Origin of the sequence: Massilia rhizosphaerae, assembly GCF_016093545.1 — a bacterium.
GTDB classification, from domain to species: domain Bacteria; phylum Pseudomonadota; class Gammaproteobacteria; order Burkholderiales; family Burkholderiaceae_D; genus Telluria; species Telluria rhizosphaerae.
The window spans coordinates 115,344-170,964 of record NZ_JADKYX010000017.1; the positions used below are offsets into that span (position 1 = coordinate 115,344).

The 55,621-nt window shown below is 65.0% G+C and carries 56 protein-coding genes and 8 tRNA genes (2 of these 64 only partly in view); 27 read left to right on the forward strand and 37 right to left on the reverse strand.

All coding sequences use genetic code 11. The features are described 5' to 3' along the window. The 3 genes in view from ISF28_RS22275 to ISF28_RS22285 are tightly spaced (at most 26 nt apart) and all read left to right on the forward strand, a layout consistent with a single transcriptional unit that may run on beyond the window. Window positions 1–177: the final stretch of a serine/threonine-protein kinase gene (locus ISF28_RS22275; protein ID WP_198119362.1), read on the forward strand. The gene continues 1,029 nt to the left of window position 1, outside the view; 177 of the gene's 1,206 nt are visible here — the last part of the coding sequence; its start codon lies beyond the left edge, outside the window; its stop codon occupies window positions 175–177. Between the two features lie 14 nt (window positions 178–191). Further along, window positions 192–710, forward strand: a complete 519-nt coding sequence (locus ISF28_RS22280) for a TssQ family T6SS-associated lipoprotein (protein ID WP_198119363.1) — start codon at window positions 192–194, stop codon at window positions 708–710. Between the two features lie 26 nt (window positions 711–736). Further along, window positions 737–2,146 carry an MFS transporter gene (locus tag ISF28_RS22285; protein ID WP_198119364.1) on the forward strand — a complete coding sequence of 470 codons (1,410 nt, stop codon included), beginning with the start codon at window positions 737–739 and terminating at the stop codon, window positions 2,144–2,146. Here ISF28_RS22285 and ISF28_RS22290 read toward each other — a convergent pair. From ISF28_RS22290 to gltX, 13 genes are all read right to left on the reverse strand, one after another. Next, window positions 2,130–3,713, reverse strand: coding sequence for an amidase (locus ISF28_RS22290; protein ID WP_198119365.1), 1,584 nt, complete (start codon window positions 3,711–3,713; stop codon window positions 2,130–2,132). The two genes, ISF28_RS22285 and ISF28_RS22290, sit on opposite strands and share 17 nt — an antisense overlap. Window positions 3,714–3,846: 133 nt before the next feature. Next, window positions 3,847–4,641: a fibro-slime domain-containing protein gene (locus tag ISF28_RS22295; RefSeq protein ID WP_198119366.1), complete on the reverse strand. Its 795-nt coding sequence runs from the start codon at window positions 4,639–4,641 to the stop codon at window positions 3,847–3,849. 216 nt (window positions 4,642–4,857) lie between these two features. Beyond that, window positions 4,858–5,433: an elongation factor P gene (locus ISF28_RS22300; RefSeq protein WP_198119367.1), complete on the reverse strand. Its 576-nt coding sequence runs from the start codon at window positions 5,431–5,433 to the stop codon at window positions 4,858–4,860. Between the two features lie 66 nt (window positions 5,434–5,499). Beyond that, window positions 5,500–6,666: an elongation factor P maturation arginine rhamnosyltransferase EarP gene (earP, locus tag ISF28_RS22305; RefSeq protein WP_198119368.1), complete on the reverse strand. Its 1,167-nt coding sequence runs from the start codon at window positions 6,664–6,666 to the stop codon at window positions 5,500–5,502. Between the two features lie 168 nt (window positions 6,667–6,834). After that, a tRNA-Glu gene (locus ISF28_RS22310) sits at window positions 6,835–6,910 on the reverse strand. A 43-nt stretch (window positions 6,911–6,953) separates the two neighbouring features. Then, window positions 6,954–7,029: transfer RNA gene (locus ISF28_RS22315), tRNA-Glu, on the reverse strand. Between the two features lie 58 nt (window positions 7,030–7,087). Continuing rightward, window positions 7,088–7,163 (reverse strand) — tRNA-Glu (locus tag ISF28_RS22320). 24 nt (window positions 7,164–7,187) lie between these two features. Next, window positions 7,188–7,263 (reverse strand) — tRNA-Ala (locus ISF28_RS22325). Window positions 7,264–7,342: 79 nt separating this feature from the next. Continuing rightward, window positions 7,343–7,418 (reverse strand) — tRNA-Glu (locus ISF28_RS22330). 35 nt (window positions 7,419–7,453) lie between these two features. Then, window positions 7,454–7,529, reverse strand: a tRNA-Ala gene (locus tag ISF28_RS22335). Between the two features lie 69 nt (window positions 7,530–7,598). Then, a tRNA-Glu gene (locus tag ISF28_RS22340) sits at window positions 7,599–7,674 on the reverse strand. 25 nt (window positions 7,675–7,699) lie between these two features. Further along, a tRNA-Ala gene (locus ISF28_RS22345) sits at window positions 7,700–7,775 on the reverse strand. 62 nt (window positions 7,776–7,837) lie between these two features. Further along, complete coding sequence (gene gltX, locus ISF28_RS22350; protein ID WP_198119369.1) at window positions 7,838–9,229, reverse strand: glutamate--tRNA ligase; 1,392 nt, start codon at window positions 9,227–9,229, stop codon at window positions 7,838–7,840. 207 nt (window positions 9,230–9,436) lie between these two features. On the opposite strand from gltX, the gene ISF28_RS22355 reads away from it, so the two are divergent. Together ISF28_RS22355 and ISF28_RS22360 are read left to right on the forward strand one after the other, a co-directional pair. Beyond that, the gene (locus ISF28_RS22355; RefSeq protein WP_198119370.1) at window positions 9,437–10,603 is read left to right on the forward strand and encodes a GGDEF domain-containing protein; all 1,167 of its coding nucleotides are present in this window, start codon (window positions 9,437–9,439) and stop codon (window positions 10,601–10,603) included. Between the two features lie 28 nt (window positions 10,604–10,631). Next, window positions 10,632–11,345, forward strand: coding sequence for a 2'-5' RNA ligase family protein (locus ISF28_RS22360; protein WP_198119371.1), 714 nt, complete (start codon window positions 10,632–10,634; stop codon window positions 11,343–11,345). Here ISF28_RS22360 and ISF28_RS22365 read toward each other — a convergent pair. Continuing rightward, window positions 11,325–12,356 carry an RNA methyltransferase gene (locus ISF28_RS22365; protein WP_198119372.1) on the reverse strand — a complete coding sequence of 344 codons (1,032 nt, stop codon included), beginning with the start codon at window positions 12,354–12,356 and terminating at the stop codon, window positions 11,325–11,327. The genes ISF28_RS22360 and ISF28_RS22365 overlap by 21 nt on opposite strands. A gap of 158 nt (window positions 12,357–12,514) precedes the next feature. Then, window positions 12,515–13,603: an iron-sulfur cluster carrier protein ApbC gene (gene apbC, locus ISF28_RS22370; protein WP_198119373.1), complete on the reverse strand. Its 1,089-nt coding sequence runs from the start codon at window positions 13,601–13,603 to the stop codon at window positions 12,515–12,517. A 147-nt stretch (window positions 13,604–13,750) separates the two neighbouring features. On the opposite strand from apbC, the gene metG reads away from it, so the two are divergent. The 6 genes from metG to ISF28_RS22400 all read left to right on the forward strand — a co-directional run bounded on the left by metG (window position 13,751) and on the right by ISF28_RS22400 (window position 20,363). Continuing rightward, window positions 13,751–15,901 carry a methionine--tRNA ligase gene (metG, locus tag ISF28_RS22375; RefSeq protein ID WP_198119374.1) on the forward strand — a complete coding sequence of 717 codons (2,151 nt, stop codon included), beginning with the start codon at window positions 13,751–13,753 and terminating at the stop codon, window positions 15,899–15,901. Between the two features lie 199 nt (window positions 15,902–16,100). Then, the gene (locus ISF28_RS22380) at window positions 16,101–17,429 is read left to right on the forward strand and encodes an enoyl ACP reductase FabMG family protein (RefSeq protein WP_198119375.1); all 1,329 of its coding nucleotides are present in this window, start codon (window positions 16,101–16,103) and stop codon (window positions 17,427–17,429) included. Window positions 17,430–17,520: 91 nt separating this feature from the next. Then, window positions 17,521–17,718 (forward strand): DUF3460 family protein, encoded by a 198-nt coding sequence (locus ISF28_RS22385; protein ID WP_198119376.1) that lies wholly within the window; start codon window positions 17,521–17,523, stop codon window positions 17,716–17,718. A 46-nt stretch (window positions 17,719–17,764) separates the two neighbouring features. Next, a complete protein-coding gene (locus ISF28_RS22390; protein ID WP_198119377.1) occupies window positions 17,765–18,637 on the forward strand; it encodes a segregation and condensation protein A in 873 nt (290 codons plus the stop codon). 22 nt (window positions 18,638–18,659) lie between these two features. Next, window positions 18,660–19,499, forward strand: coding sequence for a pantoate--beta-alanine ligase (gene panC / locus ISF28_RS22395; RefSeq protein WP_198119378.1), 840 nt, complete (start codon window positions 18,660–18,662; stop codon window positions 19,497–19,499). 108 nt (window positions 19,500–19,607) lie between these two features. Next, a complete protein-coding gene (locus ISF28_RS22400) occupies window positions 19,608–20,363 on the forward strand; it encodes a PilZ domain-containing protein (protein ID WP_229519286.1) in 756 nt (251 codons plus the stop codon). A gap of 13 nt (window positions 20,364–20,376) precedes the next feature. Here ISF28_RS22400 and ISF28_RS22405 read toward each other — a convergent pair whose 3' ends face one another. From ISF28_RS22405 to flhD, 15 genes are all read right to left on the reverse strand, one after another. Then, entirely contained in the window at window positions 20,377–21,585 is a 1,209-nt protein-coding gene (locus ISF28_RS22405) for an EAL and HDOD domain-containing protein (protein ID WP_198119379.1), read from the reverse strand. 60 nt (window positions 21,586–21,645) lie between these two features. Then, the gene (gene cheZ / locus ISF28_RS22410) at window positions 21,646–22,281 is read right to left on the reverse strand and encodes a protein phosphatase CheZ (RefSeq protein WP_198119380.1); all 636 of its coding nucleotides are present in this window, start codon (window positions 22,279–22,281) and stop codon (window positions 21,646–21,648) included. Then, on the reverse strand, window positions 22,282–22,677 hold the full coding sequence (gene cheY / locus ISF28_RS22415; RefSeq protein WP_198119381.1) for a chemotaxis response regulator CheY: 396 nt from the start codon (window positions 22,675–22,677) through the stop codon (window positions 22,282–22,284). 181 nt (window positions 22,678–22,858) lie between these two features. Beyond that, window positions 22,859–23,875: a protein-glutamate methylesterase/protein-glutamine glutaminase gene (locus ISF28_RS22420; protein WP_229519295.1), complete on the reverse strand. Its 1,017-nt coding sequence runs from the start codon at window positions 23,873–23,875 to the stop codon at window positions 22,859–22,861. A gap of 84 nt (window positions 23,876–23,959) precedes the next feature. Continuing rightward, window positions 23,960–24,559: a chemoreceptor glutamine deamidase CheD gene (gene cheD, locus ISF28_RS22425; RefSeq protein ID WP_198119383.1), complete on the reverse strand. Its 600-nt coding sequence runs from the start codon at window positions 24,557–24,559 to the stop codon at window positions 23,960–23,962. An 18-nt stretch (window positions 24,560–24,577) separates the two neighbouring features. After that, on the reverse strand, window positions 24,578–25,459 hold the full coding sequence (locus ISF28_RS22430; RefSeq protein WP_229519296.1) for a CheR family methyltransferase: 882 nt from the start codon (window positions 25,457–25,459) through the stop codon (window positions 24,578–24,580). A 63-nt stretch (window positions 25,460–25,522) separates the two neighbouring features. Next, window positions 25,523–26,020, reverse strand: a complete 498-nt coding sequence (locus ISF28_RS22435; RefSeq protein ID WP_198119384.1) for a chemotaxis protein CheW — start codon at window positions 26,018–26,020, stop codon at window positions 25,523–25,525. Window positions 26,021–26,056: 36 nt separating this feature from the next. Then, window positions 26,057–28,219 (reverse strand): chemotaxis protein CheA, encoded by a 2,163-nt coding sequence (cheA, locus tag ISF28_RS22440; protein ID WP_198119385.1) that lies wholly within the window; start codon window positions 28,217–28,219, stop codon window positions 26,057–26,059. A gap of 46 nt (window positions 28,220–28,265) precedes the next feature. Continuing rightward, window positions 28,266–28,631 (reverse strand): response regulator, encoded by a 366-nt coding sequence (locus ISF28_RS22445; protein WP_198119386.1) that lies wholly within the window; start codon window positions 28,629–28,631, stop codon window positions 28,266–28,268. A 67-nt stretch (window positions 28,632–28,698) separates the two neighbouring features. Beyond that, the gene (locus tag ISF28_RS22450; RefSeq protein ID WP_198119387.1) at window positions 28,699–29,250 is read right to left on the reverse strand and encodes a chemotaxis protein; all 552 of its coding nucleotides are present in this window, start codon (window positions 29,248–29,250) and stop codon (window positions 28,699–28,701) included. 23 nt (window positions 29,251–29,273) lie between these two features. Next, window positions 29,274–30,245 (reverse strand): flagellar motor protein MotB, encoded by a 972-nt coding sequence (gene motB / locus ISF28_RS22455; RefSeq protein ID WP_198119388.1) that lies wholly within the window; start codon window positions 30,243–30,245, stop codon window positions 29,274–29,276. A 39-nt stretch (window positions 30,246–30,284) separates the two neighbouring features. Then, window positions 30,285–31,145 carry a flagellar motor stator protein MotA gene (motA, locus tag ISF28_RS22460; RefSeq protein WP_198119389.1) on the reverse strand — a complete coding sequence of 287 codons (861 nt, stop codon included), beginning with the start codon at window positions 31,143–31,145 and terminating at the stop codon, window positions 30,285–30,287. Window positions 31,146–31,278: 133 nt separating this feature from the next. Continuing rightward, on the reverse strand, window positions 31,279–32,028 hold the full coding sequence (locus tag ISF28_RS22465) for a class I SAM-dependent methyltransferase (RefSeq protein ID WP_229519287.1): 750 nt from the start codon (window positions 32,026–32,028) through the stop codon (window positions 31,279–31,281). Between the two features lie 73 nt (window positions 32,029–32,101). Beyond that, the gene (flhC, locus tag ISF28_RS22470; protein WP_198119391.1) at window positions 32,102–32,647 is read right to left on the reverse strand and encodes a flagellar transcriptional regulator FlhC; all 546 of its coding nucleotides are present in this window, start codon (window positions 32,645–32,647) and stop codon (window positions 32,102–32,104) included. A gap of 12 nt (window positions 32,648–32,659) precedes the next feature. Continuing rightward, a complete protein-coding gene (flhD, locus tag ISF28_RS22475; RefSeq protein WP_036230363.1) occupies window positions 32,660–32,977 on the reverse strand; it encodes a flagellar transcriptional regulator FlhD in 318 nt (105 codons plus the stop codon). A 640-nt stretch (window positions 32,978–33,617) separates the two neighbouring features. On the opposite strand from flhD, the gene kynU reads away from it, so the two are divergent. Both kynU and kynA read left to right on the forward strand, forming a co-directional pair. Then, window positions 33,618–34,892 carry a kynureninase gene (gene kynU, locus ISF28_RS22480; protein WP_198119392.1) on the forward strand — a complete coding sequence of 425 codons (1,275 nt, stop codon included), beginning with the start codon at window positions 33,618–33,620 and terminating at the stop codon, window positions 34,890–34,892. Between the two features lie 9 nt (window positions 34,893–34,901). After that, entirely contained in the window at window positions 34,902–35,741 is an 840-nt protein-coding gene (kynA, locus tag ISF28_RS22485; protein WP_198119393.1) for a tryptophan 2,3-dioxygenase, read from the forward strand. Window positions 35,742–35,756: 15 nt separating this feature from the next. Here kynA and ISF28_RS22490 read toward each other — a convergent pair whose 3' ends face one another. After that, window positions 35,757–36,866 (reverse strand): PEP-CTERM sorting domain-containing protein, encoded by a 1,110-nt coding sequence (locus ISF28_RS22490; protein ID WP_198119394.1) that lies wholly within the window; start codon window positions 36,864–36,866, stop codon window positions 35,757–35,759. A 178-nt stretch (window positions 36,867–37,044) separates the two neighbouring features. On the opposite strand from ISF28_RS22490, the gene ISF28_RS22495 reads away from it, so the two are divergent. Together ISF28_RS22495 and ISF28_RS22500 are read left to right on the forward strand one after the other, a co-directional pair. Continuing rightward, entirely contained in the window at window positions 37,045–37,590 is a 546-nt protein-coding gene (locus ISF28_RS22495) for an RBBP9/YdeN family alpha/beta hydrolase (RefSeq protein WP_198119395.1), read from the forward strand. Window positions 37,591–37,607: 17 nt separating this feature from the next. Next, window positions 37,608–38,723: an acyltransferase family protein gene (locus ISF28_RS22500; protein WP_198119396.1), complete on the forward strand. Its 1,116-nt coding sequence runs from the start codon at window positions 37,608–37,610 to the stop codon at window positions 38,721–38,723. Window positions 38,724–38,874: 151 nt separating this feature from the next. Here the strand turns inward: ISF28_RS22500 and ISF28_RS22505 are convergent, their stop codons facing one another. Both ISF28_RS22505 and ISF28_RS22510 read right to left on the reverse strand, forming a co-directional pair. Next, complete coding sequence (locus ISF28_RS22505; RefSeq protein WP_198119397.1) at window positions 38,875–39,069, reverse strand: Blp family class II bacteriocin; 195 nt, start codon at window positions 39,067–39,069, stop codon at window positions 38,875–38,877. 97 nt (window positions 39,070–39,166) lie between these two features. Then, complete coding sequence (locus ISF28_RS22510) at window positions 39,167–39,394, reverse strand: hypothetical protein (RefSeq protein ID WP_198119398.1); 228 nt, start codon at window positions 39,392–39,394, stop codon at window positions 39,167–39,169. 526 nt (window positions 39,395–39,920) lie between these two features. On the opposite strand from ISF28_RS22510, the gene ISF28_RS22515 reads away from it, so the two are divergent. After that, window positions 39,921–40,325, forward strand: a complete 405-nt coding sequence (locus ISF28_RS22515) for a hypothetical protein (protein WP_198119399.1) — start codon at window positions 39,921–39,923, stop codon at window positions 40,323–40,325. 135 nt (window positions 40,326–40,460) lie between these two features. Here the strand turns inward: ISF28_RS22515 and htpG are convergent, their stop codons facing one another. Next, entirely contained in the window at window positions 40,461–42,383 is a 1,923-nt protein-coding gene (htpG, locus tag ISF28_RS22520; RefSeq protein WP_198119400.1) for a molecular chaperone HtpG, read from the reverse strand. 277 nt (window positions 42,384–42,660) lie between these two features. Between htpG and ISF28_RS22525 the strand changes: the two genes are divergently transcribed. From ISF28_RS22525 to ISF28_RS22545, 5 genes are read left to right on the forward strand one after another with little or no spacing between them, the layout of a single operon-like run. Beyond that, window positions 42,661–43,149: a VOC family protein gene (locus ISF28_RS22525; RefSeq protein WP_198119401.1), complete on the forward strand. Its 489-nt coding sequence runs from the start codon at window positions 42,661–42,663 to the stop codon at window positions 43,147–43,149. Further along, window positions 43,146–43,571 (forward strand): YciI family protein, encoded by a 426-nt coding sequence (locus ISF28_RS22530; RefSeq protein WP_198119402.1) that lies wholly within the window; start codon window positions 43,146–43,148, stop codon window positions 43,569–43,571. Before ISF28_RS22525 ends, ISF28_RS22530 begins: the two co-directional genes overlap by 4 nt. 11 nt (window positions 43,572–43,582) lie before the next feature. Next, a complete protein-coding gene (locus tag ISF28_RS22535; protein ID WP_198119403.1) occupies window positions 43,583–44,446 on the forward strand; it encodes a YciI family protein in 864 nt (287 codons plus the stop codon). Then, window positions 44,443–45,753 (forward strand): RNA polymerase sigma factor, encoded by a 1,311-nt coding sequence (locus ISF28_RS22540; protein WP_198119404.1) that lies wholly within the window; start codon window positions 44,443–44,445, stop codon window positions 45,751–45,753. Before ISF28_RS22535 ends, ISF28_RS22540 begins: the two co-directional genes overlap by 4 nt. Window positions 45,754–45,776: 23 nt before the next feature. Beyond that, window positions 45,777–46,400, forward strand: a complete 624-nt coding sequence (locus ISF28_RS22545) for a GyrI-like domain-containing protein (RefSeq protein ID WP_198119405.1) — start codon at window positions 45,777–45,779, stop codon at window positions 46,398–46,400. Here ISF28_RS22545 and ISF28_RS22550 read toward each other — a convergent pair. Both ISF28_RS22550 and ISF28_RS22555 read right to left on the reverse strand, forming a co-directional pair. Beyond that, window positions 46,394–47,068 carry a DUF1349 domain-containing protein gene (locus tag ISF28_RS22550; RefSeq protein WP_198119406.1) on the reverse strand — a complete coding sequence of 225 codons (675 nt, stop codon included), beginning with the start codon at window positions 47,066–47,068 and terminating at the stop codon, window positions 46,394–46,396. The two genes, ISF28_RS22545 and ISF28_RS22550, sit on opposite strands and share 7 nt — an antisense overlap. Window positions 47,069–47,223: 155 nt before the next feature. Next, the gene (locus tag ISF28_RS22555) at window positions 47,224–48,657 is read right to left on the reverse strand and encodes an aminotransferase-like domain-containing protein (protein ID WP_198119407.1); all 1,434 of its coding nucleotides are present in this window, start codon (window positions 48,655–48,657) and stop codon (window positions 47,224–47,226) included. A 111-nt stretch (window positions 48,658–48,768) separates the two neighbouring features. On the opposite strand from ISF28_RS22555, the gene ISF28_RS22560 reads away from it, so the two are divergent. From ISF28_RS22560 to ISF28_RS22580, 5 genes are all read left to right on the forward strand, one after another. Next, complete coding sequence (locus ISF28_RS22560) at window positions 48,769–49,698, forward strand: DMT family transporter (RefSeq protein ID WP_229519288.1); 930 nt, start codon at window positions 48,769–48,771, stop codon at window positions 49,696–49,698. Window positions 49,699–49,779: 81 nt separating this feature from the next. Further along, window positions 49,780–50,241: a RidA family protein gene (locus ISF28_RS22565; RefSeq protein ID WP_198119408.1), complete on the forward strand. Its 462-nt coding sequence runs from the start codon at window positions 49,780–49,782 to the stop codon at window positions 50,239–50,241. Between the two features lie 137 nt (window positions 50,242–50,378). Continuing rightward, window positions 50,379–51,572 carry an aminotransferase-like domain-containing protein gene (locus ISF28_RS22570; protein WP_198119409.1) on the forward strand — a complete coding sequence of 398 codons (1,194 nt, stop codon included), beginning with the start codon at window positions 50,379–50,381 and terminating at the stop codon, window positions 51,570–51,572. A gap of 188 nt (window positions 51,573–51,760) precedes the next feature. Further along, a complete protein-coding gene (locus ISF28_RS22575; RefSeq protein ID WP_198119410.1) occupies window positions 51,761–53,092 on the forward strand; it encodes a diguanylate cyclase in 1,332 nt (443 codons plus the stop codon). Window positions 53,093–53,914: 822 nt separating this feature from the next. Continuing rightward, complete coding sequence (locus ISF28_RS22580; protein WP_198119411.1) at window positions 53,915–54,202, forward strand: hypothetical protein; 288 nt, start codon at window positions 53,915–53,917, stop codon at window positions 54,200–54,202. A 63-nt stretch (window positions 54,203–54,265) separates the two neighbouring features. Here ISF28_RS22580 and ISF28_RS22585 read toward each other — a convergent pair whose 3' ends face one another. Then, a complete protein-coding gene (locus tag ISF28_RS22585) occupies window positions 54,266–54,781 on the reverse strand; it encodes a YfbU family protein (RefSeq protein ID WP_198119412.1) in 516 nt (171 codons plus the stop codon). 233 nt (window positions 54,782–55,014) lie between these two features. On the opposite strand from ISF28_RS22585, the gene ISF28_RS22590 reads away from it, so the two are divergent. Further along, on the forward strand, window positions 55,015–55,621 hold the beginning of the coding sequence (locus ISF28_RS22590; protein ID WP_198119413.1) for an ATP-dependent nuclease. It continues 1,241 nt past the right edge of the window; the window shows 607 of its 1,848 coding nt (coding positions 1–607); its start codon is at window positions 55,015–55,017; the stop codon falls past the right edge of the window.

Sequence of the window (55,621 nt, forward strand, 5' to 3'; positions counted from 1 at the left end):
GGCGTCGACCGTGGCGTCAGCCCGCCCGTCAAGCGCCTCACGCTGACGCCGGGCCGCCACGCGATCCGCGTGACAAACCCGAACTTCCACGACCGCATGCTCGAGGTCGACACGGCGAGCGGCGACGGCGTGATCACCGTCGACTTCAACAACGAACCCCGCGCCGAACCCCGATGACCGTCCGGAGACCGATGAATATCCAGCGCCCCGCCCGTCCCCTCGTCCACGTCGCGCTGCTGGCCGTCACGGCCGCGCTGCTCGGCGGTTGCGCCAACTTTCCCCTGTTCGACAGGAAACCGGCACGCAATCCCAACCACCCCAAGGCAGTGACGGCGGTGGAGCGGGAAGCGCCGCCGCCACGCGAAGCGCCGCCGCGGCCCAGGGAAAGGCCGCACGAACGCGAGGAAACGCCCGCGCCCAACGCGGGCCTGCAGGAAGGCATCCGGCTGTACAACGACGGCGACTTCAACGGCGCGATCCGGCGCCTGTCCGCGCGCGACGTCAACAACGGCCCGCTCGCCACGCGCCTGACGGCGTTGAAATACCTGGCGTTCAGCTATTGCGTGACGTCGCGGCCGGGTCCGTGCCGCCAGGCATTCGATCGGGCGCTGCGCCTCGATCCGTCGTTCGACCTGGCGCCGGGCGAACACGGCCACCCGCTGTGGGGCCCCGTCTTCACCAAGGCCAAGCAGGCGGCCGCGGCGCGCTGACGCCACTGCGTCCCCGCCGCCTTCCCATGAGCACCCTGCCCGCCCACTGCGACCGCCCGCTGGCGGACAGCACGCCGGCGCGCGGCCACGCCGCCCATCCGAACCTCGTGCTGGCCACGTCGATCCTGGCCAGCAGCCTCGCGTTCATCGACGGCTCCGTCGTCAACGTCGGCCTGGCCGCCATCGGCCGCGACCTGGGCGGCGCGGGCGCGGACCTGTCGTGGGTGGTGAGCGGCTACCTCCTTCCGCTGAGCTCGTTGCTGCTGCTGGGCGGGGCCGCCGGCGACCGCTACGGCCGGCGCCGCATCCTGCTCGCCGGCATCGCCGCGTTCGCCCTGGCGTCGCTGCTGTGCGCGTGGGCGCCGCGCTTGTGGCTGCTCGTCGGCGGACGCGTGCTGCAAGGCGTGGGCGCCGCGCTGCTGTTGCCGAACAGCCTCGCCATCCTCGGCGCCACCTTCACCGGCAAGGCGCGCGGCAAGGCGATCGGGATCTGGGCCGCGGCCGGCGCCGCCGCGGGCGCCGTCGGGCCGCTGCTCGGCGGCTGGTTGATCGACACCGTCGGCTGGCGCGCCGTCTTTTACATCAACCTGCCGATCGCGGCGCTGGCGATTCTTCTCGGCTGGCGCTACGTCAACGTGCCGCCCGGCGACAAGCCGGTGGCGCTCGATCCGTCCGGCGCCCTGCTGGCCAGCATCGGCCTCGGCTGCCTGACGTGGGGCCTCGCCGCCGCCTCGGCCGACAAGGGCGTGACGCCGGCGGCGAGCGTGGCGATAGCGGCCGGCGTCGCCGTCCTGCTCGCCTTCCTGTGGTTCGAACGGCGCGCCGGCGACGCGGCGATGCTGCCCCTGAAGTTATTTGGCTCGAGCAGCTTTTCCGGCCTGAACCTGATGACCTTCCTGCTGTACGGGGCGCTGGGCGCGCTGATGCTGCTCGTGCCCTATGTGCTGATCCAGGCTCTGCAATACTCGGCGAAACAGGCCGGCGCCGCGCTGCTGCCGTTTCCCATCGTGCTGGCGATCGGTTCGCCGCTGATGGGCAAGCTGGCCGGCAGCCACGGATCGCGCCTGCCGCTGTCCATCGGGGCGCTGATCGTGGCCGGCGGCTTCCTGCTGGGCACGCGCATCGGCGCGGGCAGCTATGCGACGCACGTGCTGCCCGCAATCCTCGTCATCGCCGCCGGTATGGCGTGCGTGGCGGCGCCGCTGACGACGGCCGTGCTGTCGTCCGTCGACGGCAGCCATACGGGCATCGCGTCCGGCTTCAACAGCGCGGTAGCGCGGGGCGGCGGGCTGATCGCGACGGCGCTGCTGGGCGTCGTGCTGACGGCGCAAGGCCGCGCGCTGCTGGCGCCGTTCCACGCGGCGATGGTCGTGTGCGCCGCCGCCGCGTTGGCGTCGTCCGTATGCGCCTTCGTCTGGGTCAGGGGCGAACGTTGACCGACGCGGGATACGTCGGCGGCCGGCGCCGCTGGCTCGCCTGCTCGTACGCATAGGCCATCGCGACCAGGGCCGCGTCGCTCCACGCGCCGCCGACGAACGACAGGCCGACGGGCAGGCCGTGCACCTGGCCGGCCGGAACCGTCACGTGCGGGTAGCCGGCCACGGCCGCGGGCGACGAAAAGCCGGGACCGTCGTGGTCACCGTTGATGTAGTCGGTCAGCCAGCCCGTGCCGCCCGTCGGCGCGACGAGCGCGTCGAGTTTTTCGTCGCGCAGGATCCGGTCGATGCCTTCGTCGCGGCTGTAGCGGTGGTTGTTGGCGAGCGCGGTCCGGTAGGCCGCGGCATCGAGGCCCGGCTTGGCCTGCGCGGCGATCAGGTGCTCCTGGCCGAAGTGCCGCAATTCCTGTGCGGCGTGCTTGTCGTTGAACGCGATCAGGTCGGCCATCGTCCGGATAGCCGCATGCGGCGCGTAGGCGGCCAAGTACGCTTCCAGGTCGGGCCGGAATTCGGACAGCAGGACTTCCAGTTCGCTGTCGCCGTATTTGTCGACATTGGGCACCTGCACGTCGACGAGCGTCGCGCCTTGCGCCGCGAGGATGGCCAGCTCGGCGCCGATGACGGCGTCGACGGCCGGGTTATTTCCGAAGAAATTACGCGCCACGCCGATGCGCCGGCCGCGCAAGCCGTCCGCCCGCAAGGCCGCCGCGAAATCGGCCGGCCTGCCCGGCGCGGCGTTCGTCGCGGCATCGTCCGGATCAGATCCCGCGATGGCGGCAAGCAGCAGCGCGGCGTCGGCGACGGAGCGCGTCATCGGGCCGGCCGTGTCCTGCGAATGGGCGATCGGAATGACGCCGCTGCGGCTGACGAGTCCCAGCGTGGGCTTGATGCCGACGACGCCGCAGATCGACGCCGGCGACACGATCGAGCCGTCCGTCTCCGTGCCGATGGCGAGCGTGGCGAGCGCGGCCGCCATCGCGGCGGCCGAGCCGGAACTGGAACCGCTCGTGTTGCGGTCCAGCGCATACGGATTGCGCGTCTGGCCGCCGCGGCCGCTCCAGCCGCTGACGGAATGCGTCGACCGCATGTTCGCCCATTCCGACAGATTCGTCTTGCCGAGGATGACGGCCCCGGCCGCGCGCAGGCGCGCCGCGACGAAAGAATCCCGCGCCGCGCGCACGCCCTCCAGCGCCAGCGAGCCGGCGCTCGTGCTCATCCGGTCGCCCGTCGCGATATTGTCTTTCAGCAGGACGGGAATGCCGTGCAGCGGGCCACGCACCTTGCCCTCGGCGCGTTCATGGTCGAGGTCGGCGGCAATCGTGAGGGCGTCAGGGTTCAGTTCGATGACGGCGTTCAGGCGCGGCCCGGCCTTGTCGACGGCTGCGATGCGCGCCAGGTAGCGCTGCACGAGCGCCTTCGACGTCAGCTTGCCGGTTTCCATCAGTGCCTGCTGCTCGCGCACGCCGGCGTCCAGAATGGCGTCGGGTTCCTTGGCATGCACTGCGGTCGTCATGCCGGCCGCGGCGCCGGCGGCGAGTCCCAGTCGAACGAAATCCCTGCGATCCATGTGCCCTCCCCAAGAATGCTTCAGAATAACAGCAATCTTGCAGATGTGACATGTACGCATGTCTCAAGCGCGCGTGCCGCGGCGACGCAAGAAACGCCGGCAGCTGTGCCGGCGTTTTGCGCTTGGCAACCGGTCAGCGGCGACGGCGGCGCGCGGCCGTCAACGCGGCCAGGCCGAGGCCGGCCAGCGCCAGCGATGCGGGTTCCGGCACGTCCGCCGGTGCGGGCGCCAGTTCCAGCGACGTCGTCATCGTGAAGTTCGAGCCCGAGGTATGGCGCTCGGCCTGGAAGATGTCCAGTTTGTACGTGCCGCCGTCGGCCAGCCCGGCCGTGGGGGCGAACGCATTCAGGTCGACGCTCGCCGATTCCGCGCCGTGCACGCCACCGAGGTCGATGGCCAGCCGGTTATTGATGAACACCCACACGTCATCGTCGCCGGTAAACGTGAAGTTGGCGTTCGCCGCGCTCTGATAGGTGAAGTTCGTGTGCCACTCGGTGGTGAAGCCGAAATTATGGCCGAGCATCGACTGGCCGAGGAGTTGGCCGTCGATCGGGAAAAACGCGTTGCTGCTGTACTGGTACAGGTTCGGCGCAATTTCGTCGAGCGTCAGCGTGATGCTGCCGGTCCGGTTGACGGAGGCATCGTCGTGATACCACTGGTAGAACGAGGCGGCGCTCGTCACGGTCGGGTTGAAGTCGGCCGTATTGTAGACCGGCTTGCCGTCGGCGCCCAGCATGGACTGCACCATGCCGCGGTCGTCGCCGGATTTGCTTTCGAAGTCGGGATGCCCCGCCACACCGTTGAAGGTGGTGCCGCTGGCATTGAAATCGCGCGCGGTGCCGGTCAGCGTGATCGTGGTGGCGTGCGCACTTGCCGAGGCCAGCGACGCAGCCAGTGCCAAACCGCTCAAAAGGATATTGGTTTTCATTGATGTCTTCCCTGTTAGTCTTGGAGCTTGAAGACGAGCAAGAAACGCGCCACGGTGGTTATCTCGGGAAAATTACCAAAAGAATCAATTGTTTGCGGGGACGGCGCCGGCCGCATCGAATGCGATGTCAGATTTTCCGACAGTACCGGCACGCGCCGGCCACGGGCGAAAAAAAAACGCTGCACGTGGCAGCGTTTTTTCGGAGAGCGCGTCGGCTTAGTTGCGGACGACTTTCTTGTACTCGGCGGTACGGGTGTCGATCTCGATGACGTCGTCCTGGTTGACGAACAGCGGCACCTGGATGGTGAACTGCTTGGCTTCGATGGCATTCTCGAGCTTGGCTTCCTTCAGAACGTTGCCCGAGGTATTGCCCTTGACGGCCGGTTCCGTGTAAATGACCTGGCGTGCGATGGTGATCGGCAGTTCGACCGAGATCGCCTTGCCGTCATAGAACACGGCTTCGCATTCCATACCGTCTTTCAGGTAGTTGACGGCGTCGCCCATGTTCTCTTCTTCGATTTCGTACTGGTTGTACTCTTCATCCATGAAGACGTACAGCGGGTCGGCGAAGTACGAGTAGGTCACCGGCTTCTTGTCCAGGACGACGACGTCGAACTTGTCGTCGCCGCGGAACACGTTTTCCAACGGAGCGTTGGTCAGAAGATTCTTCATCTTCCACTTGTACGTGAAGCCCGTGCGGCTCGAGCCGTTGACGTCGGAGCGCAGCACGATGAAAGGCTTGCCATCAACCATGATGATGTTGCCGACACGGATTTCTTTTGCGGGTTTCATAGGAGGGTTTTAACCTAAAAATGAGTTGCAGTAATCAAGCATGATACCATGTTCCTTGCCCGTCGCCTACCGCAGCGACCGGGCAAAATCCAGCAGATTGCGCACCAAGTCGCCATTCGCCAACATCTGCGTTTGCCATTCGACATTGCGCTCGGTAATTGCCGGCAATCCGGCTTGCAGGGTCGTCCACAGTGCCGTCCAATCGGCGCGGCTCTCGCCTTCCACGCCATTCCAGCGCAGGGAAAAATCGATCAGGCCATCCAGGTTCGCCGCGTATTTTTGCAGGAACGCGCGGAGTTTAACATGATGCAAGTTTTGATCTTGCGGATAAATGTGCCAGATGAATGGCCGACCCGCCCACTGCGCGCGCACCCAGGAATCCTCGCCACGGACGAAGTTCACGTCGCACGACCACAGCAGGCGGTCGTAGTCGTCCTGTGACAGGAACGGAATCACGCGCACCGTCAGGCGGCCGCGCGTGGCGGCGGCGCCCGGCACCGGATCCGCGCCGAGGAAGGCGCCCACCTTCTCTCCCGCCACGCCCTGCGGCACGAGACAGCTCACCGGACCGGCCCCGTCGCGCCAGGCGCCGAACAGGTCGGCCAGCGGGGCATCCGGGTAGCAGAACAGGCTGACCGTCGTTGCCGCCATCTCGTCGGGGGTCACGCCCAGCCGTCCCAGGAAGCCGGCGCGTGCCGCCGGGTCGGCCTGGAAGCGGTCGCGCGCGGGGAGCTGGTCGCGCTCGCGCAGCAGGCCGCCGGTGTTCGGCGTAAATCCCGGAAAGAAAAAATGCTTGGTCAGCTTGAGGCGCGGATGCATCGACGGCAGCATGTGGCAGCCCTCGACCCAGGCCTCGGCGCTGAGGCCTTCGTAATTGATCCACACGGGACGCGGCTCGCACTGGGCCATCGCGGCGATGTAACCGGGCGGGATGTCGACGCCGAAGAATTCGATCACGACGTCGGCCACGTCGGCAGGCACGAACGCGCCTTCCTGGTCGCGCCAGTGGACGACCTGCACGCCGTCGACGTCCTGCACGGCGGCATCGACGGCGACGGCCGGCCAGATGCGGCGGAAGCTGGCGAGGTCGTCGACCCACAAGGTCACCGCAATCCCTTGCTCTTGGCGCAATTGCCGTGCGAGACGCCAGCAGATGCCGATGTCGCCGAAGTTGTCGACCACCTTGCAAAAGATCGCCAGCGAAGTCGGGGTGCGGGTTGCGTCGTGTTGCATGGCGTGCGGGAAAAGAGGAAGCGGGACGGCGGGGAATGGACCGGATCAGCGGCCGGTGCGCATTGTACCGGATTTCGCCAGGCCAAGAGACCGCGACGAAACGGCCGGCACAAAGAAAAACCGGAGCACCTATCCGCGCATGCGCGTTGGTCTGCTCCGGCTTTTGACTGGCGTCCCCACGGGGATTCGAACCCCGGTACTCACCGTGAAAGGGTGATGTCCTAGGCCTCTAGACGATGGGGACCTAAAACTGTGCTGCTACGTGTTCGCGCGTCTGCGCGTATTCTTGGCGTCCCCACGGGGATTCGAACCCCGGTACTCACCGTGAAAGGGTGATGTCCTAGGCCTCTAGACGATGGGGACCCGGAACTTCCTGTTGCCATGCCTGCGCGGCATGATACCACCAAACACTGCCAAAACCTGGCGTCCCCACGGGGATTCGAACCCCGGTACTCACCGTGAAAGGGTGATGTCCTAGGCCTCTAGACGATGGGGACCTGAACTTCGTGACTGCTTGATCTTGGTGGAGGTAAGCGGGATCGAACCGCTGACCTCTTGCATGCCATGCAAGCGCTCTCCCAGCTGAGCTATACCCCCAAAACAAAAGCCGCTCAAGGCGGCTTCCTTGCACAACCTATTCCAATCTCCCGGGGTCGGAGCCCGAACGATCAAATCTTGGCGTCCCCACGGGGATTCGAACCCCGGTACTCACCGTGAAAGGGTGATGTCCTAGGCCTCTAGACGATGGGGACCCTGGACTGCAATGCATTACTCTGTTTTCCCTGCTTGGTGGAGGTAAGCGGGATCGAACCGCTGACCTCTTGCATGCCATGCAAGCGCTCTCCCAGCTGAGCTATACCCCCTACGGGAAAACAGCACTATAACACACTACATTTACTGCTTACGTCGTTTTTCAACGTCGTTGACGAATCTGGCGTCCCCACGGGGATTCGAACCCCGGTACTCACCGTGAAAGGGTGATGTCCTAGGCCTCTAGACGATGGGGACCTGGACTGCATCGTACTTCAGAACGTGGTGGAGGTAAGCGGGATCGAACCGCTGACCTCTTGCATGCCATGCAAGCGCTCTCCCAGCTGAGCTATACCCCCGCAGCGCTGAAGTGCGAGCATTATAGCGGACACACTTGCATTTCGCAAATACCCGCAGGGGATCACAAACCTTTGTTCACACGGGCCGCCACCGTGTCGCGGCCGAACAATTCCAGCACCGCGTCGATGGCCGGCGTCTGCAACTGGCCCGTGACCAGCAGGCGCAACGGCATCGCCAGCTGCGGCATCTTGAGGCAGTGCGCGGCCAGCACCTCCTTCATCATGGCGGACAACGCGCTCTTGCTCCACTCCACGTCGCGCAGGCGCTCGGCGAACTGGGCCAGGGCCGGGCGCACGGCGTCCGTCAGGTGCTGGGCCAGCAGCGCCGCGTCCGGCTTGGGCTCCCGATAGAACAGCATGGCGGCGTCGGCCAGTTCGTTGATCGTGTTGGTGCGCTCCTTCATCAGGCCCAGCACGGCGGCCAGCGGCGGCGCGCCGTCGAACTTCGCGCCCTCGCGCTCCATCTTGGGACGGGCCAGGCCGGCCAGGCGGTCGTTGTCGGCCTGCTTGATGTAGTGGTTGTTCAGCCAGCCCAGCTTTTCCGGATTGAATTGCGCGGCCGATGCCGTCAGGTGCTCGAGGTTGAACCACTCGGTGAACTGCTGCATCGAGAAGATCTCGTCGTCGCCGTGGCTCCAGCCCAGGCGCGCGAGGTAGTTCAGCATCGCTTCCGGCAGATAGCCCTGCTCCGGATATTCCATCACGCTGACGGCGCCATGGCGCTTGGACAGTTTCTGGCCGTCGGCGCCGAGGATCATCGGCAGGTGGCCGTATTGCGGCAGCTCGGCGCCCAGCGCGCGCAGGATATTGATCTGGCGGGGCGTGTTGTTGACGTGGTCGTCGCCGCGCAGCACGTGCGTGATCTTCATGTCCCAGTCGTCGACGGCGACGCAGAAGTTATATGTGGGCGTGCCGTCCGGGCGGGCGATCACGAGATCGTCCAGCTCCTTGTTGGCGATCGTGATCGGTCCCTTGACGACGTCGTTCCACGTGACTTCGCCGCCCTCCGGATTCTTGAAACGCACGACGGGCTTGACGCCTGCCGGCACGGGCGGCAACGTCTTGCCCGGTTCCGGACGCCAGGTGCCGTCATAACGCGGCTTTTCGCCGGCGGCGCGCATGCGCTCGCGCATCGCTTCCACTTCCTCCGGCGAGCAGTAGCACAGATAGGCCGTGCCCGCTTCCAGCATGCCCTTGACCACTTCGCGGTAACGGTCCATGCGCTGCATCTGGTAGAACGGACCTTCGTCGTGATGCAAACCCAGCCATTCCATGCCTTCCAGGATCGCCTGCACGGCTTCCGGCGTCGAACGCTCCAGGTCGGTGTCTTCGATGCGCAGGACGAAGGTGCCGCCGAAATGGCGGGCATAGGCCCACGAATACAGCGCGGTGCGGGCGCCGCCGAGGTGGAGATAGCCGGTCGGGCTGGGAGCGAAACGTGTGCGGACGGTCATGGTCGAATACGATGGCGCGGGCCCCGTCGGGCGGGACCTGGACGCCTGGATGTTAGTCAAGCGGCTATTTTACAGCCTGCCCCGCCGGCGGGGGGATGGGCGCGCCCGCAACATGGTTACCCCGAGTGACTGAAAATTACTTTACAGAAATTTGGTTTCTCGCTACAGTTTCGCCCGACATTCCCACCCCATCGCGCCTCCCTATCCATGCCGAACGACCCGAGCACCGCTGCCATCGCGCGTTTGCGCGGGGAATTCGTCTGCGCGACGATGGAAGTCGGCTTCCTGCATGCCCAGTCGCGGACGATCCTCCGCGACCTGCGCCGCGCCCTCACGCTGTGCTCGCTGTTCTACATCATGTTCAGCGTGAGCGACATCCTGGCCCTCGGCCTGCCGGGCGCCCTCCCGTCGCTGCTGGCGCGGTGCGCCGTTCCCGTCCTGGCGTATGCGGGCCTGCGCCTTGCGTGGCGCGCGGCGGCGCCCGTCAAGACCGCGTACCGGGTCGCGAGCGTCTTCACCTTGCTGGGCATGCTCACCTATATGGTCGTCGCGTGGCGCCGTCCGGCCGACACCCTGCTGCACGGCACGTCCGTCGGCCTGATGGCCGTCGTGATCCTGATCTTCATTCCGAACCGCCTGCGCACGGCCGTCGCCATCGCGCTCGGCTCCAGCCTCGCCTTCATCGCGCTGGCGTGGTATCAGCACCTCGAATCGACGCGCCACCTCGTGTCGATGACGATACTGATCCTGTTCGCCAACGCCTTCGGCGCCGTCGCCGCCAACCGCCACGCGCGCCTGTGGCGCGAGCAATACCGCACGCAGCAGGTGCTGACGAACCTGTCCGTGCGCGACGCCCTGACGGGCTGCTACAACCGGCGCCACCTGAACGCGGCCCTGCTCGACGGCGAGATCGCCCGCGCCCGCCGCTACCGCCTCAGCCTGTCGCTGATCATGTGCGACCTGGACGGCTTCAAGGCAATCAACGACACCTACGGCCACCACGCCGGCGACGCGTTGCTGCGCAGCTTCGCGCAACTGCTGCAGGCGATGACGCGCGAAGGCGTCGACACGGTGGTGCGCTACGGCGGCGAAGAATTCCTGATCATCCTGCCGGAAACCCGGCTGGACGGCGCCGTCGAACTGGCCGAGCGCGTCCGCGCCGCCTTCGCCGCCCAGCGTATCGATGGCGACGCCGGGGTCCTGGCCACGACCGCCAGCTTCGGCGTCGTCGGCGCCCACTTCGCCGCGAACCAGGCGATCACGCCGCAAGGGCTGATCGCCGTCGCGGACGAGCTCATGTACGACGCCAAGCGGGGCGGCCGCAACCAGGTACGCGCGCGCCAGGCGGACGCCGGCGCCGCACGGGTGGCGTAGGCGGGACGCGCCGGCGATAATCCCGTCGATGAGCGACTTTTCCCTGTCTTCCCTGCGCGCCCACTACGACGCCATGTGGGACCGCGCCTGGCCGCACGTTGCGCAAGGCGACGTCGAGTGCGACCGCCACCTGGCCGGCGGCCTCGATCCGCGCCGCGGCCTGACCTTGATCGCGCGCCCCGGCCCCGCGCTGGCGGACGGCTTCGCGCGCCTGCAGGAACGCCTGGCCGGCACCGCCCCACAGCAGTACCGCCAGCCGCGCGCCGACCTGCACGTGACGGTCCTGTCCCTGTTCACCGTGACCGAGGACCCCGCGCCGCATCTGGCCCGGCGCGCGGACTACGCGGCGGCCGTGCGCGCCGCGGTGGACGGCCTGCCGCCGTTCGCCATCGACTTCGACGGCATCACGATCTCGCGCGGCGCCGTGCTGGCCCGCGGTTTTCCGCGCGACGGCGCGCTGGAAGGGCTGCGCGCGCGCCTGCGCGCCGCATTGGGTGCGCGCGGCCTGGGCGGGATGCTGGACCAGCGCTACCGGCTCGTCACGGCGCACTCGACGTTGCTGCGCTTCGTCGCGCCGCCGACGGATCCCGCGGCCCTCGCGGCAACGCTGGCCGCGCTGCGCGACATGCCGCTCGGGACGATGCACGTGGACAGGCTGCAGCTCGTCGTCAACGACTGGTATATGTCGAGCGCGGCGGTGGAAGTGGTCGAGACGCTGACCTTACGCGGCCGCGCGGCGTAACGTGACCAGCTGCTCGCCGGCCGCGCGCGCCCGCAACTGGCCGCAGCCGCCGTCGACGTCCTGCCCGGCCGAGTCGCGCAGCTTGGTCAGCACGCCCCGCTCGAACAGCCAGGCGGCGATCGCCCGCGCCTTGTCCCACGATGGGCGGCGGAACGCGAGGCCGGGATTCGTGTTGTAGGGGATCATATTCAGCACGGCATACTTGCCGCGCAACAGGGCCACGAGGGCATCCAGCTCGTCCTGGCCGTCGTTGACGCCGTCCAGCAAGGTCCACTGGTACTGGATCGGATAGCCGGTCAGGCGCGCGTAGCGCTCGCCCGCGTCGACCAGTTCGGCGGCGGCAAAGCGCGGCGCGCGCGGCAGCAGGCGCGCGCGCAAGTCGGGCTTGGTCGAGTGCAGGGACAACGCCAGCGCCGGCTTCACGCGCCCTGCGGGCAGGCGCTCGAACACGCGCGGATCGCCCACCGTCGAGAACACGAGGTTCTTGTGCGCAATATTGCCCTCGATGCCGAGCAGATCGATGGCTTCCAGCACATTGTCCAGATTGTGCGCGGGCTCGCCCATGCCCATGAACACGACTTTTTTCACGGGCCGCAGGCGACGCGCCAGCACGACCTGGGCGACGATCTCGCCGCTCGTCACCTGGCGGATCAAGCCGCTTTGCCCCGTCATGCAGAACTGGCAGCCGACCGCGCAGCCGACCTGGCTCGACACGCACACGCCGTCGCGCGGCAGCAGCACGGACTCGACGGTCTGGCCGTCGGCGAGGCCGACCAGCAAACGGGCCGAGCCGTCGTCGGCCGGGTGCGTGCCGAGGACGCGCGCGAGCGCATCCAGCTCGGCATCCAGCTGCGGCAGCGCTTCCCGGACCGGCTTGGGGAGAAAATCGTCGGGACGGCGCCGGCCGCGGTCGTGGGCCATCACGCGGACCCAGTCGCGCAGGACACGGTCTTCGTGCAAAGGCTGGGCGCCAAGCGCGCGCAGGCGGGCGCGGATAAGCTCAATCCTCATGGGGTCAGAGCCCGAATTTTCTTTTCAGGGGCTCTGACCCCATCTGATCAAACGTCATCTCAGTCGTAGGGTGGGCGGCCCCCGCCCACCAAACGCATGCGCCGCAGTAACGCATGGTGGGCACAGGGGTGCCCACCCTACTGGATGTCAACGCCATGCTAGTCGTTCTTGACGACGATCGTCGGAAACTTCGCCGACATGTCCTTGGCCTGCTCCGCCACCTTGACGGCCACCTTGCGCGCGATGTCCTTGTAGATCGCGGCGACGGCACCGTCCGGCTCCGCGACGACGGTCGGCGTGCCGGAATCCGTCTGCTCGCGGATCGACAGCTGCAGCGGCAGCTTGCCGAGGAATTCCACGTTGAAGTCGGCGCACATCTTTTCGCCGCCGCCTGCGCCGAAGATCGCCTCGACGTGGCCGCAGTTCGAGCAGATGTGGGTGCTCATGTTTTCCACGACGCCGAGGATCGGGATGCCGACCTTCTCGAACATCTTGAGGCCCTTGCGCGCGTCCAGCAGGGCGATGTCCTGCGGCGTCGTGACGATCACGGCGCCCGTCACCGGCACCTTCTGCGCCAGGGTGAGCTGGATGTCGCCGGTGCCCGGCGGCATGTCGACGACGAGGTAGTCGATATCCTTCCAGTTGGTCTGTTCCAGCAGCTGCTGCAGGGCTTGCGTGACCATCGGGCCGCGCCACACCATCGGCTCGTCCGGGTCGATCAGGAAGCCGATCGACGACACCTGCACGCCATGGTTCTCCAGCGGCTCCATCGTCTTGCCGTCCAGGCTTTGCGGACGGCCGGCGACGCCCAGCATCATCGGCTGCGACGGGCCGTAGATGTCGGCGTCCAGCAGGCCGACCTTGGCGCCCTCGGCCGCCAGGGCCAGCGCCAGGTTCACGGCCGTCGTCGACTTGCCGACGCCGCCCTTGCCGGATGCGACGGCGATGATGTTCTTCACGTTCGGCATCACCTTCAGGCCGCGCTGCACGGCATGCGACAGGATCTTGCTCGTGACGTTGACCCGGACGTCGCTCACGCCGGGCAATGCGCGCACCGCATTCGCGACCGAAGCGCGGATGCCCGCCTCCAGGCTCCGCGCCGGATAGCCGAGCTCGATGTCGAGGGCGACGTTGCCGCCGTCGACCTGGATGTTCCTGACTGCCTTGGAGGATACGAAATCTTTATTGGTATTGGGATCGACGACAGCGGCCAGGGCCGTCTTGACGTCATCTACAGTGATGCTCATTGGGTTCTCCGGATGTGATATGCAAGTTTAGCGCAAAACAGGGGGTCGACTGTTGCCAGACCGGCAAATCCGCCCGGAGACCCCTGCGCGCGCAGGGTCATCCGCTGGTAAAATGCCTGTTTTCCTGGACAACCTCGACCTTCGACCATGACACGCAAGCTGTTCGTCACCACCGCCCTGCCCTACGCCAACGCTGCCTTTCACATCGGCCACATGATGGAATACATCCAGGCCGACATCTGGGTCCGCTTCCAGCGAATGCAGCGCGACGCGGGCGAGCAGCGCGTCGTGCACTTCGTCGGCGCCGACGACACGCACGGCACGCCGATCATGATCGCCGCCGAGAAGGAAGGCGTGACGCCGCAGGCGTTCGTCGCCAAGATCGCGGCCGGCCGCGCACAATACCTGGACGGCTTCCACATCGCCTTCGACAACTGGCATTCGACGGATTCGCAGGAAAACGTCGACCTGTCGCAGAGCATCTACCGCCGCCTGCGCGACAACGGCCTGATCTATACGAAGACCGTGGACCGCTTCTACGACACGGCCAAAGGCATGTTCCTGGCCGACCGCAACATCAAGGGCGAGTGCCCGGTCTGCCACGCGAAAGACCAGTACGGCGACAACTGCGAAGTGTGCGGCGCCGCCTACCAGCCGACCGAGCTGATCAATCCGTACTCCGTGTTCACGGGGTCGACGCCGATCCTGAAGCCGTCCGAACAGTACTTCTTCAAGCTGTCCGACCCGCGCTGCTTCCAATTCCTCAAGGAGTGGCTGAACACGCCGGGCCGCCTGCAGCCGGAGATGGTCAACAAGGTGTCCGAATGGCTGGGCGAGAACGGCGAGAAGCTGGCCGACTGGGACATCTCGCGCGACGCGCCCTATTTCGGCATCCCGATTCCGGACGCGCCCGGTAAATTCTTCTACGTGTGGCTGGACGCGCCGGTCGGCTATCTGGCCAGCCTCAAGAATTACTTCGAAAAGAAGGGCATCGACTACGAAGCCTTCCTGAACGATCCGTCGGCCGAGCAGGTGCACTTCATCGGGAAGGACATCGTATCGTTCCACCTCCTGTTCTGGCCGGCGATGCTGAATTTCTCGGGCCACCCGATCATCGACAAGCTGAAGGTCAATGTCCACGGCCACCTGACCGTGAACAACGAAAAGATGTCGAAGTCGCGCGGCACCGGCATCTCGCCGCTGCGCTACCTGGAGTTGGGCATGAACCCGGAATGGCTGCGCTACTACCTGGCATTCAAGCTGAACGCCCGGGTCGAGGACCTGGATTTCACGGGCGAGGACTTCGTCGCGCGCGTGAACAGCGACCTGATCGGCAAGTACGTGAACATCGCCAGCCGCTGCGCCGGCTTCATCGCCAAGCGTTTCGACGGCAAGCTGGCTTCTTCGCTGTCCGACGACGCGAAGGGCTGGATCGCGCGCGCGCTGAACGGCGAAGTCAATGGCAACCTCGGTGAGCGCCAGGCCAACATCGCCGCCAACTTCGAAGCGCGCGAATTCGGCAAAGCCCTGCGCGAAGTGATGGAAGTGGCCGACGTCGCCAACCGCTACGTCGACGAGAACAAGCCGTGGATCCTGGCCAAGGACGAGACGAAGACGGCCGAGCTGCACGACGTGTGCACGGCGGCGCTGATCCTGTTCCGCCAGCTGACGATCCTGCTGTCGCCGGTGCTGCCGCACGTGGCCGCGCGCGTGCGCGACTTCCTCGGCGACGACGCGTATTCGTGGGACGACACCCAGGGCGAGCGCGTCTACGCCCCGCTGCTGGGCAGCACCATCGGCGCCTACAGCCACCTGATGCAGCGCGTGGATGCCAAGATGATCGAGGACCTGTTCGACAAGCCGGCGCCCGCCGAGGCTGCCGCCGCGCCCGCCGCCCCTGCCGCCGACACCGCGGCCGCGCCGGCGACGCAAGCGTCCGACATCGAGGAATTGGCGCCGGAAATCTCCATCGACGACTTCACCAGGATCGACCTGCGCGTGGCGAAGATCGTCAATTGTGAGCACGTCGAAGGTGCGGGCAAGCTGCTGCGCCTCACGCTGGACGTGGGCGAAGGCCGTTATCGTAATGTGTTCTCGGGTATCAAGTCGGCCTACCAGCCTGAGCAATTGATCGGCAAGCTGACGGTGCTCGTGGCCAACCTGGCGCCGCGCAAGATGAAGTTCGGCGTGTCGGAGGGCATGGTCCTGTGCGCGTCCGCGAAAGATGAAAAAGCGAATCCGGGCCTGTACCTGCTGGAGCCGGTGAGCGGCGCCCAGCCGGGGATGCGGATCCGCTGAGTCGGGCTGAAGGCGCGGATGATCGTTGCCGGGATGGCATCATTCCAGTGGCAGTATAATGCGCTCGTTTAATTAGCTGGGGTCGGAGCACGAGCGTGACATTCGTGCTCTACCCCGGAAGTCAGATGGGGTCAGAGCACAAACGACAAATTCGCGCTCTGACCCCATAAAATAAAACTTTGAGTAGTAGCGACTAAATATGACCGAATACAAAGCCCTGAGGCACATCCCCCACGCGAACCTGTTCCGCCAAGGCGACGTCTTCGTCCTGTTCGGCGAACTGTTCGGCCGTGGCTATGTGAACGGACTGATCGACGAGGCGCGCGCCGCCGGCATGACGATCCTCGGCATCACCGTCGGCCGCCGCAACGAGGACGGCACCCTGCGCGCCCTCACGCCGGAAGAACATGCCGAAGCGGAAGCGAAGCTCGGCGGCCGCATCATCAATGTGCCGCTGATGGCCGGCTTCGACATGGATGCGCCCCCGGGCGAACAGAATCCGACCGAGATGCTGTCCGGTCTTACCCTCAAGAGCTGGCAAGACGACAAGCTGGACTGGACCAAGATCGAAGCCTGCCGCGCCGTCGGCGTGCAGCGCTTCACGACGTCCGCCCAGGCCGTCATGGCCGAGATCGACAAACTGGTCCCGGACGGCGCCAACGTGTTCTTCGCGCACACGATGGCCGGCGGCATCCCCAAGATCAAGGCCTTCCTGGCCATTGCCAACCGCATCTACAAAGGCCGCGGCGAGCGCTTCATGTCCTCGCGCGCCCTGCTGGACAGCGACCTCGGCAAGCTGATCCTGATGAACTTCGACGAAGTCACGGCCAACACGCTGAAGCACCTGATCGACGCGTCGGCCGCCATCCGCGCGCGCGTGGAATCGAAAGGCGGCCAGGTGCGCTACACGGCCTACGGCTACCACGGCACCGAGATCCTGATCGGCGACGAATACGTGTGGCAGACCTACACGAACTACACGCAGGGCTATGCCAAGATGCGCCTGGAGTCGATCGCCACGGCCGCCTGGGCACAGGGCGTCGCGGCCACCGTGTTCAACTGCCCGGAAATCCGCACGAACTCGTCCGACATCTTCGTCGGCGTGGAACTGTCCTTGTTCCCGTTGCTGCTCGCCCTCAAGAAGGAAGGTGGCGAAGGGGGAAGCACTAAGTGGGCGCAGGAGCAATGGGACATCTGCCAGAGCCTGCTGGGCGACGGCATCTCGCTGCAATCCGTCCTGGACAAGCTGGAAGCCTATCTGCAGACCGCCACCAGCACGTCGTTCCGCAACTTCGAGGCCTGGCCGATGGACAACACGCCGGAACTGGCCGACCTGATGATCGGCACCTCCGAGGAGATCACCGGCCTGCACACGGACAAGAAGGCGTTGATCACGGACCACCTGTCGGCCCTCGTGCTGGAAGGCGCCGGCCCGCTGATGTTCCACGGCGCGGCCGAGAAGATCGCCCCGGTGCTGTGGCTCAACCACGACATCATCGCCCGCCAGCTCAATGCGCTGCACCAATAAGCGCTGACTCGCAGTATCATTCCTTGTTTTTATGATGCGGCGGTTCTCGATAAACGAGACCGCCGTTTTGTACGACCTGCCTAGAAAAGCCATGAAACACACCCAGTACGAATCCGAGCACACCAAGTTCATCAAGCAACTGAAGGAAAAGACCCCGGGCATGGAAGAGCGCCAGCAGGCCGGCCGCGCCCTGCTGTGGGACAAGGCCCCGCTCTCGCTGGACGAGCAGCGCCGCATCGACGAATCGCGGCTGCGCCAGCAGGCCTACCCGTACCAGACCAAGGTCTGACGCGATCCGGTCCACCCCCACCTGATCCATTCCGAGGCCGACGACGATGGTGCCCGCGCAGGCGACGCCCGAGGGGCGCGCCGATCCCGACACGAGCGGGGGCGCCACGGCCGATGCCGATGCGGCCGCGGTCCACGCCGAGGGTGCCATCGCGCGCCTGTACGGCGAACCGCTGCTGCACCTGCCCACCGACCTGTACATTCCGCCGGATGCGCTCGAGGTGTTTCTCGACGCGTTCGAGGGGCCGCTCGACCTGCTGCTGTACCTGATCCGCAAGCAGAACTTCAACATCCTCGACATTCCGTTGGCCCAGGTCACCTTGCAGTACCTGGAATACGTCGAACAGATCCGCAAGAGCAACCTGGAACTGGCGGCGGAATACTTGTTGATGGCGGCGATGCTGATCGAGATCAAGTCGCGCATGCTGCTGCCCAAGCGCGCGGACACGCTCGTCGAGGACGCCGAGGACCCGCGCGCGGAACTGGTGCGGCGCCTGCTGGACTATGAGCAGATCAAGCTCGCGGCCCAGCAGCTGGGCGCCCTGCCCCAGCTGGACCGCGACTTCGTGCGCCCGCAGCTGCACATCGAGCAGGCGCTGGGCCCGGTCTGGCCGCAAGTCGATCCGCACGACCTGCAGCGCGCGTGGATGGACGTGCTGCGCCGCGCGAAGCTGACCCAGCATCACCGCATCGGCCGCGAGGAATTGTCCGTCCGCGAGCACATGTCGGCCATCCTGCGCACCTTGCAGTCGGCCCGTTTCGTCGAGTTCTCGGAACTGTTCGGCGGACACGCCAGCGTACCCGTCGTCGTCGTGCACTTCGTCGCCATGCTCGAACTGGCGAAGGAAACCTTGATCGAAATTACCCAGGCCGAGCCTTTCGCCCCCATCTACGTGCGTCTCGCCTATTCCCCGGCATAATGCTCTTACAGCAACAGACACCATGAAAATCATTTCCACCATCGACGAACTGCGCGACCAGCTGCGCGGACAACTGCGCACCGCCTTCGTGCCGACCATGGGCAATCTGCACGAGGGCCATCTGTCGCTGATGCGCCTGGCGCGCCGCCACGGCGACCCGGTCGTCGCGTCGATCTTCGTCAACCGCCTGCAGTTCGGCCCGAACGAGGACTTCGACAAATACCCGCGCACGTTCGAGGCGGACGTCGCCAAGCTGGAAAAGGAAGGCGTCTACGTGCTGTTCGCGCCGACCGAGAAAGACCTGTATCCGGAACCGCAGGAATACCGCGTGCAGCCGCCCGATGACCTGGGCAATATCCTGGAAGGCGAGTTCCGCCCCGGCTTCTTCAACGGCGTGTGCACCGTCGTGACGAAGCTGTTCTCGTGCGTGCAGCCGCGCGTGGCCGTGTTCGGCAAGAAGGATTACCAGCAGTTGATGATCGTCCGCAATATGGCACGCCAGTTCGCGCTGCCGACGGAAATCATCGGCGCCGAGACGTTCCGCGCCGAGGATGGCCTGGCCCTGTCGTCGCGCAACGGCTACCTGAGCAGCGCGGAACGGGCGGAAGCGCCTTTCCTGTACCAGACCCTGCAGTACGTGGCCGAGCAGACCCGTGCGGGCCATGCCGACCTGGCCGTGCTGGAACGTGACGCGATGGAACGCCTGCGGGAACACGGCTGGCAACCGGACTATGTGTCCATCCGCAAGCGCATGAACCTGCAGCCGCCGAGCCGCGAAGAATACGAGGCGGGCGCACCGCTCGTCGTCCTGACCGCGGCCAAGCTGGGGTCGACGCGCCTGATCGATAATCTTGAAATCTGACTCTAAAAGTTCCATTGTTGCAAATATGCTGTAGGAATTGGCAACTCTTCTTGTTAGACTCGGGGAAAGGGCTTTTACCCAGCCCACGTACAGAGAAGGAGTAGTGTCTTGACCGACCTCTCAGTGCCGCTCATGCGCAAGGGTCCGCCCAAACCGGCGGACGCCGTCGACCGGATCCACCAGAATGCCGGCGCCCACGAAATGCGCGACCCGTTCGACATCGGCGACGCGTTGACGACGCTCGCCCTCACCGGCGAGCCCGTGACCGTCTACCCGCGCGGCCAGGACGCCGTCATGGCGCGCATCGACAGCGTCGATCCGGAAAACCAGGTCTTCACGCTGGACCTCGTCGAACATGGGGCATCGCTGCGGGACGCGACGGTATTCGTCGCGCCGCTGGGCACCAATGCCAAGATCCAGTTCGAGCTGGACACGGCGCCGGCCGCCGTTCCCGATCGTCCGGACCTGCTGCAATTCCCGCTGCCGGCGGCCTGTTTCGTGCTGAACCGGCGCGCCGAGCCCCGCCTCGAGTCGCCGTTGGGCATGAACTACGGCGCCCGCTTCGCAATGATGGGCAAGGTGTTCGAGATGCCGTTGTACGATTTCTCGCGCGGCGGCGTCGGCCTGCGCGCGACGCCGGAGCAGGCGCTCGAGCTGTACGTGGGCAAGAAACTGGAGGGCGTGCTGTTGGAACTGGGCACATCGCTCGTCGTGTCGGCCGACCTCGAAGTGCGCCTGCTGCGGCCGTTCCGCACCTTCCTGCTGGGCCAGCAGGTGCAGGTGGGATGCCGCATCTCGAATATCTCGATGCAGATGCGTCAGACGCTGGAACGGGCCGTCGACAAGATGCAGAAGCGCAGGTAGGCCGCGCCGCGGTTCACACCGCCACGTTCTGCGCCCACGCCAGCGCCGACAGGTGCGCCTTGTTGACGTCGTGCGGGCTGATCTCGACCGCCGCCGCCAGCGACGCGACGAGGTCCGAATTCAGCTCGCACGCCTCCGCCAGCGCCAGATAGGGGCCATACGTGCCTTCCCGTCCCAGCAGGGCCTGGACGACCTGTTCCGGCAACTGGATCGTGTCCAGCACGTCCTTCATCGGCAGCCCCAGCAGGCGATCCAGCAGCGAGAACATGCCGGCCACGAACAAGTGTTCGCCCTCGCCGCGGGCCAGGTGCGTCTGGCCCAGCAGTTCGCACAGGCGCGCGCGCACGACGGCCGTTTCCATCAGCACGGGCGAATAGCCGCTCGCGCTGGCGGTGGCCAGCAACAGGACGAGCCAGCGGTACAGCGGCGCATAGCCCAGCATGGCGATCGCCTGGCGCAGCGACTGGATCTCGCGCCCCGATCCGAAACCGGCCGAATTGATGAAGCGCAGCAGCTTGTAGATCAATGCCGGATCGCGCTTGAGCACGGCCTCGATCTTGGGCACGTCCTCGTTGTTCTGCACCATCTGCATCAGTTGCAGGATGATGGCCTGGGCCGGATTCATGCCCTTGACGGGGTTGCCCGGCCGGGGCGTCAGGTGCAGCTTGCCGACGAAGGCGTCCAGGCCCAGCGCGGCGCAGGCGTCGAAATCCTGCCATGTTGCCACCGGCCGCCCGACCAGGCGCAGCGCCGACTGCTTGGCCAGCGCATACGCGCGCGCCTGGGACGCCACGTCGGCGCCCGTGAAGCGCACTTCGGCATAGGAAGCGAACGGCGACAGATTCTTGCCCAGCAGCGCCAGGTCGGCGCCGCGGATCGAGATGCCGACCCCGCCGGCGCGCAAGGCCTGCACGGCGGCGCGGGTGTCGGTATTGGCGAGGTCGCGCACGCGCAGCGACAGCACGGTGCGTTCCGGCGGCAGCGCGTGGAGCGCGTCCAGCGACAGCATGGCCGGCACGGCGTCCAGGAACAGCATCTTGTCGCGCAGCAGCCAGGCCTGCTCGTCGTCGACCATGTGTTCGGCCACGAACGCGACGAGGCTTTCGAGGTCGGCGTCGGCGACGACCTGGCCATCGCGCTGTTGCCAGCAGAGTTCATACCCTATCACGCGCTGCTTGGGATCGAGCAGGGGTTCGCGGACGATGAAATTAGTCTGGTGCATGTTTGTAACGATCCCAAGGTGAAACGAATGGCGCCGACGGCAACGGCCGTCGCGGCGGGATCAGAAACCGAGGCTGTCCAGCAAGTCGTCGACCTGGCCCTGATCGGCCACGACTTCGCTATTGCCTTCGGGATTGATCTGCGGACCATTCAGCAAGCCATTGTCGAGCTCGCGCTTGATCTCGCTCGGGGCGAAATCGACGAGGACTTGTACCAGCTGTTTTTCCAGGTTCTGGGCGATGCCCGTGATACGGGAGATCACCTGGCCGGTCAGGTCCTGGAAGTCCTGGGCCATCATGATGTCCATCAAATGTCCTTTGGTGGCGACGGCCGCGCTGCGCGATTCGGCCAGGCTGGCCACGGTACGCTCGGCCAGTTCGCGCCATGCGCCGTCGGCATTGCCCGGCGCAGCCAGCAAGGCCTGCCAGGAACGGCTCAATTCCGCGGCACGGTCGTCGATGCCGTCCTGCAGCGGATTGGCCGCATCGGTCGCGTCCAGTACACGCTTGGCCGATTGTTCGGACAGCCGGACCACGTAATCGAGGCGGTCGCGCGCATCGGGGATGTCGCTGGCCGCCTTTTCGATCAACTTGTCCAGGCCGAGCCCGCGCAGGCTTTCGTGCAGCGCGCGGGTCATATGTCCGATCCGGCTCAGGACCTCGTCGGGCGAGGTCGAGTCGGCAGTGTACTCGGTCATTTACGCGGCCTTTTCCATCTTTTCGAAAATCTTGTTCAGTTTTTCGTCCAGCGTGGCCGCGGTGAACGGCTTCACGACGTAGCCGTTGGCGCCCGCTTGCGCCGCCGCGATGATGTTTTCCTTCTTGGCTTCGGCGGTCACCATCAGCACCGGCAGCTTGGCCAGCGAGGGATCGGCACGAATGTTCTGCAGCATGGTCAGACCGTCCATGTTCGGCATGTTCCAGTCCGACACGACGAAATCGAACTGTTCGCTGCGCAGCTTCGCCAGTGCCTGGACACCGTCTTCCGCCTCGTCGACATTGCCGTAACCCAGTTCTTTCAGCAGATTTTTGACGATGCGTCGCATCGTCGAAAAATCGTCAACAACCAGGAAACGCATCTTAGGATCAGCCATGAATTACTCCGTTGTTTCTTAACTCTGATGTTGGGGCGCGGTCAACCTGCTCTGCAACGGTTTCCCGTGCCCCCATGTTGTTTGTTGGTAGGTTTCGGTTCGGCACTACGAATACAAGCTAAAGCATAGCATTTTTGTTGCTCTACGGCGATAAAACCGCAGTGAATGCACCATGCGCGGATCAAACGCGCAACGCCCGGCCCCCATGCGTTGCCAGATGACCAAGCACGAGGCCCGGCAATGCCGTCAACGGCGCCACCTCGTGGGCGGCACCGATGGCGATCGCTTCGCGCGGCATGCCGAACACGACGCACGACGCTTCATCCTGGGCGAAATTGTAGGCGCCCGCGTTCTTCATCTCCAGCATACCTTGCGCGCCGTCCTTGCCCATGCCCGTCAGGATCACGCCGACGGCGTTCTTGCCGGCCGCCTGCGCGGCCGAACGGAACAGCACGTCCACGGACGGGCGATGGCGGTTGACGGGTTCGGACTGCTCGATCTTCGTCATGTAGTTGGCGCCGGATCGGGTCAACAGCAAGTGCGAGTGGCCCGGCGCAATGTAGGCGTGGCCGGGCAGCACGCGTTCGTTGCCGGCGGACTCGACGACGCTGATCTTGCACAGCGAATCGAGCCGGCGCGCGAACGAACTCGTGAAACCTTCCGGCATGTGCTGCGCGATCAGGATGCCGGGGCAGTCGGACGGCATCTGCATCAGGAATTCGCGGATGGCTTCCGTGCCGCCGGTGGAGGCGCCGATGATGATCAGCTTTTCCGACGACGTCAGCGGGCTGCGCAATTGCGGCAGCTGGGTCGTGCCGGCCGCGGCCGACTGCAGCGTGCGCGGCTTGATACGGGCACGGGCCGTGGCGCGGATCTTGTCGGCGATCAGCTCCGTGTATTCGCGCATGCCGCTCTGGATCGAAATCTTGGGCTTCGTCACGAAATCGACGGCGCCCAGTTCCAGCGCGCGCATCGTGATTTCCGAGCCGCGCTCCGTCAGCGACGACACCATCAGCACGGGCATCGGCCGCAGGCGCATCAGCTTTTCGAGGAAGTCGAGGCCGTCCATTTTCGGCATCTCGACGTCCAGCGTGAGCACGTCCGGATTCGTGCGCTTGATCAGGTCGCGCGCGACGAGCGGATCGGGAGCGACGCCGACGACTTCCATGTCGGGCTGCGAGTTGACGATCTCGGTCATCACGCTGCGGATCAGGGCGGAATCGTCGACGATCACCACTTTGATCTTTGTATTCGGGTTCAAGCTCATCCTTTGCCTTTCTTGTCAGAACAGGTCGACGTCGCCACCAACGGGCGCGACCTTGAGGCGGCTGGCGTAATCGAGCTCACGCTTCGCCAGCGTATCGTTATGGGTCTGCATCAGCTTCTTGACGAGCACCTTGCCGGTGCGCGGGAAGAAATACACCTTGCGCGGGTAAATGTCGTTCAAGTCCTCGGCCAGCACGGGAATCCGTTCCGTCTTGAGGAACTGGATGACGAAGGCGGCGTTGCGCTCTCCCACGTTCATCGCGGAAAAGCCGCGCAGCACGGCGCCGCCGCCGAAGACCTTCGCTTCCAGGTTTTCGCGCCGCGCGCCGGCCTTGAGCAGGTCGTTGATCAGGACTTCCATCGCATACGTCCCGTAGCGCATCGAGGCCGAGACCGGGTTGCCCGGCTCGCCGCCGTCCGGCAGCATGAAGTGGTTCATGCCGCCCAGGCCCTTGACGCGGTCGCGGATGCACGCCGACACGCAGGAGCCGAGCACCGTGACGATCAGCATGTCCTTGCCCGTGTAGTAGTACTCGCCGGGCAGGATCTTGGCCGCGTCGCAGTCGAACGTGCGGTCGTAATAGACGTTGGTGGCGAAATGGCTGTTCGTATCCATGGTCGGGTATGACGGGCGTCAGCCGTGGTTCAATTCGTAGACCGTCTTGCCGCGCAGGCGCAGCGCGTCGGAGACGTACAGGAAGTTCTCGGAATGCCCGGCGAACAGCAGCGCGTCCGGCTTCATCAAGGGCACGAAGCGCGCGAGGATCTTGCGCTGCGTGGCCTTGTCGAAGTAGATCATCACGTTGCGGCAGAAGATCACGTCGAACGGGCCCTTGACGTCCCAGCCGTCGGCCAGCAGGTTCAGTTGCCGGAACGTGATCAGCTGGCGCAATTCGGGCCGCACCCGCACCAGGCCTTCCTGGGCCCCCTTCCCTTTCAGGAAAAAGCGGCGCAGGCGCGCCTGGTCCATCTTGTCGACGCGCTCGATCGGGTAGACGCCGGCGCTGGCCGTGGCCAGCACGTTCGTGTCGATGTCGGTGGCGACGATCTGGACGGGCGGCGTGAGCGTGTCGAACGCCTCGCACACGGTCATCGCGATCGAATACGGTTCTTCGCCGGTGGAACTGGCCGAGCACCAGATCGTGAGCGGCCCGCCGTGCCGCGTGCGCGCCTTGAGCACGTGTTCGGCCAGAAGCGGGAAGTGATGGGCTTCGCGGAAGAACGACGTGAGGTTCGTCGTCAGCGCGTTCGTGAACGACTCCCACTCGGCCGGCATGCGGCCCGCTTCGAGCGCGTCGAGATAGGACGCGAACGAGGCGATGCCGTTGGCGCGCAGGCGGCGCGCGAGCCGACTGTAGACCATTTCCTGCTTGCTGTCGGCCAGCGAGATGCCGGCGCGCTGGTAGATCAGGCCACGCACGCGCTCGAAGTCGGCGCGCGTGAAGTCGAACTCCTTGCCGCCGGCTTCATGCCTGTCTGGCTGTCTTGTCGTATTGTGCGGCACGTTCATCGCCATGGGTTGCATTCGTTCTGCGGACCGCGTGCGGTCCGGGTGTTCCCTTGCGCCGCGCTGTCTGGTTTATGCCGCCATCCGGTCCATCAGCCCCATCTCGCTGGAGGACATCAGCTTGTCGATGTCGATCAGGATGAGCATGCGCTCGTCGACGGTGCCGAGGCCGGTCAGGTAGTCGGAGTTGAACGCGGTGCCCATCTCCGGCGCCGGCTTGACCTGGTCCGGCGTCAGCGTGGTCACGTCGGACACGCTGTCCACGACCATGCCCATGATGCGGCCGGCGATGTTCAGGATGATCACGACGGTGAACTGGTCGTACGTCGGCGTGCCCAGGTTGAACTTGATGCGCATGTCGACCACGGGGATGATGATGCCGCGCAGGTTGATGACGCCCTTGATGAACTCGGGAGCGTTGGCGATGCGGGTCACGGTCTCGTAGCCGCGGATCTCCTGCACCTTGAGGATGTCGATGCCGTATTCCTCGGAGCCGAGGGTGAAGGCCAGGTATTCGCTGCCGTTGCCGTCGTGGGCATCGTTCGGCTTGTTCGTCGGTTGGGTGGACATGTCGGTTCCTTATCGGAGCATATGTAGGGGGTTAATTCAGAAGACGACGGATTCGTCGGACAGTTGGCGCGAGGAGCGCAACAGCGCGCCCACGTCCATGATCAGGGCGACGCCGCCATCGCCGAGGATGGTGGCGCCGGAGATGCCGGCCACCTTGCGGTAGTTCGCCTCCAGGTTCTTCACGACGACCTGCTGCTGGCCGACCAGTTCGTCGACGAACAGCGCGGCCTTGCGCCCTTCCGCCTCGAGGATCACGAGGATGCCCTCGCATGGATCGGTGATGCGCGGTTCGATGTTGAACATCTGGTACAGCGGGATCAGGGGCAGGTATTCCCCGCGCACTTTCACCACCCGGCCCTGGCCGTGGATCTCCTTGACGTCGGCGCGCGCCGGCTGCAGCGATTCGACGACGAAGCCCAGCGGCAGGATGTAGATCTCCTCGCCGCTGCGGATCGACATGCCGTCCAGGATCGCCAGGGTGAGCGGCAGCGAGATCAGGATCGTCGTGCCGAAGCCGCGCGCGGAACGGATGTCGATGGTGCCGCCCAGCGCCTGGATGTTGCGCTTGACGACGTCCATGCCGACGCCGCGGCCCGACACGTCGGTGACGATTTCCGCGGTCGAGAAGCCCGGCGCGAAGATCAGCTGCCAGACGTCGGCGTCGCTCATGTTGTCGGACACCGGCAGGCCGTTCTCCTTGGCCTTCGCCAGGATGCGTTCGCGATTCAGGCCGCCGCCGTCGTCCGCGACCTCGATCACGATGTTGCCGCCCTGGTGCGCGGCCGACAGGAACAGGCGTCCCGATTCCGACTTGCCGGCGGCCACGCGCGCGGCGGGCAGCTCGATGCCGTGGTCGATCGAGTTGCGGACCAGGTGCGTGAGCGGGTCGACGATGCGCTCGATCAGGCCCTTGTCCAGCTCCGTCGCGGCGCCGTTCGTGATGAAATCGACCTTTTTACCCAGCTTGCCGGCCAGGTCGCGCACCATGCGCGGGAAGCGCGAGAACACGAAGTCCATCGGCATCATGCGGATCGACATGACGGCTTCCTGCAGGTCGCGCGTATTGCGCGTCAGCTGCGACACGGACGCCAGCAGGCGCTGGTGCACCATCGGATCGAGGCCGGAGCTGCGCTGCTCGATCATGGCCTGCGTGATCACCAGTTCGCCGACGAGGTTGATCAGCTGGTCGACTTTTTCGATCGACACGCGGATCGACGACGATTCGGAACCCTGCGCATGGCTGCCTTCGGTCGCCTTCTTGGCGGCCTTCTTTTCCGCCGCCACTTCCGTGATCTCGAGCGGTTCCGGCCGCGCGGGCGCCGGCGGTGGCGCTTCAAGCACGATGCCGGCTTCGCGGCGGATCTGCTCGATCGGCTGGAAGAAGCCGTAGCCCAGTTCGTCCTCCGACGCGGCCGAGGGGGCGGCGTCGGCCGGATCGGCCGGGTCGAAGAAACCGTAGCCCTGCTCTTCCTCGATGCGGGCGCGTTCCGCCGCTTCGCGGGCCCGCTGCTCGGGCGTGAGCGGGGGCGCCTCGAAGATCTTGAGGTCGCTCGGGTCGAGCACGAACGAGCAGATGGCGACGATGTCGTCCAGGCCCTCGTGCGTCATGATGATCAGTGCCGTGCGTCCCGCCGCGAGCGGCACGACGGACACGCGGCCCAGGAGGCCGAGTTCGTCGACGAGCGCGTCGACGTCGCGCTTGGCGAGGTCGGGCAGCTCGATCTTGTAGCGGTGCGCGCCTTCGCTCACCTGCTGCTTCTGTTCGGCATGCAGGAACGATGGCACGGTCGGCTGGTGCGTCGGTACGATCACGCCTTCGGACAGCTCGTGCAGCATCATGCGCACGTTGGCGACCGCTTCCTGGTCGACGTCCGCGCCGTTGCGGTGGCCGTCGAGCTGCATCTTGAGGATGTCCTTGGCGGCCAGGAAAGCGTCCACGTGCTGTGCCGTCAACGCCATCTCGCCCTTGCGGATGCGATCCAGCAAGGACTCGAGGACGTGCGTCACCTCGCTCATGTCGTTCAGGCCGAAGGTCGATGCCCCGCCCTTGATCGAATGGGCGGTGCGGAAGATCGCGTTCAGGTCTTCCGGGTCCGGCGAATCGATATCGACGGCCAGCAGCAGACGCTCCTTTTCGGCGAGCAGCTCTTCCGCCTCGTCGAAAAAGACCTTGTAAAACTGGCTGATGTCGATGGTCATGTCAAATATCCGTCTGGTACGAACGGCACGGGGCCCGTGGGGCCGCTCAGCCGATGACTTTCTTGACCACCTCGATCAGGCGCTGCGGGTCGAACGGCTTGACCAGCCAGCCGTTGGCGCCGGCCGCGCGGCCCTTCGTCTTCATGTCTTCCGACGACTCGGTCGTGAGCATGAGGATCGGCGTCTTCTGGTAGCCCGGCAGGCCGCGCAGCGATTTGATCAGGGTGAGCCCGTCCATCTTGGGCATGTTCTGGTCGGTCAGGACCAGATCGACGGTCTGCTGCTTCGCCTTTTCCAGGCCATCCTGTCCGTCGACGGCTTCCACCACCTGGTAGCCCGCGGCCTTCAGGCTGAAAGCCACCATCTGGCGCAGGGAACTGGAATCGTCGACTGCGAGAATAGTTTTTGCCATCTTTTTGCTCCTGCTGTTTTACTGTCTACCGGTCTGTCCGGACGATGATATGGGTAAGTTCGCGGCGTCAGAACAACTCGACGTCACCGCTTTCAAGATGTCTCTGCTCCACCGACTTGCGCAACATGCTGCGCAGCTCCAGCGACTGGATCGCCAGCGCCATGCTGACCTTGCCCAGGCGCTCAACGATCTCCTCGCCGTCGCTCTCGGGCAGGATGTCGTCGCCATGCTCGGACAGCGTGGTCAGGAAATCGCGCAGGCCCATCACGCGGCGCAGCGTGCGGTCGAGCAGCTGGCTCGTCATGTCCTGGAACTGCATGCTCGTCACCGCCGCGTTCACGTGGCCGGCGATCTCGCCCGACATCGCGGTCAGACGGGCGCTTTCCTCGGCGGTCGGCGCCTGGCCGGCCAGCAGACGGTTGATCGCCTCCTGGCGCGCGTCGACCACGTGGTGGATCGCCATGAAGCTGCTCGTCAGCTTCTCGACGGCTTCCTCCAGCAACAGCGTCGTCTGCACGAGGTCGGTCTCGACTTCGGACAGGTGACGCCGGCCATGGTCGGACACGCCCGACAAGAGGCGCTTGACGTGTGACCCGAGAATCTTTTTTCTTGTCGTCATAAACTCCTCCAGAATCCCGCCCGTTACTTTTTCCCTGCCGGCGCCGCCGGCTGCGGCGCCAACCCGCCACCCGTCGCCTCGGCCACCGCCTTCACCGCCGCATCCGTCGAATCGCCCGGCACGTCCAGCGGCGTGCCGTCATGCAGCACGGCGTCCTCGGTACGCTTGTTCATGACGAGGATGCTGATGCGGCGATTGATCGGGTTGAACGGGTCCTCGCGGTCCAGGTTGACGGCCGATCCGAGACCGACCACGCGCAGGATCTTCGCATTGGACATGCCGCCATGCACCAGTTCGCGGCGCGACGCGTTGGCGCGGTCGGCCGACAATTCCCAGTTCGTATAGCCCTCGGACGTCGAATACGGCGTCGAATCCGTGTGCCCCGACAGGCCGATGCGGTTCGGCACGTCGTTCAGCACGAGGCCCAGCACGTCGAGGATGTCGCGCGCGTACGGTTGCAGCTCGGCGCTCGCGGACGCGAACATCGGGCGGTTCTTTTCGTCGACGATCTGGATGCGCAGGCCTTCGCTCGTCACGTCGAGCAGCAGCTGGTTCTTGTACTTGCGCAGCAGCGGATTGGCGTCGATCGTCTGCTGGATGCGCTGGCGCAGCTGCTCGAGGCGTTCCGCCTCCTGTTTTTCCAGGGCCGCGCGCGCGGACTTGAGGTCCAGCGAACGATTGTTGCGTTCGATGTCGCCGTTCTTGACCTGGCCGTTGCGGCGCGTCAGGTCCTTGCCGCCGCCCTGCAGGATCGAATTGCTGCTGCCGGCGCCGGTGCCGCCCTGCATGGCGACCTTCAGCGGCGTCTTGAAATAGTTTGCGATGCCTTCCATGTCGCCCTTCGTCGTCGAGCCGAGCAGCCACATGAGCAGGAAGAACGCCATCATCGCCGTCACGAAGTCGGCATACGCGATCTTCCAGGCGCCGCCATGGTGCCCATGGCCGCCCTTCTTGACGCGCTTGACGATGATGGGCCGCTGGCCTTCGTCAGCCATGCCGCACTCCCGCGCCGATGTGGATCTGTCGCACCATGCTTACTTGCTCTTGGCCTTCTTGATGTGGTCCTCGAGTTCCGCGAAGGTCGGACGTTCGGTCGAGTACAGCACCTTGCGGCCGAATTCGACGGCCAGCGCGGGCGCATAACCGTTCAGGCTGGCGAGCAGCGTCACTTTCACGGTCTGGAACATCTTGGTCGATTCCTCAAGCTTCTGTTCGAGCAGCGTGGACAACGGGCCGACGAAGCCGTAGGCCAGCAAAATGCCGAGGAAGGTGCCGACCAGCGCGTGCGCGATCAGGATGCCCAGCTCGGCCGGCGGCAGGCCCACGGATTCCATCGTATGCACGACACCCATCACGGCCGCCACGATACCGAATGCGGGCATGCCGTCGCCCAGCTTGGCGATGCATTGCGCCGGGACCGCCCCCTCATGATGGTGGGTCTCGATCTCGTTGTCCATCAGGTTCTCGATCTGGAACGCGTCCATGTTGCCCGAAACCATCAAGCGCAGATAATCGGTGATGAATTCGACAATATGGTGGTCCGCCAGCACGGCCGGATACTTGGAAAACACGGGGCTCTGCTCGGGGGCCTCGATGTCGCCTTCGATCGACATCAAGCCTTCCTTCCTCACCTTCGACAGCACGTCGAACATCAACGACATCAGCTCCATGTACATCTCGCGGGTGTACCTGGATCCCTTGAACAGCGTCGGCAGCGCGGCAAGGGTCGCCTTGACGGCCTTGGGGTTGTTGCCGACGAAGAATGCACCGAGCGCCGCCCCGGCGATCATGACCAGTTCCAGCGGCTGCCATAGCGCCGCCAGATGACCGCCATTCATCGCGAAGCCGCCGAACACGGCAGCGAGGACTATAACGTAACCAACAATGACAAACACGGGACTCCCGATGCGTGATTCCGGGCAGGCCCGGTTCGGATCCAAATCGATGAATCCAAAGAGAAATATTTACGTAGGGAACTAGATTAGCTTGAGAATGGCCTACGGGCAAGTAGCAGCACCCCGGGAACCGTCAAAATTGCCAAAGATAGAGAATTTTCTTACTGTTAGTCGTCACAATGCGACGGTCGGGCATTCTTCCGGGAATATCGAATTCGTAACTTAACAGGATGGTACCCGGCTGCATTTCGCGCTCCGCCTTGCGCCACAGCCCGGCCATCGCGGCCGGCGACAGGTACGCGAACACGGCGTCATAGTGACCGAAATTCAACGTGTCGTAGTCGCCGCGCAGGAAGCGCACACGGCTGCCGGACAGGGCCGCGCGCAAGCGGCTGACGCACCACGGCAACGGCGCCAGTTCGATGCCGTCCACCCGGCAATCCGGCCGGCGCCGCGCCAGGTCGAGCACGAGACCGCCCAGGCCGCTGCCCACGTCGACGATGGCGAGCGGCCGATCGTCCGGCAGCGCGCCTGCGACGGCATCCCAGGCGTCCCGCCCGGACGGGTAGTACGGCACCTGGGTGCGGAACGTGGACCAGTACACGAGCAGGAACAGCAGGAACAATCCGAGAAAGAGGCTGGGCGGCAGGTCGAACCCGCGCGCGAGCAGCACGCCCGACGGAAACACGAGTTCGATGCCGCGCCACCAGACGGCGAGCCCGAGCCACCAGGCCAGGAGCGCGGCCAGGCCGCCCTGGATCAGCGCGACGCCCTCCCAGGACATGGGCACGCCGCTGCGCGCCAGCAGCCAGACGGTCATCAGCGTGAGCGGAAAGGCGCCGGCCTGGGCCAGCAGCGCGCGCACGGACGGGGGAGCAAACATGCGACGCGGGGCAGGCCGATTCATGGCCTGCCCCGCGGGGAGAGAATGAGGATCACGTGGAGGGAGGAACTGCTCAGGCGTCGGCGAGCGCGGCGTCCTTGGCCTTGCGGGTCTTGCCGGCGCGCGAAGGCATATGGCACAGGCCGCACTGATAATCGTTGTTCAGGTCGAGGGCATTGACGACGTACTTGCCCTGGCATTTGCCGCACGGCGCCAGCACGAGCATATTGCCCTGGAAGAAGCGCACAAGGGTCCAGGCGCGGGTCAGCGACAGCAGCGGCTCTTCGCCGGGCGCCGGCGGCATCTGCTCCAGGTACAGTTTATAGGCCTTCATCACGGCCTGGATGCCCGTGGCGCCGGCATATTCGACCAGGAATTTATAGATGTTGATGTACAGCGAAGCGTGGATGTTCGGTTGCCAGGTCAGGAACCAATCGGTCGAGAACGGCAGCATGCCTTTCGGCGGCGACACGCCCTTGAGTTCCTTGTACAGCTTGATCAGGCGCTCGCGCGACAGGGAGACTTCGTTTTCCAGCAGCTGGAGGCGGGCACCGAGCTGGATCAGTTCGATGGCCAGCTGGATTTCCTGGGCTTCCGAAACGACGCTTTTCTTGGTCATGCTGTTCTCCGCTCAGGCGATTTCTTCGGCCGGCTGGCCGGCCATCAGGATCGCGGCGTGCGACTGGGCCAGGGCGCGGTCCTTGCTGTGGCTCGTCAGCATGCCGAGGATCGCGGCGTCGTCGAAGCGGAAGCGGGCCAGCATCATGTTGCCGCCGGCGAGTTTCAGGATCTGGGCGTTGCTCATGCCTTCGATCAGGTCGGCGATGTCGGCCGAGATGCCGAGACGGAAAATTGCGGTGACCTTGTCTGCGCGGATCATCTGCTGTGCCAGCATCAGGTAGCTCAGGTTCGCATCACGAATTTCAGCCATCATGTCGTTCGCAGTCATTTCCATCTCTCCGTGTGATCGTATCTGTGAGGCGTTGTGTGTTGCCGTTGAGATAGATTCTGACTGTGAGGAAACTTTTAGTGTATTGGAGAGTGTCTGTATTTTTCGTCCGGCAAAGACGAAGACGACCCGTAGGAGTTTGTCTGACAAACCCTGCCGAATCGCGGTGACGCCCCTATGAAAACAGGGGGTAGGATGATGTGAAGCCAGGGCGGTTTTCTGCCCTTGGGTGAAGCCGGCGACGTACTACTGTGTTGGTTTACGTCAACAGTTTCGGGAACTTTAGGGTTTCTCAAAAAAATATTTTTGTCCCTCAAGCATCCCTTCTGACTCGTTATCGGACGGTTTTTGGCGAACTTTAGGGTTTCGACAAAATTTTTTTTCAAGACCCGATCCCGGACATCTGGATGGGTTATCGGACGGCTTTTGGAGAACTTTAGGGTTCCGGCGAAAAATTTTTGAAAATTTTTTGGGTCGGCGCAGTTCGATGCAACTCTTGCTACACTTTCCGCTCCTTTACCCTTCAGGAAACCCACATGCCCGCTCCAACCCTCTGGGACATCAGCCCGACGATCTCGGCTGCGATCCCGGCCTGGCCCGGCGCCACCCCGCCAGATGCCAGCCCCGCCAAGGTGACCGCATGAAGACTGCCGCCTACGACATCACCGGCGCCGCCACGCGCGCCGCCTGCCTCGCGCTGGACGCGCTCGATCCGCTCGCCCCGCTGCGCGACCGCTTCGACCTGCCCGACGGCGTCATCTACCTGGACGGCAATTCGCTGGGCGCCCGCCCCCGCGCCGCGCTCGAGCGCGCGCGCGACGTCGTCGCCCAGGAATGGGGACACGGGCTGATCCGCAGCTGGAACACGGCCGGCTGGTTCGCGCTACCCGGCCGGCTGGGCGACCGTCTCGCGCCCCTGATCGGCGCCGGGGCCGGTGAAGTCGTCGTCACGGACACGACGTCGCTGAACCTGTTCAAGGCGCTGGCAGCCGCGCTGGCGATCCAGGCCGAGCGCGACCCGGCCCGCAAGACCATCGTCACGGAACGCAGCAACTTCCCCACCGATATCTACATGGCGGACGGTCTCGCGCGCTGGCTGGACCGCGGCTACCGGATCCATCTCGTCGACGCGCACGAGGAGCTCGACGCCGCCGTCGACGACGGCTGCGCCGTGCTGATGCTCACGCACGTGAACTACCGCACCGGCCGCCAGCACGACATGGCGGCGCTCACCGCCCGCGCACACGCGCGCGGCGCCCTGGCCGTGTGGGATCTCGCCCACTCCGCCGGCGCCGTCCCGGTCGACCTGAACGGCGCCGAGGCCGACTTCGCCGTCGGCTGCACCTATAAATACCTGAACGGCGGCCCGGGCGCCCCGGCCTTCATCTGGGTGCCGCGGCGCCACCAGGACGCGTTCCGCCATCCGCTCACGGGCTGGTGGAGCCACGCGGCGCCGTTCGCGATGGCGCACGGGTTCGAAGCCGCGGAGGGCATCGGCCGCGCGCTGTGCGGCACGCAGCCGGTCGTGTCGCTGGCGCTCGTCGAATGCGGGCTGGAGCTCTTCGAGGCCACGAGCATGGCCGCCCTGCGCGCCAAGTCGCTCGCGCTCACCGACCTGTTCATCGCGCTGGTGGAAACCCGTTGCGCCGCGCACCCGCTGGGCCTCGTCACGCCGCGCGCGCATGCGCAGCGCGGGAGCCAGGTGAGCTTCACGCACCCGCACGGCTATGCGGTGATGCAGGCGCTGATCGCGCGCGGCGTCATCGGCGACTACCGCGAGCCGGCAATCATGCGCTTCGGCTTCACGCCGCTGTACACGCGCTTCGCCGACGTGTGGGACGCCGTCGAGACCCTGCGCGACATCCTCGACGCCGGCGCGTACGACACCCGCGCCGCCAAGAGCGCCGTGACCTGAGGAGGCGACATGGACGAGCACAACAACGACCAAGCGTGGCACGGCGCGCAGATGGATTTCAGCCGCAGCATGAGCTACGGCGACTACCTGGGCCTGGACCAGATCCTGTCGGCCCAGCATCCGCTGTCGCCGAACCACAACGAGATGCTGTTCATCATCCAGCACCAGACGAGCGAATTGTGGATCAAGCTGATGCTGCACGAACTGCAGGCCGTGCGCACCCACATCCGCGCCGACGACCTGCCGCCCGCCTTTAAAATGCTGGCGCGGGTGGCGCGCATCATGGACCAGCTGGTGCACGCCTGGGACGTGCTGGCCACCATGACGCCGCCGGAATACAGCGCGATCCGCCCGTACCTCGCGTCGTCGTCCGGCTTCCAGTCGTTCCAGTACCGCGAACTGGAATTCATCCTCGGGAACAAGAACGCCGCCATGCTCGCCGTGCACCAGACGTCGCCCGAGCACCACGCGCTGCTCGAACGCGAACTGCACGCCCCGTCGATCTACGACGAAGCCGTGCGCCTGCTGGCGCGCTCCGGGCTGGCCATCGCGCAGGACCGCCTGGATGCCGATCCGACGCGGCCGACCGTCCACGACGATTCCGTCATGGCCGCGTGGCTCGAGGTCTACCGCGACCCCGAGCACCACTGGGCCCTGTACGAGCTGGCCGAGAAGCTGGTCGACCTGGAGACGTCCTTCCGCTTCTGGCGCTTCCGCCACGTGTCGACGGTGGAGCGCATCATCGGCTTCAAGACCGGAACCGGCGGCACGGCGGGCGTGAGCTATCTGCGCAAGATGCTGGACGTCGTGCTGTTCCCGGAGCTGTTCGCGCTGCGCACGGCGCTGTAGCGCGGCGGCGCCGGGTCAGGTCCGCCTGCGCCGCATGGCCGCGCCCACCAGCGCCAGCCCCGCGGCCAGCATCGCCGCGGCATTGGGCTCGGGCACCGGCGCCAGCGGATCGAGCCGCACGGCATAGCAGGCGCCGGCCAGGCAGGCCGTGCCGGCGATCTGCTGGGCATCGTTGATCGCGTGCGCATCGACGACGGTCCAGCCGGACGTTGGGTCGATCAGCATGTTCAACGCGACCATCGCGCCATCCTCGTACAGGAAGCCCAGCCCGCCTGGCACGGTGCCGGACGAGCGCCCGACGACCTGGCTCAGGTTGTTGACGTCGAAAGCCTCCGCATAGCTGTCGTCGGGTAACAGCGTGCCGAGGTCGTGCATCACGCCATGCGAATACAGGAACGGATGATCGATCCTGAACGTCGAGGTGGACGTGATGCCGGCCACTTCGCCCAGGTCGTTGATGCCGAACGCCTCGCTGTACTGGCCGCCCAGCGTGCCGAGGTCGGTCAGCGTGCCGTCGCAGCAGCGCACGAACGCGTGGAACGGCGGTTCCGGCGGCGTGAACTCGCCGGCGCTGGAGCCGCCGGCGATCACGCCCTTGTCGTTGATCGCATTGGCATTGCTGTAGAACTCGCCCGACGACGGCAGCGTGCCCAGGTTCTGCATGGTCCCGCCCGCGTACAGGAACGCGCGCGGGCCCGCCGCCCCGGTATCCGCAATACCGACGATGCGGCCCGCGTTGTCGATGGCCGCCGCATGGCCGGTCGCTCCGCCCAGCGTGCCGAGATCGGACATCGTCCCGCCCGCATAGCTGAACGGCCGCTGGAAGCCGGAGACGTTCTGGGCGCCGCCGACGACCTGCCCGGCATCGTTGATGCCCCAGGCGATGCTGGTGTCGCCGCCGAGCGTGCCCAGGTCCAGCGTGGAAACATTGTTGTACAGGAAGGCGTGCTGGTCGGTGCCGGCCGTGAGGTAACCGACCACCTGTCCGGACGCGTTGATGCCATAGCCGGCACTGTCCGCCGAGCCGACGACGGTGACGCCATAGCGCGGGTCGGCCTGCGCATGCAGGGCGACGCAGCAGGCCGCCAGCGCGAGCGGGCGCCCGAGTGAACGTGGACGAAACATGGTCTCTCCTTGAGTTGATGGTGCCGAAGTGCCGGTCGGCCGACCTCCGCTCAAGGATAACGATGCGGCATGCATGACCACTGAGCCGCATCAGCGGTACGCCACTTGTCCACGAACACGCAGGCGGACAGTCGAAGCAACGTACAATGCACGACATATCGTCCTGAACGGAGCCGACATGAAGTGCGACATCCTGACCCTGGCCGGCCTGTGGAACTCCGGCCCGCAGCACTGGCAGACCCATTGGGAAAGAAAACACGCGTGCTGGACGCGCGTGCCGCACCGCGACTGGAACGATCCGGACCGGGACGAATGGGTGGCCGAACTGGACGCCGCCATCGCCGACTGCGAGGGGCGGCCGATCCTCGTCGCGCACAGTCTCGCGTGCATGCTGGTGGCGCAGTGGGCCCAATCCGGCTCGGCGTTGAAGGTGGCCGGCGCCTTCCTTGTCGCCCCGAGCGACGTCGAGGCGCCGTCCTACCCCATCGACGCCAACGGCTTCAAACCCATCCCGCTCGCGCCGCTGCCGTTCCCGTCGCTCGTCGTCGCCAGCAGCAACGACGAATACGTGGCCATCGACCGCGCGCGCGCCTTCGCACGGGCATGGGGCAGCAAGCTGGTGGAGATCGGGCCGGCGGGCCACGTCAACGGCGGCAGCGGCTACGGCCCGTGGCCCGAGGGCGAGACGCTGCTCGAAGCGTTCTGCCGCGACCTGAACCCCTGACCGCCCGGGCGGCACCATTGAGCCCGCCCCGGGCCCGCGCGCTCGACGCGCGCTTTTCCCTCTATCTCGACCTCGCGCGCGCCTGCGCCGCGCTGGCCGTCGTGGTGGCGCACTTCGGCTACTTCCGCATCTTCGACGACGCCCAGATCGCCCGCATTCCCGATTTCGGACGCGAGGCCGTGATCGCGTTCTTCGTGCTGTCCGGCTTCGTGATCGCCTACAGCGCGGAACACAAGAACCTCACGGCGCAGAGCTATGTGACGGCCCGCGCGGCGCGGCTGTTTTCCGTCGTCCTGCCCGTGCTCGCGCTCTCGTTCATCCTGGCCACGTGCGTGCACGACCTGTTGCGCCTGCCGGTCGAAGACGGCTACGAACTGCGCCGCCCCTGGCTGTACGTCCCCTTCCACCTGGCCTTCCTGGGCGACGTGTGGCACTTCGTCGAGCGTCCGCCCTGGCTGATCCCGTACTGGTCGCTCGATTACGAAGCCTGGTACTACGTGCTGTTCGGCGTCTTCCACTTTCTCCCCGGCCGCCGGCGCTGGCTCGCGGCCGGCGCCGTGCTCGCCTTCGTCGGCCCGCGGCTGTGGCTGCTGCTGCCCGTGTGGCTGTCCGGCGTCGCGCTGTACCGCTGGCAGTCGCGCCTCGCATTCGGCCCGGGCATCGCGCGCGCGGGGTGGCTGCTCTCCGTCGTCCTCGTCGGCCTGTGGGGCTGGCTCGATCCGGAACCGTATCTGCGCGGCGTCGCGCAGGGCCTGTGGCCGTTCGCCGGCATCCGCATGGGCAGCGCCGACCGCGTGCTGGCCGATTATGCCGTCATGGTGCTCGTGCTGCTGAACTTCGCCTGCGCGCGCCAGGCCGGGTTCGACGTCCTGCTGCGCCTGGCCCGGCCGATCCGCTTCGTGGCCGGGCACACGTTCACGCTGTACCTGTCGCACGGGATCGTGATCGGGCTGTGGCAGTCGGTGCTGCCGATCGAACGCGGGGCGGCGTACGAGATCGCCGCGATCGGCACCGCGATCGCCCTCACGGCGCTGGCGCTGAATCCGCTCACGGAGGCGTTGCAGCGGGTGCTGAGGCGAGTGTTCGATGCCGGGCTGGCGCTAGGGGCGCGGGGGCTGAACCTGCGGGCTTGAACGCGACCTGGCGACGCCGGCGCTGCTGTTGCAAGCTGCGGCCCAGTTCAGCCAGGCGGCTAGCGAGGAAGCAGGCCGAGCCGGACTTCCGCTCGGCCTACTCAAGCATGGATTTTGCCGAACTTACATCAAGCAGTCGGCAATGTCACGTTCACGCGAAATAAGCGCTCATACCACCGTAAAAGGCGCCCGCGATACTTCCCAGAGCCGAGCCTACCGGGCCGCCAAGCGCGCCACCGATCGCGGAACCGGTGGCGGCACCGGACGCTGCGCCATTGATCACATCGGTAGTGGAGCCGGTTGCACCAGCAATAGCCAACACCTCTTCGTTGTTTAATTCACGCATATTATTTCCTTCTTGAGATTTATAAGTGGGGTTTATCGCCGCCCGAAACGTCCTGGAATATTGCGAGATTTAAATCAAGCAGTCGATCATGACACGTTTACGCGAAATAAATCGCGGCAGCACACGTCATCGCGGCGCCCGCAGCGCCAAGCGCACCGCCGAAGACCGCTCCTCCAATGATGCCGATTACGCCTCCAGCGGCGCCGCCGAGCGCACCGCTGATTGCGCCACCCATTGCACCACCCACCATGGAGGCGCTGGAGCACTCGCCCGGCAGCTCGCCGCCTGCAACGGCCGTTACCTCTTCGATACTCAATTCATACATACGATTTCCTTTACGGTTTTCAAATAGGCTATATCGCCGCTATTACGGAACCCGAAATCAACTCTCGACCACCAGATTGATCGGCGATGTTTAATATAATAATTTTGCAAAGGAAAACTTGCAACAAAAAAAGATTCGCTGACGGATAAAAACCAGTCTCACTTTGACAGTCGAGCAAATACAAAAAAATGAAATAATTCGATAGTTTCATTATCGGATATTGCTCGCCAAAAATCCTGTTTTCGACGAACTCGACAAAATAGAATAACCTTCAGAGCCGATCAGAAAATCGGACTTCCAAAACAATCGGGGTTCTCGAGATAATAAAAACATGAAATGCAGACGGTCGCCCCCGGACGAAAGCCCGACCGCCGCACGTCACGGACGAGGCGAAGATACGGCTGCGGCGACACCATGAATTTCGTCATCCGCAACGGACAAGCACGTCCCGACGACGTTGCGCTTGCGATGCGAGCAACAAAAACCGTACACTAAGTCCAACCGCCGCCGTTCACCGGCCCACGCCATGCCAAAACCGTCCACGTCGTCCTGCGTTGAACGCGACGCTGGCGTGAAACCGCGATACGCATCATTCTCTTCTGGTCAAAACATGCCCCACCCAATACACGACGAAATTATCGAGTCAATTCTGGCTAAGGAAAAACGCAGCGCGCAAGCCATGGCGGTGCTCAACCGCCCAATCTCGGCAGTTCCGACGTTTGTCGTCACGATGCTGTTCGTGGGCCTGGGCTTGTATCTGCAAAGCGTCGAACGGTTCGAGGCACCGCTGTGGGCCAGGGTACTGCTTATTGCAGGCTTTGCTTGTTCGGTGGCAAATACGGTGGACCTATGGACGACGCGCCGACGGCTCGACGCGGTCATTGCTCTTCTACAGCAGCAGGCTAACGATAATCGAAAGATGGTCGATTAGAATCGTACGCCACGACATCCCATTGGTCGTGATGGCGCCCCCAAGGCGCAATGATTGCAAGACGGCGTTCGAAATGAAAAAGGGCCGGAATCTATCCTGGCCCTTTTTTCATTCCGACGAAGCGTTACCGCATCCTTATTTCGCCGCCGTCGCCAGCAGCATCTCGTTGAGACGCTTCACGAACGCCGCCGGATCCGTCAGGCTGCCGCCCTCGGCCAGCATGGCCTGGTCGAACAGGATGTGCGCCCAGTCGCCGAAGCGCGGGCCCGCGGCATCCTCGTATTTCAGGCGCGTGACGAGCGGGTGGTTCGGGTTGATCTCGAGGATCGGCTTCGATTCCGGCGCGTTCTGACCGGCGGCCTTGAGCATGCGCACGAGGTTCGCGGACAGCTCGTGCTCGTCCGCCACGAGGCAGGCGGGCGAATCGGTCAGGCGGAACGTGACGCGCACGTCCTTGGCCTTGTCCGCCAGCGCGCCCTTCATCTTCTCGACGAGGTCCTTGTACTGCGTTTCGGTCTCTTCGTGTTCCTTCTTCTCGGCCTCGTCCTCGAGCTTGCCCAGGTCCAGGCCGCCCTTGGCGACGGACACCAGTTCCTTGCCGTCGAAGTCGTTCAGGAACGACAGCATCCACTCGTCGACGCGGTCCGTCAGCAGCAGCACTTCGACGCCCTTCTTGCGGAAGATTTCCAGGTGCGGGCTGTTCTTGGCCGCGGTGTAATTGTCGGCCGTGACGTAGTAAATCTTGTCCTGGCCGTCCTTCATGCGGCCGATGTAGTCGGCGAACGACACGGCCTGGTCCGTCGTATCCGCGTGCGTCGACGCGAAGCGCAGCAGCTTGGCGATGCGCTCCTTGTTGGTCGCGTCTTCGCCGATGCCTTCCTTGAGCACCTGGCCGAATTCCTTCCAGAAGGTCGCGTACTTGTCCTTGCCTTCCTGCTCGTCGCTGTTCGCCATTTCCTCGAGCATGCCCAGCACGCGCTTGGTGGAACCTTCGCGGATCACGCGCACGTCGCGCGATTCCTGCAGGATCTCGCGCGACACGTTCAGCGGCAGGTCGTTCGAATCGATCACACCCTTCACGAAGCGCAGGTAGACGGGCATCAACTGCTCGGCGTCGTCCATGATGAAGACGCGTTTCACGTACAGCTTGATGCCGCCGCGCTTGTTGCGGTCCCACAGGTCGAACGGCGCGTGGCTCGGCACGTACAGCAGCTGGGTGTATTCGCTGCGGCCTTCGACGCGGTTGTGCGTGTAGGCGAGCGGCGGCTGGAAGTCGTGCGAGACGTGTTTGTAGAATTCCTCGTACTGCTCCGGCGTGATGTCGGACTTGCTGCGGGCCCACAGCGCGGACGCCTGGTTGACGGTCTCGAATTCGTCCTTGACGACGGTTTCCTTCTGTTCCTCGTCCCACTCTTCCTTCTTCATCACGATCGGCAGCGAGATGTGGTCGGAGTACTTGCGGATGATGGACTTCAGCTTCCACGACGACAGCAGCTCGTCCTCGCCTTCGCGCAGGTGCAGGGTGATGTCGGTGCCGCGGTTGGTCTTCTCGATCTGCTCGACGGTGTAATCGCCCTCGCCCGCCGATTCCCAACGGACGCCGTCAACTGCATCCGCGCCCGCGCGGCGGGTTTCGACGGTGACACGGTCGGCCACGATGAAGGCCGAATAGAAGCCCACGCCGAACTGGCCGATCAGCGCGGCGTCGGCCTGCTGGTCGCCCGACAATTTGCTGAAGAATTCCTTCGTGCCCGACTTGGCGATCGTGCCCAGGTGCGAAATCACCTCGTCGCGGCTCATGCCGATGCCGTTGTCGGAAATCGTGACCGTGCGGGCGGCCTTGTCGAACAGGACCTTGATCTTCAGCTCATGGTCGTTGCCGTACAGGCTGTCATTATTGATCGCCTCGAAGCGCAGCTTGTCGGCCGCGTCGGACGCGTTGGAAATCAGTTCACGCAGGAAAATCTCCTTGTTGGAGTACAAGGAGTGGATCATCAGTTGTAGCAGCTGTTTGACTTCTGCTTGGAACCCAAGGGTTTCTTTTTCGGCGACAGCCATCTTATTTCCTCGTTTAGATCAGGTTGGACAGACCGGTCCGATATTGGGATAGCGGAAAGGATTTCAAGAGATTTTTTTGCCGGATCGCACGTTCACCAAATCTTGATTCCAGGAAAAACTTATACATACACTAAGTTTCTCGACTTTTTGATCAAGTCGGCATACCGTGTCGATCCATCGAAATTTTTTTGGGCGGGCGTGTCGAAAACGTGGAAGCCCGATCGTCGTACGAATGGCAGCGCAAGCTGCAGACCATTCACCTGAACAGGAGATCATCATGACCCAACAAGTGCGTCCCATTCCCGAAGGCTTCCACACGATCACCCCGCACCTCGTCTGCAGCGGCGCGGCCGACGCGCTGACGTTCTACAAGCAGGCGTTCGGCGCCGTCGAAACGAGCCGCATGCCGGGCCCCGACGGCAAGATCATGCACGCGCAGATGCGCATCGGCGATTCGATCTTCATGCTCGCCGACGACTTTCCCGACTTCGGCTGCGTCGGCCCGCTGGCCCTCAAGAACACGCCCGTCTACCTCCATTTGTACGTGGAGGACGTCGACGCCGCCTTCGCCCGCGCCGTGGAAGCGGGCGCCAAGCAGGTGATGCCCGTGTCCGACATGTTCTGGGGCGACCGCTACGGCCAGCTCGAAGACCCGTTCGGCCACCGCTGGTCGATCGCCACCCACAAGCGCGACATGACGCCCGAGCAGATGCGGGAAGAGATGATGAAATCGATGGACCAGACGTGCGCGGGAGGCCAGCAATGAAATTCATGGTCATCGTCAAGGCCACCGCGGCCACGGAAGCCGGCGTCATGCCGAGCGAAAAACTGTTCGTCGACATGGGCAACTTCAACGAGGAACTCGTCAAGGCCGGCATCCTGCTGGCCGCAGACGGCCTGCAGCCCAGCAGCAAGGGCGCCCGCATCCGCTTCAACGGCGACCAGCGCACCGTCATCGACGGCCCGTTCGCGGAAACGAAGGAACTCATCGCCGGCTTCTGGATGATCGAAGTGAGGTCGAAGGAGGAAGCCATCGAGTGGTTCAAGCGCTGCCCGAATCCGCACGAGGGACAGGAGAGCGAGATCGAGATCCGCCAGCTGTTCGGCCCCGACGACTTCGGCTGCGACCTGCCCTCCGAAGTGCGCGCGCAGGAAGACCGCATGCGCGAACAACTCGCGATGCGCTGAAGGAGACGGCCATGCAGTTCATGCTCATCCGCACCGACAACGGCGACCGCGCCGCCGCAGCCGACCCGCGGGCCGTCCTGGACGACCTGCTGCGCCGCCTGCCGGCCGGCCAGGTCGCCGCCGACGGGCCCGGCGCCCCCGCGCTCGCGCTGGCATTCGCGCCCGACGCGGATGCGGTCCGCCTCAAGCTGTGGCCCGGCGGCGAAGCCGTGACGACGGGGCCGTTCCCGCGCGCCGAACGTCTGCCGGCCGGCTTCGCCGTGTTCGAGGCGCCGTCGCGCGCCGCCGCGCTGGCATGGCTGCAGGCCCACGCCGGCACCGACGCCGCGACGGTGGAATTGCGCGAGACGGGCTGCCCGGGCGGCTGCGCCGGCATTCCGCCCGGCGCGGCCGGCGACGACGCGTGCTACGCGATCCTGCTGCGCTCCGACGCCGGCACGGAGCGCGACGCGATTCCGCTGCAAGAAAAGCTCGACCGGCTGAACGCGTTCAACGCCGTCCACGCGGCGGCCGGCACGCTGCTGGCCGGCGACGGCCTCAAATCCACCGCGCGCGGCGCCCGCGTGCGCGTGGCGAACGGCGGCGCCAGCATCATCGACGGTCCGTTCGCGGAAGCGAAGGAATTGATCGCCGGCTTCTGGATGATCCGCGCGCCGTCGATCGCCGCGGCCCTCGACTGGGCGCGCACCTTGCCCTACCCGACGGGGCCCGAGGTCGAGGTCGAGATCCGGCCCGTGGCCCTGATCGCACCGCCCGGTGCGGCCGCGGGCGACGTGTCGGCCCGGCTGCGCGAGGACGCCAGCGTGCGCGCCGAACAGCTCGACGCCGCCCTGCGCGCCGAGCTGGCGCCGCAGCCGGCGTGGGACCGCCCATGACGGTCGGCGCCGACACCGGCAAGGTCGTCGAAGCCGTCTGGCGCATGGAGTCGGCGCGCATCGTCGGCGCGCTGACACGCATGCTGCGCGATCTCGGCCGGGCCGAGGAACTCGCGCAGGACGCGCTGCTGGAAGCGCTGGAGCGCTGGCCGGCGGACGGCGTGCCCGACCGCCCCGGCGCCTGGCTGATGCAGGTGGCCAAGCGGCGCGCCCTCGACCATCTGCGCCATCATGCCATGCACGCCAGCAAGGAAGGCGAACTCAGCTGGGAGATGGACAATGTGCTGGGCGACAGCGACAGCTTCCGCGATCCGGCCGAGCTGGCCGCGCTCACGCAGGAGGCGGCCGCGGAGATCGACGACGACGTGCTACGCCTGATCTTCGTGTGCTGCCACCCCGTGCTGTCGGCCGAGGCCCGCGCGGCGCTGGCGCTCAAGCTGCTGGGCGGCCTCGCCACCGGCGAGATCGCGCGCGCCTTCCTCGTGCCGGAAGCGACGGTGGCCCAGCGCATCGTGCGCGCCAAGCGCACGCTGGCGGAAGCGCGCGTACCGTTCGAAGTGCCGCATGACGAAGAACTCAAGCCGCGGCTCGCGTCCGTGCTGCAAGTCATCTACCTGATCTACAACGAAGGCTATTCCGCCAGCGCGGGCAACGAGTGGCTGCGGCCCACGCTGTGCCGCGAGGCGGTGCGCCTCGGTCGCGTGCTGGCGGAGCTGATGCCCGACGAAGGCGAGGTTCACGGCCTCGTCGCGCTGATGGAAATCCAGTCCTCGCGCGAGCGCGCCCGCACGGGGCCGGACGGCGCGCCGATCCTGCTGATGGACCAGGACCGTTCCCGCTGGGACCGGCTGCTGATCGGCCGCGGCCTGGCGGCGCTCGACCGCGCCGGCCGCCTTGGCGCGCTGGGACCGTATGCGCTGCAGGCCGCCATCGCCGCCTGCCACGCCCGCGCGGTCGCCAAGGACGACACGGACTGGGCCCGCATCGCCGCCCTGTACGACGCGCTGGCCCAGCTGATGCCCTCGCCCGTCGTCGAACTGAACCGCGCGGTGGCGCTGGGCATGGCCTATGGCCCGGCCGCCGGCCTCGCCCTGGCGGACGCGTTGCTGGACGTGCCCGCGCTGCGCAACTACCACCTGCTGCCCAGCGTGCGCGGCGATCTGCTGGCCAAGCTCGGGCGGCATACGGAAGCGAAGGCCGAGTTCGAACGGGCCGCCGGCCTCACGCAGAACGAGCGCGAGCGCGCGCTATTGCTGGAACGGGCGCGGTCGAGCACGCAGCTGGAGGGCCGGCAAGCTGCTGGATGAGACCCCGACTTGACGGAGTATGTGTGGAGAAAATCGATCTCAAGAAAGAACTCAAACACCTTTATCAACCGTCCGCGCGAGAGGTCGTGCAGGTCGACGTGCCCGCCTTCCGGTTCCTGATGATCGACGGCGCGGGCGATCCCAACACGTCGCCGCACTACGCGCGGGCCGTCGAGGCGCTGTTCTCCGTGTCCTATACGGCCAAGTTCATGGTCAAGAAGGGGCCGGCGGGCATCGACTACGCGGTGATGCCGCTCGAAGGCCTGTGGTGGTCGGACGACATGGCGTCGTTCGTCAACAACGACAGGACGAAGTGGCGGTGGACGATGATGATCCACCAGCCGGCGTGCGTGGACGACTCCGTGCTGCGCGACGCGCTGGCCGAGGTGAAGCGCAAGAAGGGCCTGGCCGCCGTCGACGAGCTCCGAATCGACACGTTCGCGGAAGGCTTGTGCGCCCAGACGCTGCACGTCGGGCCGTTCACGGCGGAAGGGCCGACGATCCAGCGCGTGCACGATTTCATCGAGACACGCGGATCCCTCACGGGCAAGCACCACGAAATCTACCTGAGCGACATCCGCCGTGCCGATCCGGGCCGGTGGAAAACGATCGTGCGCCAGCCGATGACCCGGACGTCAGGCTACTGAAGCTTCCATAAATCGATTTTCCCCGTCGCGTAATGGAAGTCGCTGAATACGGCGCGCGCGCCGTCGCCTTCCGGCGATTGCACGGAGAACCCTGTGCTCAGCCCTTCCGGCCCTTCGAGATTGAATTTGCGGACGATGGTCCATGCATGCCCGTCCGGCGATCCATAGAAGAAGATCCCGCGGCGATCCTTGGCCACTTTCAGCCAGGTGAACGTGCCGGTCACCGGATACGACGTCGCGTCGTCCGACACCCCGCGCGTGACCACGGAGATGATCGCCAGGCGGCCGTCGGTTTGCGCCTCGAGGCACAACTTGGCCCAGCGGGCGGCCGTGCCATACAAGGCGATACAACCGGCATCGTAGGTGGCGTGCGGGGTCACGGCGACCCGGGTACTGAAGCTGAAGTCGCGGTCCGCTTTGAACAGGAGGCGCGGCGACGAGTCGGGTCGATAATCGCCCTCGCCCGGCCATACGAACCAGTCGGTCTTCTTGCCGGCCGCGAGGGCGAAAGCGCCGTCCTCGCCCACCGACCAGTCGGCCGTCGCGTTGTGCCACACGAGCGGCGCGGGCAAGGCGGACAGGGTCGGCACGGCATGCGTGGCTTGTGCATGACCGGCCAACGGCGCCAGGCATGCCGCCAGCGCGAGCATGAATCTCGAGATACGCATCGATGCCTCCCTCCGTGAATGTGCGGCGGATGCTAGCACGCGCCGGGACGTGAACCACGGATCTGCGAAAAATCGTTCGGCCCTTGGCGATTTTCGCAACCTCCAAGTAAATAAACGCCGGACGCCGTCCCACGCATTGGCGCCCGGCCCGCGCCCTACCCGAGCTCCCGCTCCAGGAAGCGCCACGCCCCCGCGTCCTCCAGCGCCGCCACGTTCAATCGCAGCTTCGTGGACGGCAGCTGGGCCGGCGAGAACAGGCTGCCCGGCGCCAGCAGCAGGCCCTCGTCCATCGCGCGGGCCGCGAGCGCGTTGGTGTCGCGGCCGCAGTTGGCCCACGCGAACATGCCGGCCGTCGGCGCCGGATCCAGGGTCATGCCGAGCGACTCGATGCGGCGCAATACCTGCGGCCGGACGGCGTCCAGCCGGGCGCGGATCCGGTCCAGGTGCTTGCGGTACACGCCTTCCGAGAGGATCTTGTAGACGACCCGCTCGCCCAGGTCGCTCGTGCTCAAGGTGGCCAGCATCTTGCGGTCGGCCAGGCGCTGCACCGTCTCGCGCGACGCCGCGATGAAGCCGACGCGCAGGTTCGCCGCCAGCGACTTCGAAAAGCCGCCCAGGTAGATCACGCGCTGCAACTGGTCCAGCGCGGCCAGCCGGGTCGCGCTCTGGACGCCGCCCGGGTGCAGGTCGCAATAGATGTCGTCCTCGACGACCGTGATGTCATGGCGCTCCGCGATGCGCAGGATCTGGAAGGCTTTCGCGGCCGACAGCGACGTGGAGCTGGGGTTGTGCAGCACCGAATTGATGATGTACAGGCGCGGCTGATGCAAGGCCGCCAGCGCGTCCAGCTGGGCCAGGTCCGGGCCGTCGGCCTGGCGCCGGATGCCCACCACGTTCAAGCCCATCGCGGCGAACGAGCCGAACATCAGGAACCACGCCGGGTCGTCGACGAATACCGTGTCGCCGGGCCGGCAGAATTCGCGCGCGACGAGGTCGAGGCCTTGCGTCACGCCGAGCGTCGTCACGAATTGCTCGGGCGCGGCCGCGATTTCCAGCTCGGCCAGCTTGCGCTGCAATTGTTCGCGCAGGGGCGCATAGCCCTGCGGCCCGGCATAGTTGAGCAGCATGGTGCTGTTCTGGCGGCTGACGGCGCGCAGCGCATTGGCGACGCCGGCGCCGTCCAGCCAGGCCGTCGGCAGGACGCCGGACGCGCTCGACGGCTGCCCCGGCATCTGCCGGAACATGTGGCGGATCAGCCAGACGACGTCCAGCGCGCGCGATTCCAGCGCGGGATCGGCGTTGGCGTCGGCACGGCGCAATGCCGTGTTCAGCGGCGCGCGCTCGCGCACGAAGAAGCCGGCGCCGCGGCGCGATTCCAGGTAGCCCTGCGCGACGAGGCGGTCGTAACTGGCCACGACGGTGAACGGCGACACGCCGTGGGCCGCGGCGAAGCGGCGGATCGAGGGCATGCGCGCGCCCGCGCGCAGCTGCTTGTCGTCGATGCGCGCGGTCACCATCCGGACGATCTGGTCGGCCAGCGGTTCGCCGGAATCGCGCGACAGCAGGGTCGGCATGATTGTATCGGTCATTTCGCCATCACAGTGTGCAAAAGGATATCGCCAAGTGTATAGGGACTGTACTGCTCGTCCGGACTAGCATAACCCTGGCCAAGATTTGCTGCAACGACAACAGGAGAACCCATGCGTCCCACCACGCTCGTCCCAACCGCTCCGAACGCGTCCATCTCCACCGCTTCCGACGAGGCGCGCGGCATGCTGCTCGGCCTGGCCGGCGTCGCCATCTTCAGCCTGACCTTACCGTTCACGCGCCTGGCCGTGCGCGAGCTCGATCCGCTGTTCCTCACGCTGGGCCGCGCACTGGGCGCGGCCGTGCTGGCGGCGGCGTGGCTACGCATGCGCCGCGTCCCCTTGCCGGGACGCGCGGCGCTGTGGCCGCTGACCGTCGTGGCGCTAGGCTGCGTGCTGGGGTTTCCCTTGCTCAGTTCGATCGCGATGCGCAGCGTGCCCGCGTCGCATGGGGCCGTGCTGGGCGGCGTGCTGCCGCTCGCCACCGCGCTGTACGCGGCGCTGCGCGGCTTCGAGCGGCCGTCGCGCGGCTTCTGGGGCGTCGCGCTGCTGGGAACGAGCCTCGTCGTGACCTTCGCGCTCAGCCAGGGCGGCGGCGCGCTGCAACCGGCCGACCTGCTGATGTTCGGCGCCGTCGGTGCCGCGGCGGCGGGCTATGCGGAAGGCGGCCGCCTCGCGCGCACGCTCGGCGGCCAGGAGACGATCTGCTGGGCCCTCGTGCTGGCGGCCGTCCCCGCCGCGGTCCTGCTCGCGACGCTCGAACACGACCAGTTCGGCCGCCTGGGCGCCGTCGGCGCCGCCACCTGGCTTGGATTCGGGTACGTCACGGCGTTCTCGATGTTCATCGGCTTCTTTTTCTGGTATCGCGGCCTGGCATTGGGCGGCGTGGCCCGCGTGGGACAGGTGCAGCTGCTGCAACCGTTCCTGTCGCTGGCCGGGGCGGCCATGCTGCTGGGCGAGGCGCTCACGGCGGCCAACGTCGGCTTCGCGCTGGCCGTGATCGCGACCGTGGCGCTGGGCCGGCGCATGCAGGTGAGGCGATAATGGGTATGCGCAACGCGATGGGCACGCCTGCCTGCAAGTCGTACAATAGCGGCTTTCTTTTCACACAACCCTGGGGTATCCATGTCCGTCTACGACAAACTCAAAGCACTGAACATCACCCTCGCCGCGCCGGCGACGCCGGCCGCAGCCTACGTCATGTACGCGCAGACCGGCAACCTGGTCTTCCTGTCCGGCCACATTTCGAAAAATGCGGACGGCTCGGTGAATGCCGGCCTGCTGGGCCGCGACAAGACGACGGAACAGGGCAAGGCGGCGGCGCGCGCCGTGGCCGTCGACCTGATCGGCACGCTGCAGGCGGCCGTCGGCGGCGACCTGAACCGCGTGAAGCGCATCGTCAAGGTGATGAGCCTGGTCGCGTCGACGCCGGACTACACGGAACAGCACCTCGTCACGAACGGCTGCTCGGAACTGCTGGGCGAAGTGTTCGGCGACGCCGGCAAGCACGCGCGCTCGGCGTTCGGCGTGTCGTCGCTGCCCCTGGGTGCCTGTGTCGAAATCGAGTTGATCGCCGAAGTGGCGTAAGCTATTGTTCGGCAGCGACATTTTCAGCAGTAAATTAACCGGAGCATGCCCACCAGGTGTGCTCCTTGAGAGAGCAGCCTATCCGGCGTGCCTTATAATGGCCGACGCACCAACGTGGCCCTTCCTGTGAGACCAGTATGAAAATCGAAAATCCCAATCCCATCCAGTGGCAGTTCTCGGAGCGTGCCCAGCAGCTGCAAAGCTCGGCGATCCGCGAGATCCTCAAGATCACCCAGCGTCCGGAAATCATTTCCTTCGCCGGCGGCCTGCCCTCGCCCGCCACGTTCCCGGTCGAACGCATGAAGGCCGCCTTCGACAAGGTGCTCAGCGAAAACGGCAAGCAGGCCCTGCAATACGGCCCGACGGACGGCTACGCGCCGCTGCGCGAATGGGTGGCGAACTACCTGTCCACGGAAGGCAGCCGGATCCTGCCGGAGCAGATCCTGATGGTGTCCGGCTCGCAACAGGCCCTCGACCTGCTCGGTAAAGTCCTGATCGACGAAGGTTCGCGCGTGCTGGTGGAAACCCCCAGCTACCTCGGCGCGCTGCAAGCCTTCTCGGTGTACCGTCCGGAGTTCCGGTCGGTCGAAACGGACGACCACGGCCTGGTGCCGGCGTCGATCGAGCCGCTGGCCAAGGGTGCCCGCCTGTTGTACTCGCTGCCGAACTTCCAGAACCCGACGGGCCGCTCGCTGTCCATCGAGCGCCGCCGCGAGCTGGTCGAAACCTGTTCCCGCCTGGGCCTGCCGCTGATCGAGGACGATCCTTACGGCGCGCTGTCGTACAAGGGCGAGCCGATGCCGCGCATGCTGTCGATGAATCCGGACGGCGTGGTCTACATGGGGTCGTTCTCGAAAGTGCTGACGCCGGGCATCCGCCTGGGCTACGTCGTCGCCCCGCTGCCGCTCGTGCGCCGCCTCGAGCTGGCCAAGCAGGCCGCCGACCTGCACACGGCCACGCTGACGCAGATGGTCGTGCACGAAGTCATCAAGGACGGCTTCCTGGACGAGCACATCCCGACCATCCGCAACCTGTACGCCAACCAGTGCCAGGTCATGCTGGACGCGATGGCCGAGCAGTTCCCCGAAGGCGTCACCTGGACCCGTCCGGAAGGCGGCATGTTCATCTGGGTCACGCTGCCGAAGCACATCGACGCGATGAAACTGCTCGACCAGGCGATCGCCGCCCGCGTCGCCTTCGTCCCGGGTGGTCCGTTCTACGCCAACGAGCCGGAAACGAACACGCTGCGCCTGTCGTTCGTGACGGTGCCGCCGGAGCGCATCCGCGAAGGCATCGCCACCCTCGGCAAGCTGATCAAAGACCAGCTGTAATCCCCCGCGCGACCCGGCGGCGCGCACGTGCCGCCGGGCATCAACAATTGTTTAACAAGCCAAACAATTATCAGTTGCGTAATAGTTACATATTTTTCCACTTGTAAAAGAAACTATTGCCCAAGGTCACTCTGCGGGGTGTATGATTTTGCACGCAATCTAACCGTGCACTTCCCGCAAAGCACCGTATGACCAACCCAGCGACCGCGCCGCTTGCCGACCCGCGCAAGCCCGCTATCCTCATTGTCGACGACGCCCCCGACAACCTCGGCGTGCTGCGTGCGATGATGCTGCGTCAAGGCTATCAAACGTTCGTGGCCACCTCCGGCGACCGCGCGCTCGACATCGCCCTGCGCGTGAAACCCGACCTGATCCTGCTCGACGTCGTCATGCCCGGCATCGACGGCCTGGAGACGTGCCGCCGCCTCAAGGCGCACCCGGCCACGACGCGCATCCCCGTGATCTTCATGAGCGCGCGCGGCGACACGGAGGACATCGTGGCCGGCTTCGACACCGGCGCCGCCGACTACATCCCGAAGCCGCTGCGCCTGGAAGAAGTGTGCGCCCGCGTGCGCGCCCAGCTGCGCCTGCGCAGCACGGCGGACACGCAGTCGGAACAGGCCGACCGCCTGCGCATGATCGTCAACAGCATGGACCAGGGCCTGTTGATCGTCGAAGGCTGCGGCCGCGTGCAGTACGCCAACCCGGCCTGCGACCGCTACCTGGGGTATGCGCCCGAGGAGCTGGTCGGGCGGTCGCTGAAGGAATTGCTGAGCTGCGAAGAGCCCGGCTGCTGCGAGGCCCTGGACGCGATGAACTACGGCACGCGCGAGGTGAAAATCCGCCACCGCGACGGCGGCCTGCGCGCGATGGACCTGACGATGACGCCGATGCACGCGGCCGACGGCCTGTTCGTCGCGCTGCTGCACGACATCACGCACCACAAGCAGTCCGAGGACGCGCTGCAGCGGGCCGCGATGCTCGACCCGCTGACGAAGATCGCCAACCGCCGCCACTTCGACGCCTTCCTGGACAAGGAATGGCAGCGCGCGATCCGCAACGCCCAGCCGCTGTCGCTGGTGGTGCTGGACGTCGACCACTTCAAGCTGTACAACGACACGCTGGGCCACGCCGCCGGCGACGTGTGCCTGCAAAAGGTCGCGCAGGCGCTGCAGGATCACGCCGCGCGCCCGACCGACCTCGCGGCCCGCTACGGCGGCGAGGAATTCGTGCTGCTGTTCGCGGAAACGCCGGCGGAAAACGCGGCGCGCCTGGCGGAGATGATCCGCGCCGCCGTCCTGGCGCTGGAAATCCCGAACCCGCGCTCGACGACGTCGGCCTGGCTCACCGTGTCCGTGGGCGTGGCGACGATCGTGCCGACGCAGCTGGACGCGATCGACAACCTGTTCGTGTGCGCGGACCGCGCCATGTATGCCGCCAAGGCCGGCGGGCGCAACCGGGTGGAAGCGACCATCGTCGGGGCGGCCTGGGATGTGGTGCAGGACGCGGCGTTGTATTGAGGGCGGCGGCGCTGGCGGAACGTCCGGGAACGGCTTCTACTCAGGACCTGGCGTTCGTGATGATTTGTGACGCGCCGGCTTTAGCGAGCGCCACTTCAAACGGGCGTCGATCCGAGTAAATTCGTATGAGGTTTCCGGTCTAAGAAAGATGCTGCGCAATGGCTGCCGCCAAATTGATGAGCTTGGTCCCGGTCAGCGCGCTGACTCGTGTACGGTTCAACTCTCTCACGGCGTTGTGAACTCCTCCATTCCGATGACCTGACCATGCGGTCCGAGCAGTGTCCTTCTCCACGGGCCAGCGAATGCATATCTTGCAGCGATTTTAGAAACGTAAGAGACGACTTCGGTTGAAGTTGGCCACTCAAGGCATGGTATGGTTTGCTCGCCGAAAAATTTTTGAGTCTCGGAAAGAATTTCAGCGGTGACTATAACCGTCGGTTCAAGACGATTTGTCCAACTCCATTTTTGCCCTCCCGAGATTGTTAAGAACTTCCAGTGCGTCGTCGAAACAGTCGCCGGTTTTGTCGTTTGAGACACTCTGCGTCGGGAGTCGGTGGTCTAAATTATGTCATCACACCTGGAGCTTGCAACCGCAGGTTTTCCTGCTCGCCGTCTTGACCTGCCGCCCAGGCTCAAGCCTCCTAGCCACGCCCCGCTACGAGCTCGACTAGCGATAACGCTTTTTATCAAGAGTAGAAGTGCCGATAGGCTCGTCAACAACAATCGACCTTGGTTGATTTAGATCACTTATTTAAAAAAAACTTCTTGTTTATACTATTCATGTTGTTTAAACAAACTCATCAAACAAAACAAGGATCGTAAATGGACAAGCGTCATGACGAGTTGCTGACTTCCCGTCTGGAAGAAATCATAACCAAAGGGTGTACTTATATCTCCTGGAATGAACTCTACCTTTGGTATGGCGTTCGAAAACTTGCGGCGCGCTCGTATCGCGACCTTTCAACACGCTGGGATGAGCTTGCCACCTCTTTCGATTTGACCAACCTTGGGAAACTCGTTTTCGTTCAAAGTCCATGGAGCAATAACAGCGGGGGCATCTACCTTTTCGCCAAGGAGATGGCTCAAGCGGTCAATGATTATGATGGTTAAAAAAGCGGCCTAGCCGCTTTTTTATTTGGCAGTGCTTCGCCATGTGAGCTGCTTCCCTCCTATTCAGGAACGGCGACGCGCAGCCAAAATGTCCTGGATCTGTTCTTTTGAATAAGGGTAGTGCGGCGACCCTAACGCTTTCCAGCGCGCGATCATGCGACGGTAGACATCGGCAGTGGGTATGTGCGAATTTATTGCCGATTTGCCAAGGACAGACGTGAACTGGCCGGCTTCGATCAGGGCGCCTGTCAGGCTCAAGAGCTCAACTTCATTGTTCCCATCAAAGCCAGGCCAGGAGACCGAACCTGCGTCGATACCAGTCTTGTCATCCAGCTCTTCGAAACTAGATTTTAGCTCGTCATAGATACGCAGGATCGTATATACAAAGTCGTGCGTGTCATCGTCGACCACCCGCGAAACCGACTCGAACGCTTTGCTGTACAGCCACTTATGGCCCGCTCGAAGGTTTTTCGCAAGCTGCGTGTAATGGGCTTCTTCATCAGCGTCCAGTTTGGCCAAAATTTCATACTGGTTGGCCAGGATAAGACGTTCGGTGTCGGTCAGGTCAGGGGTATGCATGTGCGTCATCTTTCGGAGGGCTCAGGGACTCTGGAGATTGAGGCAGAGCGTAAAAAATACAAGGGTTCACGCCGCATTTGGTCGCACTCCAACTGGTCGACGCTGGCTGCCGAGAGGGCGGGAAGTGAGCGCAAGAAACTGGGCGGAACTTGCTCTAAGAGCAACAAGCTCGTACACTGAGCAATTCCAACCGTCCGCTTTCGCAGCGAACCCGCAAGCAAGAGAGAACACGAGTGCACCTTGCCAAACTGGTCATCAAGAATTTCCGCAAACTCAAACACGTGGAACTGTCGTTTCAAGCCGGCCTAAACGTCCTGGTCGGCGGCAACAACGTCGGCAAGACGGCCGTGGTCGACGCGCTGCGTGCACTGCTGGCCGGTCATGACGAGCCCTACCCACGCCTCTGTGAAGACGATGTGCACCGGCCCAACGGTGGCACCCCATCAGGCGACATCGTGTTCGAGTACGTGTTCAGCGGGCTCAGTCTCGACGATGAAGCGGACTTCCTGGCCGCACTTGTGCCCGGCGCTTCCGGTGGGCTCGAGGCGCACATAAAAATCCGCTACTCCGACGCCGACAAGGCCGGCCGCTTGCGCGCCAAACGCTGGTGCGGCGAGAACGAGGACGTGGGCCTGACGGCGGACATGATGGAAAACCTGCGAGGAGTATACCTGCCGCCGCTCCGGGATGCGTCCCAAGGCCTGAAGCCGGGTCGCACCAGCCAGCTTGCACGCCTGCTGCAACTGCTGGCCGACGATGCTGGCATCGACGGCATCAACAAAGCCCTGCAAGAACTCGACGGCGAGCTGAAGTCGCATCTGCCTATTGTTAGTACGCATG

Coding starts and splice junctions, on each gene's coding strand:
- ISF28_RS22580 (WP_198119411.1), top strand. CDS start 53,915: ATGGACAAGCGTCATGACGAGTTGCTGACTTCCCGTCTGGAAGAAATC.
- ISF28_RS22540 (WP_198119404.1), top strand. CDS start 44,443: ATGACGGTCGGCGCCGACACCGGCAAGGTCGTCGAAGCCGTCTGGCGC.
- ISF28_RS22495 (WP_198119395.1), top strand. CDS start 37,045: ATGAAGTGCGACATCCTGACCCTGGCCGGCCTGTGGAACTCCGGCCCG.
- ISF28_RS22465 (WP_229519287.1), bottom strand. CDS start 32,028: ATGTTTGCTCCCCCGTCCGTGCGCGCGCTGCTGGCCCAGGCCGGCGCC.
- ISF28_RS22565 (WP_198119408.1), top strand. CDS start 49,780: ATGTCCGTCTACGACAAACTCAAAGCACTGAACATCACCCTCGCCGCG.
- cheY (WP_198119381.1), bottom strand. CDS start 22,677: ATGGCTGATCCTAAGATGCGTTTCCTGGTTGTTGACGATTTTTCGACG.
- ISF28_RS22420 (WP_229519295.1), bottom strand. CDS start 23,875: ATGACCGAGATCGTCAACTCGCAGCCCGACATGGAAGTCGTCGGCGTC.
- metG (WP_198119374.1), top strand. CDS start 13,751: ATGACACGCAAGCTGTTCGTCACCACCGCCCTGCCCTACGCCAACGCT.
- ISF28_RS22515 (WP_198119399.1), top strand. CDS start 39,921: ATGCCAAAACCGTCCACGTCGTCCTGCGTTGAACGCGACGCTGGCGTG.
- ISF28_RS22390 (WP_198119377.1), top strand. CDS start 17,765: ATGGTGCCCGCGCAGGCGACGCCCGAGGGGCGCGCCGATCCCGACACG.
- panC (WP_198119378.1), top strand. CDS start 18,660: ATGAAAATCATTTCCACCATCGACGAACTGCGCGACCAGCTGCGCGGA.
- ISF28_RS22300 (WP_198119367.1), bottom strand. CDS start 5,433: ATGAAACCCGCAAAAGAAATCCGTGTCGGCAACATCATCATGGTTGAT.
- kynU (WP_198119392.1), top strand. CDS start 33,618: ATGAAGACTGCCGCCTACGACATCACCGGCGCCGCCACGCGCGCCGCC.
- earP (WP_198119368.1), bottom strand. CDS start 6,666: ATGCAACACGACGCAACCCGCACCCCGACTTCGCTGGCGATCTTTTGC.
- ISF28_RS22570 (WP_198119409.1), top strand. CDS start 50,379: ATGAAAATCGAAAATCCCAATCCCATCCAGTGGCAGTTCTCGGAGCGT.
- ISF28_RS22575 (WP_198119410.1), top strand. CDS start 51,761: ATGACCAACCCAGCGACCGCGCCGCTTGCCGACCCGCGCAAGCCCGCT.
- ISF28_RS22525 (WP_198119401.1), top strand. CDS start 42,661: ATGACCCAACAAGTGCGTCCCATTCCCGAAGGCTTCCACACGATCACC.
- ISF28_RS22585 (WP_198119412.1), bottom strand. CDS start 54,781: ATGCATACCCCTGACCTGACCGACACCGAACGTCTTATCCTGGCCAAC.
- ISF28_RS22445 (WP_198119386.1), bottom strand. CDS start 28,631: ATGGCAAAAACTATTCTCGCAGTCGACGATTCCAGTTCCCTGCGCCAG.
- ISF28_RS22295 (WP_198119366.1), bottom strand. CDS start 4,641: ATGAAAACCAATATCCTTTTGAGCGGTTTGGCACTGGCTGCGTCGCTG.
- ISF28_RS22510 (WP_198119398.1), bottom strand. CDS start 39,394: ATGTATGAATTGAGTATCGAAGAGGTAACGGCCGTTGCAGGCGGCGAG.
- flhC (WP_198119391.1), bottom strand. CDS start 32,647: ATGACCAAGAAAAGCGTCGTTTCGGAAGCCCAGGAAATCCAGCTGGCC.
- ISF28_RS22290 (WP_198119365.1), bottom strand. CDS start 3,713: ATGGATCGCAGGGATTTCGTTCGACTGGGACTCGCCGCCGGCGCCGCG.
- ISF28_RS22355 (WP_198119370.1), top strand. CDS start 9,437: ATGCCGAACGACCCGAGCACCGCTGCCATCGCGCGTTTGCGCGGGGAA.
- apbC (WP_198119373.1), bottom strand. CDS start 13,603: ATGAGCATCACTGTAGATGACGTCAAGACGGCCCTGGCCGCTGTCGTC.
- flhD (WP_036230363.1), bottom strand. CDS start 32,977: ATGACTGCGAACGACATGATGGCTGAAATTCGTGATGCGAACCTGAGC.
- ISF28_RS22505 (WP_198119397.1), bottom strand. CDS start 39,069: ATGCGTGAATTAAACAACGAAGAGGTGTTGGCTATTGCTGGTGCAACC.
- ISF28_RS22435 (WP_198119384.1), bottom strand. CDS start 26,020: ATGTCCACCCAACCGACGAACAAGCCGAACGATGCCCACGACGGCAAC.
- ISF28_RS22430 (WP_229519296.1), bottom strand. CDS start 25,459: ATGGCGATGAACGTGCCGCACAATACGACAAGACAGCCAGACAGGCAT.
- kynA (WP_198119393.1), top strand. CDS start 34,902: ATGGACGAGCACAACAACGACCAAGCGTGGCACGGCGCGCAGATGGAT.
- ISF28_RS22385 (WP_198119376.1), top strand. CDS start 17,521: ATGAAACACACCCAGTACGAATCCGAGCACACCAAGTTCATCAAGCAA.
- ISF28_RS22450 (WP_198119387.1), bottom strand. CDS start 29,250: ATGACGACAAGAAAAAAGATTCTCGGGTCACACGTCAAGCGCCTCTTG.
- htpG (WP_198119400.1), bottom strand. CDS start 42,383: ATGGCTGTCGCCGAAAAAGAAACCCTTGGGTTCCAAGCAGAAGTCAAA.
- cheD (WP_198119383.1), bottom strand. CDS start 24,559: ATGGATACGAACAGCCATTTCGCCACCAACGTCTATTACGACCGCACG.
- cheA (WP_198119385.1), bottom strand. CDS start 28,219: ATGACCATCGACATCAGCCAGTTTTACAAGGTCTTTTTCGACGAGGCG.
- ISF28_RS22550 (WP_198119406.1), bottom strand. CDS start 47,068: ATGCGTATCTCGAGATTCATGCTCGCGCTGGCGGCATGCCTGGCGCCG.
- ISF28_RS22560 (WP_229519288.1), top strand. CDS start 48,769: ATGCGTCCCACCACGCTCGTCCCAACCGCTCCGAACGCGTCCATCTCC.
- gltX (WP_198119369.1), bottom strand. CDS start 9,229: ATGACCGTCCGCACACGTTTCGCTCCCAGCCCGACCGGCTATCTCCAC.
- ISF28_RS22405 (WP_198119379.1), bottom strand. CDS start 21,585: ATGCACCAGACTAATTTCATCGTCCGCGAACCCCTGCTCGATCCCAAG.
- ISF28_RS22280 (WP_198119363.1), top strand. CDS start 192: ATGAATATCCAGCGCCCCGCCCGTCCCCTCGTCCACGTCGCGCTGCTG.
- ISF28_RS22530 (WP_198119402.1), top strand. CDS start 43,146: ATGAAATTCATGGTCATCGTCAAGGCCACCGCGGCCACGGAAGCCGGC.
- ISF28_RS22360 (WP_198119371.1), top strand. CDS start 10,632: ATGAGCGACTTTTCCCTGTCTTCCCTGCGCGCCCACTACGACGCCATG.
- motB (WP_198119388.1), bottom strand. CDS start 30,245: ATGGCTGACGAAGGCCAGCGGCCCATCATCGTCAAGCGCGTCAAGAAG.
- ISF28_RS22555 (WP_198119407.1), bottom strand. CDS start 48,657: ATGACCGATACAATCATGCCGACCCTGCTGTCGCGCGATTCCGGCGAA.
- ISF28_RS22535 (WP_198119403.1), top strand. CDS start 43,583: ATGCAGTTCATGCTCATCCGCACCGACAACGGCGACCGCGCCGCCGCA.
- ISF28_RS22490 (WP_198119394.1), bottom strand. CDS start 36,866: ATGTTTCGTCCACGTTCACTCGGGCGCCCGCTCGCGCTGGCGGCCTGC.
- ISF28_RS22285 (WP_198119364.1), top strand. CDS start 737: ATGAGCACCCTGCCCGCCCACTGCGACCGCCCGCTGGCGGACAGCACG.
- cheZ (WP_198119380.1), bottom strand. CDS start 22,281: ATGACCGAGTACACTGCCGACTCGACCTCGCCCGACGAGGTCCTGAGC.
- ISF28_RS22380 (WP_198119375.1), top strand. CDS start 16,101: ATGACCGAATACAAAGCCCTGAGGCACATCCCCCACGCGAACCTGTTC.
- ISF28_RS22365 (WP_198119372.1), bottom strand. CDS start 12,356: ATGAGGATTGAGCTTATCCGCGCCCGCCTGCGCGCGCTTGGCGCCCAG.